The organism is Ovoidimarina sediminis (assembly GCF_032586175.1).
GTDB classification, from domain to species: Bacteria; Pseudomonadota; Alphaproteobacteria; order Rhodobacterales; family Rhodobacteraceae; genus Ovoidimarina; species Ovoidimarina sediminis.
In genome coordinates this window covers 166,595-221,955 of sequence record NZ_JAWHTE010000001.1, presented here as the reverse complement: position 1 = coordinate 221,955, position 55,361 = coordinate 166,595, and the positions used below count along the sequence as shown (strand labels likewise).

Here is a 55,361-nt window from a genome sequence, read left to right as displayed (position 1 = left end):
TCAGCGATTGCGACAGCGCATCGTCTTCCGCCGTGCGCTTGCGCACGGGTTCCGCAGGGGTTTCATGCTCCGTCGCCGACGGGTCGGGGGGCGTCTCGTCACGATCTGTCACAGGCTTCACCGATAACCATATCCGATACGGAAAATGGCTAGGCGGGAATCGTGGCGGAAATCGGGCGTCAGGCGCGGGATTTGACGGCTGCAGCCAGCCAAAGCGTGACGAAGGCCACAGACAGAACGGCATTCCACGATGCCATGGACAATCCAAGCATCTCCCAGGCCACCTGGTCGCACTGCACAAGCGGGGCGCCCATGATCTGGTCCATCAGCTGTTCGGGCGTCAGCCCCTCGATCGAGCCCGAGCTGCAGCTTGTGGGGCCTTCCCACCACTCGCGCTCCACGCCGGTGTGATAGACGCCAACCCCCGCTGTCGCCGCCGCCGCAAGCGCGCCCAGCAGGGGAAGCACCGCGCCGCCCACGAAAAGCCCCGCGCCGCCGATCAGAACCGCCGCCCCATGCGGCCAGCGCTGCCAGATACACAGTTTGCAGGGCGCAAGCCCGCCGATGTGCTGGAACGCCCACGCGCCCAGCAACAGCGCAAGCGATCCCCCGGCAGCCATTAGAATCAGCGATCGGCGCGTCACAGGAACCTCACAACATAGAACCCGGCCAAAAGAAGCAGGATGAACAGGATGAACATAAGGCCCAGCCGCTTCTCGATGAACTCTCGGATCGGTTCCCCGAACTTCCAGAGAAGTGCGGCTACAACGAAGAACCTCAGCCCACGGGCAATGATCGAGGTTACGATGAAAGTGCCCAGCGGCAATCCCGTCCACCCCGACATGATCGTGACCACTTTATAGGGAAATGGTGTCACGCCTGCGATCAATACCGGCCAGAAGCCGAAATCGTTGAACCTCTGGTTGAACTCGGCCATCGCATCGCCCTTCCCAAGCGATTCGAGCACGGGCCGCCCGATCTGGTCGAAGGCCTGCGCCCCGATCCAGTACCCGGCCAGCCCGCCAAGCACGGAACACACCGTCGCGAGGGCTGCGATCTGAAACGCCATGCGCGGCCGGGCCAGGATCATTGGGATCATCAGAAGGTCGGGCGGAATCGGGAAAACAGAGCTTTCGACGAAGGCCACGATCGCAAGCGCCCACATTGCGTGGCGTGTGCCCGCAAGCGAAATCGTCCAGTCGTAAAGCCGCCTGATCATGCCATCTGCCCGATTATATGAACTAAAAGTCACGGAGATGAGTTAAGGTCAAGGAATGTTGTGTGGGGTGGAGGCTCTCTGATGAAATGGCGCGGACGGCGTGGCAGCCGGAACATCGAAGATCGCCGCCGGGCCGGTGGCCGCGGCATGGCCGCGACGGGCGGAATCGGCGGGTTCGGGCTCATCGCGATCCTTCTGATCGGCTGGTTTCTCGGTATCGATGTCACGCCGCTTCTGACCGGCCAGTCGGGCGGCGATCCTTATGCGGTGCCCGCGGGCCAGGTCGAACTCACCCAGGCCGATCAGGAGGCGGGGCAGTTCGTCTCCGTCACCCTCGCCGATACGGAAGAGATCTGGGCCGATATCTTCAGCCGCCAGCTTGGCGAAAGCTATGATCCCGTCACCCTCGTTCTCTTCAAGGGCGTCACCCGCTCGCCCTGCGGCGGGGCGTCGGGCGCGACGGGGCCCTTCTACTGCCCGCTCGATGAAAAGGCCTATCTCGACACGGCTTTCTTCACCACCATGTCGCGTCGCCTCGGCGCGCGCGGCGATTTCGCTGCCGCCTATGTCGTGGCCCACGAGGTCGCCCATCACGTCCAGAACGAGCTTGGCATTCTCGGTCAGGCCAACCAGATCCGCGCCCAGTCCAGCGAGGCGCAGTCGAACGCCATCAGCGTCCGGATCGAGCTTCAGGCCGATTGCCTCTCCGGCGTCTGGGCGCGCGAGGCGCAGGCCCGCTTCGGCTCGCTCGAACGCGGCGATATCGAAGAGGCGATCAACGCCGCCCGCCAGATCGGCGACGATACGCTGCAACGCAACGCAGGCCAGGTGCCGCGCCCCCACACCTTCACCCATGGCACCAGCGAACAGCGCGTACGCTGGTTCCTTACCGGGTTCGAAAGCGGCGACATCCGGCAGTGTGACACCTTCGGCACCGATCGCCTCTAGGGCTCAGCCCGGGCGCCGCTCCGGCGCCTGCGGCCTGAGGCTCAGCCAGATCAGCGCCGCGCCGGCCAGCACCAGGAACGGGATCATCGCCATGTTCACCGCCGCCCAGCCCGCGGGCGTGGTGCTTCCGGTACAGTTCAGCAGGCCCCCCGACATCAGCGAGGCGAAGCTCACGCTGCCGAAGACGATCATGTCGTTCATCCCCTGAACCCGGCCCCGTTCCTGGGGCGAATGCAGTTCGGTCAGCAACGCCGTCGCCCCGATGAAGCCGAAATTCCAGCCGAAGCCCAGCAGGATCAGCGCGCCGAAGAAATGGCCGAGTTCCACGCCCTGCAAGGCGACCAGCCCGGATCCTGCCAGGATCACCAGCCCCGTCGCCACGATCGTCCGCGCTCCGAACCGCGCGATCAGGTGCCCGGTGAAGAAGGACGGCAGGAACATCGCCAGCACATGGGCGCTCACCACGTTGGCCGCATCCGCCACAGCATAGCCACAGCCAACCACGGCAAGCGGGGTCGAGGTCATCACGAGGTTCATCAGCGCATAGCTCACCGCCCCGCAGATCACTGCCACCGCGATCGCGGGCGTGGTGATCAGCGCCCTGACCGACCGGCCCGTATCCGAACCGGGCGCTGGCGGCGGCACCCTCGGGATATCCAGCAGGAAGAACAGCCCCATACCGAGGAAGTTGATCGTCATCGCGGCGTAATAGACCGGCATGAACCGCTCCGCCGTCGCCGCGGCCTGTCCGGCCGTCAGGGTGGACACCAGCTGCGGGCCAAGGATCGCCGCCACCAGCCCGCCCGCCAGAACATAACTGATCGCCTTGGGCTTCAGGTCAGCCGAGGCCGTGTCGGTGGCCGCGAAGCGGTAAAAGCCCTGCGCCGACATGTAGATGCCGGTCAGATAGCTGCCCAGCAGGAACAGCCCGAAACTCTCCATCCCGATCGCTGTCACCGCAACGAGGCTGCCCAGAAGCCCGCCGCTTGCGCCTGCGAGAAACCCCGCCCGCCGCCCCCAGCGCTGCATCACCCGCGACAGCCACGGCGCGGTCGACATCGAGCCAAGCACGATCATCGTGATCGGCAGCGTGGCGAGGCAGGGGTTCGGTGTCAGGATCTGTCCCACAAGCCCGCCCGCAACGAAACTCATGGTGATCTGGCTGCCCAGAATCGCCTGTGCCGCCACCAGGACGGCGATGTTGCGATAGGCGCGCCGGTTGTCTGCGGGAGTGTCCTCCATTGCCCCGATCTACGCCCTTGCACGGGGGGCGACAAGCACAGGCGAGGGGCGCGACGTGTTGCCACGGAGGAGAACTTTATGCGTGCGCGTAACCTTGCTAATATCCGCCAGGGTTGCGCGCGCGAAGATCGCAAACTGCGATAAGTGAGCCCTGCGGAACGGGAGGAAACACGATGCGCCTGCTGCTTTTGGCAGGAACGCCGGAATCGGTGGAGATCGGCCACGCGCTTTCGCGTGACGGCCGGGTGTCTGTCACCGCGTCCATGGCACGCGCTTCCCGGGCCCCGCTTGCGATGAACGTGCCGATGCGGATCGGCGGCTGGGGCGGGGTCGACCGCTTCCACGACTGGATGACGACCGAAAACGTGGGCGCGGTCCTCGACGTCACCCATCCCTTCGCGGTCTCGATCAGCTCGCGCACCGCGGCGGTCTGCGCCGATCTCGGCGTGCCCTATGTCCAGTTCCTCCGCCCGGCCTGGACGCCGGGGCGCGACGACAACTGGGTGTTCCTCAACTCCGAGGAAGAAGCGGCGGGCCACGTCCCCGACGCGGCTCGCGTCCTTCTGATGACGGGCCGCCGCAGGCTCGAGGCGTTCCGCGCCCTCGGCAAGCGCCCGATATTCGTCCGCGTCCGCGATCGCGGCAGTGATCCCTTTCCCTTCGAAGAAGGCGCCTTCATTCATCGCCCCGTCCAGCTTCCCGTCACGAACGAGATCGCGGGGCTTCGCAGCCTCGGCGTCAACTGGATCGTCGCGCGCAATTCCGGCGGCACGGGCTCCATGCCGGTGATCGAGGCCGCACAGCGGCTGGGCCTTCCCGTCGGCATGGTCCGCCGCCCGCCGCAGCCCGAGGTTCCCCGCATCCGCACAATCTCCGAAGCGCTGGCCTGGGTGCGCCGTCGGCTGTAAGGGTCGGGGCCATGACGATCGGCCGTATCATCCAGACCCATGACTGCGTCGCCGAGGGCGCGGCCTATCTCGCGGCCCGCGAACCCCGCTTCGCGCGGGCGCTTCAGGAAACCGGGCCGCTCCCGCTGCGCCTCCGGAAGGATGGTTTCGCCGCGCTCCTCGACGCCATCGTCAGCCAGCAGGTCTCGGTCGCCGCGGCCGATGCGATCTGGAACCGGCTTCGCGCGGCGGGCCATGTCGGCCCGCGCAAGATTCTCCGCGCCTCGGAGGACGACCTGCGCGCCTGCGGCCTCTCCCGCCAGAAGATCCGCTATGCCCGCGAACTCGCCCGCTCGGGCATCCGCTATGCCGATCTCCGCACCCGTCCCACCGACGAGGTGATCGAAACCCTGATCGCCGTGCCCGGCATCGGCTGCTGGACGGCAGAGATCTACGCCATGTTCTCTCTCGGCCGCGCGGATGTCTTCGCACCGGGCGATCTCGCGCTCCAGGAAGCCGCCCGCATCCTCTTCGATCTCGACGCCCGGCCCAGCGAACGCGCGCTGCGCACCCTCGCCGAACCCTGGTCCCCCTGGCGCGGCGTCGCGGCGCGGCTCCTCTGGACCTATTACCGCGTCGCTAAGGAGCGGGAGGGGGTGCGCTAGGATGAAGAACCACGACTTCAACGCCCTTTACACCCGGGTCTTCGAAGATCCGCTCCTGGCTCTCGGTTTCGCCCGGGTCGGGCGCGGCAAATCCCTGAAGCATCTCGAGGACGGCCGCGATCTCCGGATCCTCCGGCTCCGCGGCCGCTTCGCCCGCCCGGGGACGATCCGCACGGTGATCGTGTTTCGCCACAGCGTCCTGCGCCCGGTCCGAAGCGACGATCCCGGTCTCGAAACCCTCGACGTGTCGGACTTCCCCAGAAAGCTCACCTTCTACGATTTCTCGGGCGACAGCTGACGGCACCAGCCTTACCGTCCGAAGAACAGGGGCCGCTACGGCTATGACACGCTCGAGTTCGCTGCCGCGCCCGCCCGCGAGGTCGAAGACCGGCTGCGCACGCTGCGCGAGATCGCCGAAACCCGCATTCTCCCGTGGTCCCGCGGCCTCACCCCGGAACGCGAATTGGAAGAGATCGCGCGCAACGGCGAAAACGCCTGGTGCGAACGCCGCTGGATCGAGGATTACCGCGCTGCCCTCACGCCCCCGGCGCCCTGAGGATCTATCCAGCCGATCCCGGCGAGTGTGCCGATTGTCGCAACCGGCCCCCGATGCGCCACGCAACAAGCGCCACCGCAACGGTGAACACGCCCACATAGCCCGGGATCCCGACATTCCGCAGGCCCATGTCGCCCGAATGACAGGGCAAGCGAGAGCGCGAAGAGGCCAAAGAAGAAATACTAGGCCAGCACGTCCAGCAGATAGACGACCGAGGGCCACTCGAACGCAAAGACATGTGCCACCCCCGCAAAGGCCGGGTCCCGGCTCAGGAACAGGATCGCACCATGCTCGGACAAGGTGATTGCGGTTGCGACGGCAAGGAAGACAAGCGCGGCCAGCGAAAACACCCTGCGCTGCGGCTCCGTCAGCGCATGAACACCCGCCGCAAAGCAGATCATGGCCGGCATGATCGCAAGAACAAGGCCCTCCATGCGCGTGAAATAGGGATCGCCTATGGGCCTGTCCGGTGCCACCCGCGCCAGCAATCCCGATGTCAGCATCACCGCATAGGCGACCTGCAGGCAGACAAGCAGAACCGCCGACCGGAAACTCACAAGACACGCGAGGCGGGCGGCGCGACAGTCCAACGATGCGGCTCCAGAAGGCGATACGGCTGAAACCTTAGGCAGGCCGCGCCGTCTCAGGCAGCGCACATCACCTGCCGCGCGCAATCCCTCTCCCGCCATTGCACCCCATCCTCCCACCGCCTACACCCGGGGGCACCCGGAACCCGAAAGGCACCCCATGACGCGCGAACTCACCCTTCACCGCCGCGACGCGGCCTCCGGCACGGCCACATCGCTCGTCGTCTTCCTGCATGGCTACGGCGCCGACGGGCGCGATCTTCTGGGGCTCGCCGATCCCCTGGGCCCGCACATGCCCGATACGGCCTTCGTCGCCCCCGACGCCCCCGATCCCTGCACCAACAACCCGATGGGCTTCCAGTGGTCGCCCATTCCCTGGCTCGATGGCTCGAGCGAGGAACAGGCCTCCGCCGCCATGCAGGCCTCCATCACCGATGTGAACGCGATGCTCGACGGGCTGCTGGCCGAGCTTTCCCTCTCGCCCGACCGGCTGATCCTCTTCGGGTTCAGTCAGGGCTGCATGATCTCGCTCCACGTCGCCCCCCGCCGGCGCGCGCCCGTGGGCGGCGTCGTCGGCATCTCTGGCCGCCTCCTCGTGCCCGAGGCGCTTGCCGCCGAAACCGTCTCCCGCCCGCCGATCATGCTGATCCACGGCGATGCCGACGATGTCGTCCCCTTCGCCTCGATGCACGAGGCGGGCCAGGCGCTCACCGCCGCTGATTTCGAGGTCTACGCCCATGTCATGAAGGGCACCGGCCACGGCATCGCGCCCGACGGGCTCTCCGTCGCGCTCGCCTTCATGCGCGACAAGCTCGGCATCGGCTGATCACATCCCGGGGCAGGGGGCCTACACTCGCCCCATGGACATCCGCAGAATCACCGGCGCCTTCGGCGCCGAACTCACCGGGCTCGACGTCACCGGGCCGATCTCCGACGATCTCGCCGCAGCCCTCCGTCAGGCGCTGGCCGACCATCTCGTCATCGTCATCCCCGATCAGCCGCTGACGGTCGAGGCCCAGCGCCGCCTCGCCCGCGTCTTCGGCCCGGCGGAGGTGAACCCCTACGCCCCGGGCCCGCCCGAGGCGCCCGAGATGACCCATGTCGTCAAGGAAGCCCATGAACGCACCGGCGTCTTCGGCGGCGGCTGGCACACCGACCTGTCCTTCCTCGACACACCCCCCGGCGGCTCCGTCCTCCATGGCATAGATATCCCGCCCCAGGGCGGCGACACGATGTTCGCCAGCCAGCAGGCGGCGTGGGAAACTCTGCCCGATCCCCTGAAATCCCTTCTCGACGGGGCGCGCGTCGCCCATGTGGGCAAGCCCTACGGCATTCGCTGGGCGCCACCCCTCGAAGAACAGGCCATGAAGCGCAGCACGAAACGCGGCGATCCCGATGCCGACCGCGAACGCTGGCACCCCGCCGTCCTGACCCATCCGGTCACCGGGCGGAAGGGGCTGTTCCTCAACCCCACCTACGCCCTTCGCATCGAAGGGATGAGCGAGGAGGCCAGCCAGCCCATCCTCGCCCAGGTCCAGGCCCACGCCACATTGCCAGAACACACGCTCCGCCTGCGCTGGCACCCGGGCATGACGGCGATCTGGGACAATTACGCCACCCAGCACTACGCCATCAACGATTACCACGGGCACCGCCGCGAAATGCGCCGCGTGGTCTTCGGCGGGCGGGACATGGCGGACTGGGCCGCCTGACCGTCTTGTGGATAACTCTGTGGACACCCGTCACATGCCTGTCATCTGCCCATGCAACGGATCTGCCCGGACAGCTCACAAACTGTAGGGGTTGTCAGGCGGATAACGCCATATATAGTTTGCCTAAGCTGGGGCGGGATGTCCCGCTCTGGTGCCGGGCAGCGAGGCAGACAGGGCGGGAACGGAGTCGCAGATGAACGCAGAATTCAGGACGAGTTTCGTACGTGAACCGAACAGCTTGCGCCACAACCCCGCGCTTGTCCTGAACGCAGATTACCGCCCGCTCTCCTATTACCCGCTCTCGCTCTGGCCCTGGCAGGAGGCTGTGAAGGCCGCCTGGCTCGACCGGGTGACAATTCTCGCGGAATATGACGAAGTTGTCCGAAGCCCCTCGACCGAGATCCGAATACCCTCGGTCGTTGTGCTCAAGGACTATATCAAACCCCAGAAGCGCGTGGCCTTCACGCGCTTCAATCTTTTTCTGAGGGATGGTTTCTGCTGCCAGTATTGCGGCTCGCGTGGGGATCTGACCTTCGATCACGTCGTGCCCCGCGCCCGAGGCGGGATCACAAGCTGGGAAAACGTCGTCGCGGCCTGCGCCAAATGCAACCTGCGCAAGGGCTCGAAAAGCCTGGGCCAGGTCGGCATGTCGCTCCGCCGCGCCCCCCGCCGCCCGGCGGCGGAGGAGCTGCGCAACCAGGGGCGGAAGTTCCCGCCCAACCACCTGCACGAAACCTGGCTCGATTTCCTCTACTGGGACGCGGAACTCGAGGAATAGCGGCCCTAGCGCGGCGACGCCGACTCGAGCCACCGGTAATCGAGCCTGCCGCGGATCGCATCCATCGTCCGCCCCGAAATCGAACAGGTCGTGGCGCAGGCCCGCTCCCGCAGCCCCTCGATGTCGTTCAGGTCCGCGACGTATTCCTCCCGCGCCTCCTCGAACGCCTCCAGCGCATCGCGCGCAACGTCCACGGCATCCCTCAGGTCGTCTGTCCCCTCAAGCCCCTCGCGCTTCAGATCCTCGATGTCGAACATCGCCCTCCGGTAGGCCGCATAGACGGCGCCTAGATCGATCATCAGGTCCTGGCTTTCCGTCATGGCCTCGATCCACTGATCTGGGACGCCGTCCGACGAAACAAGGTTCCCCAGCCGCTTGAACAGGTTGTTGCGGATGTATTCCAGCGTCGCCATCTCCGTCCGGTAATCGGCATCGATCTCGCCGCAAAGCTCGAAGGCGACCCCCCAGAAGATGTAGTTCGCCACCGAGGCATGCACGCACTCGCCCTCGAACGCGATCGTGCCGCCGCAGGGAAAGGCCGCGCCGTCGCTCTGGTCCCAGGGCGTCGCGCATTGGCGGGGAGATTCGTGATAGTCGATGATCTCGACGATCCTGTAGGGCGGAAAGAACGGTTTCAGATCCCACGCCACCTCGCCCAATGTGCTGCCCCGTTCCGTCGGCCGCAGGTCAACGAGCGCATCGCACCGCAGCCTCTGCTGGCTGTCCACGATCAGCGTATACCGGAAATCATAGATCACCTGGTCAAGGAGCCCGTAAAGCTCGGTCGTCAGATCGGGCCCGCAGATATAGCCGGCCTGCGCCGGTATCGCGCGGCCGGGAAGGGCAGGGGTTCTCCGGGGCAGGGCGCGCATTGCGATCCGCTCCCCGGTCTCCTGCCAGCGGCCCGTGTGCTCCTCCGCGCTGGCGCTGGTTCCGGAAAATACGGTCGCAAGCCCCAGAAGGGCGGGAAATATCAAATGGCGCATAACGAACCTGCAAGCTTGAAATGGCCCGGCGAAGGGGCGCCTCCGCTCAGGTCGGCAATGTGTCAGTCTACCACGAATCCCGGCTTCGGGCCATCTGCGGCCTCAGCCCTTGGGGTGCAGAACCACCGTCGTTCTCAACGGCACCTGATCGTAAAGCGCGATCACATGCTCGTTCATCAGCCGCGCGCAGCCGTTCGAAACTTCGCGTCCCAACCCGCCCGGATCGGGCGATCCGTGGATGCGCAGAAAGGAATCCCCGCCGCCCGGCCGGTACAGATACAGCGCCCGCGCCCCAAGCGGGTTGCCGGGCCCCCCGGGCATCCCGTTCCGCCACTTCGCATAGATCTCGGGCTCCCGCGCGATCATCCCCGGCGTCGGCGTCCAGCGCGGCCACTTCCTCTTGTCGCCCACATAGAACGTGCCGGCCTGGTACAGCCCGGGCCGCCCGATCCCGCAGGCATAGCGGATCGCGTTCCCGTCCCCGAGCGTCCAGTAAAGCGCGAAATCCCGCGGCACCACGTGGATTTCCCCGGGGCCTGGGCCAGAGATGCGCACGATCCGCGGGCGCAGATCCGAAGGCACCTCGCGCCGCCGCTCGAAGCTCTGCGCATGGGCGCCCCCCGCCCCGGCTAGGGCGGCGGCCAGTCCCGACAGGATCAGCGCGCGCCGGTCCATCAAATCACCTCGGTGTCTCCTGCCCGAACCCGGACCTCCGGCCGGCAGGGTGCCGTCTTGCAAGCAGGCATGCAAGACGCCGCCGCATGCGGGCCCATCACTGTTTCGGGACCGTGCAAGACGGCACGTCGCCCTCGCGAAAATTCGTCCGGCCACGACAAACCTCTTTTCAAAGTGAAATAGTCAGGTATTGTCGCATTTGTTGATTAAAAGACTCGGATTACAGAGGCCCGCGCGGAACCCGGCATGATCGTCTGCCACTGCACGAACATTTCCGACACCGACATCCACGCGGCGATCGACTGGATGCGCGCGGCCGATCCAGACACCCTCATCACCCCGGGGAAAGTCTACCGCGCGCTGGGCAAATCCGCCGATTGCGGCGGCTGCATGCCGCTGTTCCTGTCCACCATGCGCGGGAACGCGAACCTCGAAATCCCCGCAGAACTCCAGAACCTCCGGCACACAGCCAGAACAGGGAAGACACCATGAAAGGCGACGACAAAGTCCTCGATTACCTCAACCGGGCCTTGCGGCACGAACTCACCGCGGTCAGCCAGTACTGGCTGCACTACCGGCTTCAGGAAGACTGGGGCCTTGGTGCGATGGCGAAGAAAAGCCGCGAGGAAAGCATCGAAGAGATGCAGCACGCCGACAAGCTGATCGAGCGGATCATCTTCCTCGAAGGCCACCCGAACCTGCAAAAGCTCGATCCCCTGCGCATCGGCCAGACCGCGAAGGAAACGCTCGAATGCGATCTCGCGGCCGAAATCGACGCCCGCGCGCTTTACAAGGAAGCGCGCGACGTCTGCCGCGATGCGGGCGATTACGTCTCAATGGCCCTGTTCGAGGATCTGATGGCCGACGAGGAAGGCCATATCGATTTCCTCGAAACCCAGCTCGATCTCTACAACCGTCTGGGCGGCGAACGCTACGAACAGCTCAACGCCACCAGGATGGACGAGGCCGAATAACCCGCCTCACACGAAACGGACCTTCCCGATATAGGGAAGGTTCCGGTCCCTCTGGGCATAGTCGATCCCATAGCCCACGACGAACTCGTCGGGGATCTCGAAACCGGTCCAGGACGCCTTGATCTCCACTTCCCGGCGCGACGGCTTGTCGAGAAGCGCGATGGTCTCAAGCTTTCTCGGCCCCCGGTTCTTCAGGAACTTCACCACATGCGACAGCGTGTGCCCGGTATCCACGATATCCTCGACGACCAGCACGTCGCGCCCCGCGATCTCGCCCCTCAGATCCTTCAGCACCCGCACCTCGCGCGAACTTTCCATGCTGTCCCCGTAAGACGAGACTTCCAGGAAATCGACCTCCACGGGCATGTCGAGTTCCCGCACCAGATCGGCGATGAACACGAAAGAGCCCCTCAGAAGCCCCACCACCACAAGTTTTTCCGTGCCCTCGAAGGCCGCCTTGATCTCGCGCGCCAGTTCTTCGATCCGCGCGTCGATCCGTTTCGCCGAAATCATCCGGTCGATCACATAGGGTTGCGTCACGGTGCCCCTCTTCCTTGACTTCCGCCGGCACCTTACGAAATCCCGTGAAAGTCACAAATGCCGATCCGCAATGCCCACGCACTCAGAAACCCGCACGCTCCCCTACAGTGCCGATCAGATGTACGCCCTCGTCGCCGACGTGAAGCACTATCCCGAATTCCTGCCGTGGTGCGCCGCCGCCCGCATCCGCTCTGTCGTTCCGAAAGGGAAGGTGGAGGTGATGACGGCCGATCTCGTGATCTCCTTCAAGGTATTCCGCGAACGCTTCACCTCCGAGGTGACGCTCGACAAGGCCGCCCGCCGGATCGACACCCGCTATATCGACGGGCCTTTCCGAAAGATGGTTTCCACCTGGGCCTTCCGGGAGGCCGAGGGGGGATGCGAGGTCGATTTCCACGTCGATTTCGAATTCCGCAACGCGATCCTGCAATCGGTGATCGGGGTCGTGTTCAACGATGCGATGCAACGTATCGTCCGCGCCTTCGAACGCCGCGCGAAAGAGCTTTACGGCTAGACCGCGCCCGACGTCCCGGCATGGACGGCGGCGCCTCACCCTCTCAGGATCGCCCCCATCAGCAGCCCCAGCGCATGGCGCACCGACGCCTCCCGCACCCGGGCCCGCCCGATCGCCCCGAACTCCACGGTGTCGAGGTCCGTCGCGTGCCCCTTCGCCGCCAGCCCGAAACAGACCCGGCCCTCGGGCTTGTGCTCCGATCCGCCGGGCCCCGCGATCCCCGTCACCGCGATGGCCAGATCCGCGCGCGAGTGTCTGAGCGCCCCCTCGGCCATCTCGCGCGCAACCTCCTCGGATACCGCGCCATGGGCCGCAAGCGTCACCTCCGACACGCCCAGCATCTCCACCTTGGCCGCGTTGGAATAGGTCACGAACCCCCGGTCCACCACATCCGACGATCCCGCGATATCCGTCAGTCGCGCGGCGATCATCCCTCCGGTGCAGCTCTCCGCCGTCGCGATCGTCATCCCGTGGGCCCGCGCGGCGTCCAGCACCTCGGCGGGCCCGGTCACAATCCCAGCATCCCGTGGTAAACGAAGGCGAAGACCACCACGAACAGCGTCGCGATCCAGCCCGCGATCACGTCGTCCAGCATCACGCCCATCGGGCCCTCCATCCGGTCCGCCCAGCCGATCGGCCCGGGTTTCGCGATATCGAGAAGCCGGAAAGCCAGAAACGCGGTCAGTACGCCGGGCCAGAGCGCGGCAAGATCGGCCCCGGCATGGGCCGCCCCGATGCTGACGGGCAGAAGCGCGATCCACTGGCCCGCCACCTCGTCCACCACAACCTCCGACGGGTCGTGCGTCCCTGTCGCCGCCATGTAATCCCGCGTGGCCCAAAGCCCGAGACCGAAAGCCGCGAGTGCCGCCACGACAAGCCCCAGGGGCCCCGCAATCACATGAATGGGCCAGGCCAGCAAAACGGCGGCCACCGATCCCCAGGTGCCCGGCGCGGGCCTCAGGTAGCCCACGTAAAACCATGTCGCGATCAGCCGTGCCACCATGTTCAGCCGCCCCTGACAAGCGCCGCTGTCGCCAGCGCCGCAATCCCTTCCTCGCGCCCGGTGAAGCCCAGCCGTTCCGAGGTCGTGGCTTTCACCGACACGCGGCTCTCCGCGATGCCCAGGATCTCCGCCACCCGCGCGATCATCGCGCCGGCATGGGGCCCGATCTTCGGCCGCTCGCAGATCAGCGTGCAATCCACATTCGCGATCCGATAACCCGCCTCCGCCGCGCGCCCCGCCGCATGCTCCAGGAATACCGCGCTGTCCGCGCCCTTCCACTCCGGCTCGCTTGGCGGGAAGTGCCTCCCGATATCGCCATCGCCCAGCGCGCCATAGATCGCATCGGTGATCGCATGCAGGCCCACATCGGCATCCGAATGGCCCTGAAGCCCGCGCTCGAAGGGCACTTCGATTCCGCACAGGATCACCGCGCCCCCCGCGCCGAAGCGGTGCACGTCAAAGCCGTTGCCCAGTCGGATGTCGAACGCGTTCTCTGTCATCTGGTCCGGTCCGCCGATCTTCCACCGTTTCGTCTATGGCATGCACGCCAGCCTGACAATGGGGTCCACTTTTTGGGATTTGTCGCCTAAAATTTAGGCAGACAGCATAATCACGGGGGCCGGGCGGGGCCGGAAATTTGCCATTCTCAAAGGACTGGCCTAGGTCAGTCACGTGTGCACAAGGATTAAGCATTTGTTCAGCGGAGCGGCAATCAGCGAAAGCGTCAGCCCGGTTTTCCTCGCCCCGATGGCCGGGATCACCGATCTGCCGTTCCGTCGCCTTGTCTCCCGCTTCGGCGCCGGGCTCGTGGTCAGCGAGATGGTCGCGAGCCAGGAAATGGTTCAGGCCAGGCCCGGTATGCGCGAACGGGCCGAACTGGGCTTCGGGCAGGAAAACACGGCCGTGCAGCTTGCCGGGCGCGACGCGCACTGGATGGCCGAAGCCGCCCGCATGGTCGAGGCGAACGGGGCCCGCATCATCGACATCAACATGGGCTGCCCGGCGAAAAGGGTGACGGGCGGCCTCTCGGGCTCGGCGCTCCTGAAGACGCCCGACCACGCGCTCAGGCTGATCGAGGCGGTGGTGGGCGCGGTCTCCGTCCCGGTGACGCTGAAAACCCGGCTCGGCTGGGATGCCGATCGCGTGGCCCCGGGGCTCGCCCGCCGCGCGGCGGAGGCAGGGGTTGCCATGGTCACGATCCATGGCCGCACCCGCTGCCAGTTCTACAAGGGCCGGGCAGACTGGGCGGCAATCCGCGCGGTGAGGGATGCGGTGCCCGTGCCCGTCATCGCCAATGGCGACATCACCGATGCCCGCACGGCGCGCCAGGCGCTTGCGGCCTCGGGCGCCGACGGGGTGATGATCGGCCGCGGCGCGCAGGGAAAGCCCTGGCTTCTGTCCCAGATCACCGCCGCGCTTGCCGGCGCTCCCGTGCCCGCGGCGCCGCGGGGCAGGGCGCTCGCCGCCCTCGTCGCCGAGCATTACGAGGATACGCTGTCGTTTTACGGCGAGGCTCTGGGCGCCCGCGTCATCCGCAAGCATCTGGGCTGGTACATGGATACGGCGGGCACCCCCGCCGCCCTCCGCCGCCGCGTCCTCACCGAAACCCGGCCCGAGGCGGTGCTGGCACTCCTGCCCGATGCCCTCGCGGCAGAGGAGGCGCTCGCATGAAGCCCGTCGTCTTCGGTGAAGCGATCTGGACATCCCTTCCCGTTCCCGCGTTCCTCCTCGATCCGGGCGACGTGATCGCCGAGGTCAACCCGGCCGCCGAAAGCTTCCTCAACGCCTCCGCCCGCTCGCTCCGCGGCGCGCCCGTCTTCGACAAGCTGATGATCGATGCGCCGCTCGACGATGCCTTCCGCCGCGTCCGCTCCGATCAGGCCTCGCTCTCGATCAACGATGTCGATGTGGGCACGGGCGATCTGAAGCCCCAGCAATGCAACGTCCAGATCGCGCCGATGAACGCCATGCCGGGCTTCGTCCTGATTTTGATGGAGCCGCGCCAGCTCGCCGATCGCCTGGGCCGGGCCCAATCCGCGAAATCGGCTGCGAAATCGGCGATCGGCATGGCCGAGATGCTGGCCCACGAGATCAAGAACCCGCTCGCCGGTATCACCGGCGCGGCACAGCTTCTGTCGATGAACCTCGGCGGCGAAGACCAGGAGATGACCGATCTCATCGTCGCCGAGGCCCGCCGTATCCTCGCGCTCCTTGAACAGGTCGAACAGTTCGGCAACCTGCGCCCGCCCGCCTGCCGGGCCTGGAACGTCCACGACCTGCTCGAACGCGCCCGCAAGACGGCATCGATCGGCTTTGCCGCCAACATGAAGATCGTCGAGGAATACGATCCTTCGCTGCCGCCCACCTGGGTCGATGGTGATCAGCTTCTCCAGGTCTTCCAGAACCTGATGAAGAACGCGGCCGAAGCGGCGGGCAAGGAAGGCGGCGAAATCCGCATCCGCACCTTCTATGAAACCTCCCTGCGGCTTCGGCGGAAGGATGGCACGGCGGCCCTGCCGCTCCATGTCGAGGTGATCGACGACGGCCCCGGCCTCCCGCCCGAGATCGCAAGCAACGTGTTCGAACCCTTCGTCTCGGGGCGCGAGAACGGCACCGGGCTCGGCCTCGCGCTCGTGTCGAAGATCATCGCCGACCATGACGGGTGGATTTCAGTGGACAGCGTCCCGGGGCGGACGGTGTTCCGGGTGTCCCTGCCGCTGGCACCCAAAGAGACTGTGAACGAGGAAGACTGAAACAATGGACGGAACAATCCTTGTCGCCGATGACGATCGCACGATCCGCACGGTGCTGACCCAGGCGCTGACCCGGGCGGGCTGCAAGGTGCACGCCACCTCTTCGATCGTCACGCTGATGCGCTGGGTCGAGGAAGGGAAGGGCGATCTCGTGATCTCCGATGTCGTCATGCCCGACGGCAACGGGCTCGAACAGCTTCCCAAGATCGCCGAAGCCCGCCCGGGCCTGCCGGTCATCGTGATCAGCGCCCAGAACACCATCATGACGGCGATCCAGGCCGCCGAGGCGGATGCGTTCGATTACCTCCCGAAACCCTTCGACCTGCCGGATCTGATGAAACGCGCGGCCCGCGCGCTCGAGGTCAAGCGCCGCGTTCCCGCGCCCCAGCCGCAGGGCGCGGAGACCGGAAAAAGCGACGATCTTCCCCTCGTCGGCCGCACCCCGGCGATGCAGGCCCTCTACCGGCTGGTCGCCCGGGTGATGAACACCGATCTGCCGGTGCTGATCACTGGCGAATCCGGCACCGGAAAATCCCTCATCGCCCGCGCCATTCACGATCTTTCCGACCGGCGCACCTTGCCCTTTGTCGTGGCCGGCGCCGCCGATCTCGCCACCATGGAAGGCCCCGCCACGATTATCAGCCGCGCCCGCGGCGGATCGATCCTGTTCGACGAGGTGGGCGATTTCGACGAAGAGGCCCAGGCCCGCATCGTCCGCATGCTCGACAGTTTCACCGACAACGCGCCCCGCATCATGGCGACCAGCCAGGCCGATCTGTCCCGCAAGCTCGAGGCGGGGCAGTTCCGGCAGGATCTGTTCTACCGTCTGGGCGGCGTCACCATCGCGGTGCCCTCGCTCCGCGAACGGGTCGACGATATCCCCCTTCTGGCCGAACATTTCTTCGCCCGTGCCGAACGCGAAGGGCTGCCGCTCCGCCGGTTCGAGCCCGCCGCCCTTGATCTGATCCGCGCCTACAGCTGGCCCGGCAACGTCCGCCAGCTGGAAAACACCGTCCGCCGCCTCGTCGTCACCGGGGCGGAGGAAGAGATCGGGCGCGCCGAAACCGAACTCGTCCTCGGCAACCAGCCGGCAATGGAGCCCTTGGTGGGCGGCGGCGACGGCGAAAAGCTTTCGGTCTCGGTGGCCAAGCACCTGCGCCGCTACTTCGATCTTCACGGCGGCGTCCTGCCGCCCCCGGGCCTCTACCAGCGGATCCTCCGCGAAGTGGAAACCCCGCTCATCGAAATCGCCCTCGACGCAACAGGCGGAAACCAGGCGAAATGCGCCGATCTGCTCGGCATCAACCGAAATACCCTCAGAAAGAAGATCACCGACCTCGATATTAGGGTTACGCGCCGCCGCAAATTGATGTAAAACAGCAACATAAGAGTTGCCGATCCGCATGTTGCGGGCAACGGCAACCAGATCTGGCGTTAGGCGCAATTGCGCGCCACATCGGGTTGAGGGCTGTTCGTGGCAGGTGTCGCAGGACGAACAACATTTGATCGGCTGGTCCGGCTGCGCCGGGTACGTCGCGTCCAGAACGTCGCGACGTTCGGGCTCGTGCTGCTCGGGCCGCTTCTGGCGCTTGCCACCTTCCTCGTTCTCGGCCCCTTCGATCAGGGTGCCTCCACGCTTTCGCTGCGCCTCGTTCTTCTCGCCGATCTCGTCTACGTCCTCGTCCTCGCTGCCCTCGTCCTCGGCACGATCGCCCGGATGATCGCGGCGCGGCGCGCCCGGTCTGCGGGCTCGCGCCTCCACCTCCGCCTCACCGGGGTCTTCGCCACCATCGCGCTTGTCCCCACCGTCACCGTCGCGATCTTCGCGGGCCTCACCATCAACGTTGGCCTCGAAGGCTGGTTCTCCGACCGGGTGCGCAGCGTGGTGGGCGCCTCCATCGCGGCGGCAGAGGCTTACCAGGAAGATCACCGCCGCGATCTCGACACCGACGCCCGCTCCCTCGCGCGCTTTCTCTCCGCCGCCCGCGAGGCCGATTTCTTCCTGTCCGACAGCGAGTTACGGCAGCTTCTTACGCAAGGGCAGGGACTCATCCAGCGCGGCCTTCGCGAATCCTACGTGATCGACGGAACGGGCGAGATCCGCGCCAGGGGCGAAAACTCCTATCTCTTCGACTACGAGCACCCCGGCGAGGATCGGATCGAAGAGGCCCGCACCGGCGGCACCGTCCTGATCGAGGATCTGGAAAACCACGAATACCGCGCGCTCCTCCGGCTTGAAGGCTTCTCCGACCGCTTCCTCTATGTCAGCCGCGACGTCGATGGCCGCATCCTGGGCCTTCTCGACGACGCCGAGGAAACCGCGCGCCTCTACAATCAGCTTGAAAGCGAACGGGGCCGCATGGTCTTCGAATTCGGGCTTCTCTACCTTGGCTTCGCCGTGATCCTCATCCTCGCCGCGATCCTCCTCGGCCTATGGTTCGCCGAACGCCTCTCGCGCCCCGTGGGCCGTCTCGCGGGCGCGGCGCAACAGGTCGGCGCGGGCGATCTCGACGTACACGTGCGCGAAGAACAGGGCGATGACGAGATCGCCATGCTGGGCCGCGTGTTCAACCAGATGACGCGCCAGCTCAAGGGCCAGCGCGAGGCGCTTCTCGAAACCAACCGCAAGATCGAACGCCGCCGCCGGCTCTTCGATTCGGTGCTGTCCTCGGTCACCAGCGGCGTTATCGGCCTCGACGCCGACGGCACGGTCTCCTTCGCCAACCGCTCCGCCGAACGCATTCTGCACGAGGATGACATCCTGGGCCGCGCCCCCCGCCTCTCCGTCGCCGTCCCCGAATTCGGCCCGCTTCTCGAAAAGCTGCAATCCACTCGGGCCGAGGTCGCCCAGGAAGAGATCCGCCTGATCCGCGGCGGCCGCCAGGAAAACCTCCTCGTCCGCATGGCCACGCGCCGCGGCGCCGACGGCGCGCTCGAAGGCTACGTCGTCGCCTTCGACGACGTGACCGATCTCGTTTCGGCCCAGCGCATGGCTGCCTGGGGCGACGTGGCCCGCCGCATCGCGCACGAGATCAAGAACCCGCTCACCCCGATCCAGCTCTCCGCCGAACGCATCAAGCGCAAGTTCACCGCCGCGGTGGGCGACGAGGCCGACGCGCTCGCCCAGTACACCGACGTCATCGTCCGCCAGACCGGCGATCTGCGCCGCATCGTCGACGAGTTCTCGAAATTCGCCCGCATGCCGGAACCCGAGCGCCGGGGCGAGGATCTCACCCGCCTGATCCGCGACGCGGTCGTCCTCCAGGATACCGGGCTCGAAGACATCTCCGTCACCGCCGATCTGCCGGACACCCCGCTCACGATGGAAATCGACGCCACCATGATCGGCCAGGCGCTGACCAACATGATCAAGAACGCAGGCGAAGCAATTGAATCCCTTCGAGAAAAAGGCGCACCAGAAGGCCACCAGGGCCGCGTCCACGTCACGCTCGCCACTGACGACGAGGCGGCTGTCATCACGATATCGGATAACGGCATCGGTCTTCCGGCCGACCGTTCGCGGCTCTTCGAGCCATACGTCACGACCCGGGAAAAGGGCACAGGGCTCGGCCTCCCGATCGTAAAGAAGATCATCGAGGAACACGGCGGTACGCTCGCCCTCCTCGATGCGGATCCGGATCAAACCGGGCAAATCGGGGCAAAGGCGGAAATTCGCCTACCTTTACCCCTTGAGGCAAAAAACAATGGTACATGAGCAGAAAGGATCGAGGGAGTTATGGGCGACATCCTGATCGTAGACGACGAACGCGACATCCGTGAGTTGATCGGAGACATCCTGCGCGACGAGGGCCACACTCCGCGTCTCGCCGGCACCTCCGACGCCGCGATGGCTGAAATCAACAAGGAGCCGCCGGAGCTTCTGATCCTCGATATCTGGCTGAAAGACAGCCAGATGGACGGGATCGACATCCTCAAGACGGTGAAGCGCGACAACCCCGAGGTGCCGATCGTCATCATCTCGGGCCACGGCAACATCGAAATCGCCGTCGCCGCAATCAAGCAGGGCGCCTACGATTTCATCGAGAAGCCCTTCAACATCGATCAGCTTATGGTCGTCATCACCCGGGCGATGGAAGCCTCGCGCCTCCGCCGCGAAAACATCGCGCTGAAGCGCCAGGATGTGCAGTCGGCCGAAATGCTCGGCGCCTCGGCGGCCTTCAAGACGCTGAAATCCCAGCTCGACAAGGTCACCGCCTCGAACGGCCGCGTGATGCTCACCGGTCCCGCCGGCGCGGGCAAGGAAACCGCGGCCCGCTTCGTGCATGCCGGCAGCCCCCGCGCCCAGGCCCCCTTCGTCACCGTCAGTTCGGCCTCCATCGCGCCGGAGCGTATGGAAGAGGTGCTCTTTGGCCGCGAAACCCCCGAACGGGGCGTGGAATCGGGCCTTCTCGAACAGGCCCATGGCGGTTTCCTCTATTTCGACGAGGTGGCGGATATGCCGTCGGGCACCCAGTCGAAGATCCTGCGCGTCCTCACCGACCAGCAGTTCACGCGTGTCGGCGGGGTCGACAAGGTGCGCGTCGATATCCGCGTGATCTCGTCGACGAACCGCGATCTCGAGGCCGAGGTGGCGGCGGGCCGTTTCCGGCAAGAGCTGTATCACCGCCTCAACGTCGTGCCGGTCTCCGTCCCCTCGCTCGAGGAACGGCGCGAGGATATCCCGATGCTGGCCGAACATTTCGTCGCGGTCCTGAACCGCGAACAGGGCCTTCCGCTCCGCCCGATCTCGGAAGAGGCACAGGCCCTTCTCCAGACGATGCCCTGGCCCGGCAATGTCCGCCAGCTCAAGAACGTGATCGAACGGGTCCTGATCCTCGGGCCCGAGAGAGAGGCGATCACCGCCGAGGAACTGCCCCAGCCCGAGCAGAAAAGCGAAGGCGACGGGCGCATGGTCCTCGCAGGCGGCCTTGCCACACTGCCGCTTCGCGAAGCGCGCGAGATGTTCGAACGCGAATACCTGCTCACGCAGATCAATCGCTTCGGCGGCAATATCAGCCGCACGGCCAGCTTCGTGGGCATGGAACGCTCCGCACTCCACCGCAAACTCAAAAGCCTCAACGTCGTCACCTCGAACAAGTCGGGCGCCCGCATCGCCCATGTCGATGGCGAGGCAGAGGCAGCGGAATAGGCCCCACGGGGCCCATTGCCTTCCCGGGGGTGATTGTGGTCACACTCACCTCCGGAACGGTGCGGAACGCGGGACGGCGGAATGAAGGTCATCATCTGCGGCGCAGGCCAGGTCGGCTGGCAGATTGCGCGCCACCTCTCGGGTGAAGCGAACGACGTAACCGTCGTCGACAACAACCCCGATCTCGTCCGCCGCGCCACCGACACGCTCGACGTGCAGGGCATCTCGGGCTTCGCAAGCTATCCCGAAGTGCTCGACCGCGCCGGGGCCCGCGACACCGATATGCTGATCGCGGCCACCTATTCCGACGAGGTCAACATGGTCACCTGTCAGGTGGCCCATTCGGTCTTCGGCGTCACCCGCAAGATCGCGCGCATCCGCTCGCAAAGCTATCTCCAGCAGATGTATTCCGATCTCTACCGGCGCGATCACATGCCGATCGACGTGGTGATCTCCCCCGAACGCGAGGTGGCCGAGGCCGCGCTGCGCCGCCTGTCGGCCCCCGCCGCCTTCGACACGCAAAGCTTTCTCGACGGGCAGGCCCAGCTTCTCGGGCTCCACCTCGACGAGGATTGCCCGGTTCTCGACACGCCGCTCCGCCAGCTGACCGATCTCTTCTCCACCCTCCGCGCCATCGTCGTCGGCATCCGCCGCGGCACCCGGCTCTTCGCGCCGGAACCGGGGGATCAGCTTTTCGCCGACGATCAGATCTACGTCTTCAGCCATATCGACGATGTCGACCGCACGGTCGAAATCTTCGGCAAGACTGTGAAGAAGCAGAACCGCGTCGTCATCGTCGGCGGCGGCAATGTGGGCCTCGCGGTCGCCCAGGCGCTGGAAGCGCGGGCCGACCGGGTCCGCGTCAAGGTGATCGAGAAAAGCCGCGCCTGTGCCGAACGCGCCGCCGATGCGCTCGAACGCACCATCGTGCTTCACGGCGACGGGCTGTCGATGGAACTTCTGGCAGAGGCCGGGGTGGATCGCGCCGACGCCGTGCTCGCCGTCACCGATGACGACAAGACGAACCTTCTTGCGGCGGTCCGCGCCAAATCGGGCGGCTGCCCCTTCGCGATCAGCCTCGTGAACGATCCCACGCTCCTGCCGCTCATGGCTCCCCTGAAGATCGACGCGCATATCAACCCCCGCGCCACCACCGTCTCCTCGATCCTGCGCCACATCCGCCACGGGCGGGTGCGCGGCGTCTATTCGATCGGCGATGCCGAAGCCGAGGTGATCGAGGCCCAGGTGCTCTCCACCTCCACCATCGCGGGCAAGACGATCCGCGAAATCGACTTCCCCGAAGGCGTGCTCGTCGGCGCGGTGATGAAGGGCGACAAGGTCATCAAGCCCGACGGCAGCACCCGGATCGAAGAGGGCGACGTGATCGCGCTCTTCGCCATGGCCGCCGACGTGCCCGAGGTCGAGCGTCTCTTCCAGGTCTCGATCGACTTCTTCTGATGCTGGCGCGGCTTCTCACGCTGCCGCTCATCGTCCTCGTCATGGGGCTCGGCGCGGCGTCGATGTTTGTCCCGGCCCTGCACGCGCTCGTCACCGACGATCACCATTCGGCCCGCGCCTTCTTCTATTTCGCGATCCTGTTCCTGATCCTCTTCACGCTTCTGGCCATCGCCGTTTCGGGCACCACGATCCGGCGCCAGGGGCGCAGCCACCTGCTTGCGCTTCTGGCCACCTACACGATCGTGCCGGTCATGCTCGCCGTCCCGTTCTACGAGGCGGTGCGCACCACCACCTTCTTCAACGCCTATTTCGAAATGGTCTCGGCCCTCACCACCACCGGCGCCACGCTCTTCGTGCCGGAACGGCTGACATCGACGGCCCATCTCTGGCGCGCGCAGGTCGGCTGGATGGGCGGCTTCTTTGTCTGGGTCACGGCGGTCGCGGTGCTCGCGCCGATGAACCTCGGCGGCTTCGAGGTCAGGGGAAACGAGGCCGAGATCGGGCAGGGCGCGGCGGGCACCACCCAGATCACCCGCGTGGCCGATCCCTCCGAACGGCTCGCCCGCTTCGCCGGGCGGCTCTTTCCGGTCTATGGCGGGCTGACGCTCATCCTCTGGGCGGTGCTCTACATCCTGGGCGACACGCCGCTCGTCGCGCTCTGCCACGCGATGTCCACCATGGCCACCTCCGGCATCTCGCCCATCGGCGGCACCGTGGGCGCGGGCTCGGGCTTCGGTGGCGAGGCGCTGATCTTCCTGTTCCTGATCTTCGGCCTCAGCCGGCTCACCTTTTCCTCCGACGAACGCGCCGAGGGGGCGCAGTCGATCTGGAAAGACGAAGAACTGCGCCTCGGCCTCCTGCTCGTCGCGATCATCCCGGTCTTCATGCTCCTGCGTCACACGGTGGGCGCCCTCGAACTTCCGGGCAGCACCTCCTTCCTCGTGGTCGTCCAGACGCTCTGGGGCGGGGCCTTCACGGTCATGTCCTTCCTCACCACCACCGGCTTTGAAAGCGCGGCCTGGGAAGGCGCCAAAAGCTGGTCGGGCCTCGAAACCCCGGGCCTCATCCTCATGGGGCTCGCCGTCTTCGGCGGCGGGGTTGCCACTACGGCGGGCGGGGTCAAGCTTCTGCGCGTCCACGCCCTCTACAAGCACGGGTTGAGAGAGATGGAAAAGCTCGTCCATCCCCATTCCGTGGGCGGGGCCGGCCGCACCGCGCGCCGCACCCGGCGGCAGGGCGCCTACGTGGCCTGGATCTTCTTCATGCTCTTCGCGATCTCCATCGCAGGCGTGATGAGCGCCTTTGCCCTCGCCGGCGTCCCCTTCGAAGAGGCGCTCGTTCTCACCATCGCCTCGCTGACGACGACCGGCCCGCTGATCGACGCCGCGGCCAGCGAACCGATCGCGCTCGGCACGGCCGACCCCGCGGTGCGCGCGGTCTTCATCGCGGCCATGGTCGTCGGACGGCTCGAGACACTGGCGATCATCGCCCTTCTCAACCCCGATTTCTGGCGCTCCTGACGCAGTTACCCACAGGCTTCGACCCAAGCGCATGATTTTTAGGCTGGAATCCCGTCCGGTCTCGCCCCATAGTGGCGCCGCCGGCCCTCAGAAAGAGGCATCAGCAAGAATAAAGGCATATAATAAAATGGCTTCTGACAGACAGAACCTCCAGGACGCGTTTCTCAATCACGTCCGCAAGACGAAGGTCCCCGTAACAATCTTTCTCATCAACGGCGTCAAACTGCAGGGCGTTATTACCTGGTTTGACAACTTCTGCGTGCTATTGCGCCGCGACGGACAGTCTCAGCTTGTGTACAAGCACGCGATCTCGACGATTATGCCGTCGCAGCCCATCAACCTCTACGAGGGCGAAGAATAACTGACGCCAACGACGGGGCCCCGGGCGCCATGCGCGCCTATGTCCTGCACCCCGACATTCAGGCCTCCGCCAGCCGCCGCGATCCCGAAGCAGCGCTGGAGGAGGCCGTGTCCCTTGCCGTTGCGCTCCCCGATCTCACCGTCGCGGGGGCCTCGATCGTGCGCCTCCAGAAGGCGCAGCCGGGGATGCTCTTCGGCTCCGGCAAGATCGGGGAACTGAAGGCGCTGTTCGAGGCGGAAGAGGTCGGGCTCGTCCTGATCGACGGCCCCGTCACCCCCGTCCAGCAGCGCAACCTCGAACGCGCCTGGGGGGTGAAGCTTCTCGATCGCACCGGCCTGATCCTCGAAATCTTCGCCGATCGCGCCCGCACCCGCGAAGGCGTCCTCCAGGTCGAACTCGCGGCCCTCAGCTACCAGCGCACCCGCCTCGTCCGGGCCTGGACGCACCTCGAACGCCAGCGCGGCGGCCTGGGCTTCGTGGGCGGCCCCGGCGAAACTCAGATCGAGGCCGACCGCCGCGCCATCGACGAGGCGATCACCCGCCTGCGCCGCCAGCTTGCCAAGGTCGTGAAAACCCGCACCCTCCACCGCGCCGCCCGTGCGAAGGTGCCCTATCCGGTGGTCGCTCTCGTGGGCTACACCAACGCGGGCAAATCCACGCTCTTCAACCGCCTCACGGGGGCCGAGGTCATGGCGAAGGACATGCTCTTCGCCACGCTCGATCCCACCATGCGCGCGGTGCGCCTCGGCACCGGGGCCGAGGTCATCCTCTCCGACACCGTGGGCTTCATCTCCGATCTGCCGACCCAGCTCGTCGCCGCCTTCCGCGCCACACTGGAAGAGGTGCTGGCGGCCGATCTCATCTGCCACATCCGCGACATCTCCCACCCCGAGACCGAGGAACAGGCCGAGGACGTGCAGGGCATCCTCGCCGATCTCGGCGTGGACGAGGCGACGCCGGTTCTCGAAGTCTGGAACAAGATCGACGCGGTCGATCCCGATCGCCGCGCAACGCTCGAAACGATCGCCGCCCGCACCCCCGGCACGCTCACCCTCTCGGCGCTCACGGGCGAGGGGATGGAGGCGTTGCTTGCCGCCATCACCGAAACCCTGGACGACGAGCGCACCGAAGACACGCTCACCATCCCGTTCACCGACGGCCGCGCCCGCGCCTGGGCCTACGATCAGGGCATCGTCACGGGGGAAGAGCAGACCGAAGAGGCCTGGGTGCTCACCGTCCAGTGGACGGCCCGCCAGAAGAAACGCTGGCGCGACGAGATCAGCGGCCCAGAGACGTGAACTTCCGCCGCTGATCCGGCCCGATCCCCAGCCAGCCCTGGATCACCTGCGCGATGTGCCGCGTGATCCGAACCTTTTGCGTCCGGCCCTCCTGCGCGGCGATCAGCGCACCTGCGCCCACCAGTGCCTCCAGATCGGCCTCGATCAGCGTCGGCGGCGACAGCGGCACGGCGGTGTTGGCATCGAAGACCTGCACGGTGAACGAGATATTGTGCACCGCCGCGGGCGCCGAATTGATCGCGCGCGGCGTCACGGCATGGAATTCCTGCACCGTAACCCCGAAGATCACCGGGTTCGCGCCGGATAGCGGCGCCACGCCCTCGCGAACGCCGGCTTCCACGACGGTCGCCACCTGCGCCCGCCGGTCGCCCGCCGGGTCGCCGTGCCAGACGATATCGCCCCGCGGGGCCAGCACGTTCGCATCGTTGACGACAAGGGTGTCGGGCACGTCGACCTGCACGTCGACCACGCTCCAGTTCCGCGCAACATCCGCTTGAAGAGGTCCCTCGTAAGATGTGCTGAACCGGCCGCCACAGCCCGCCAGCAACAGCACCACAGCCACGCCGAGTGAGAAACGCAACATCTGTACTGCTCCCTTATATTTTGGGGCATTCTACGCCTGGAACCCAATCCGGAGTAGCCCGGCTGCAAATTATCAGGGCTGTCTGTTACCCCGGTGCGGCACGAGGCGCGTGACCCCCACCGCCGCGGCCCGCGCCAGCGTTTCTTCCAGCGACATCGGGATGTACTCGCCCCGCCGCCACAACTCGCCCAGATCGTCGTAATGCCGCGACAGCGGATGGCCCGACTGGCCGGTCGCGATGATGAAGACGCTGCTGTCGGGATCGGCCAGATCGTACACCCCGCGATACCCCGCGCCATGAACGTTCCGGAACGGCGCGTCGCCGGTGCCGGCGGTCAGCCCGCGCAACAGCGTGTTGTCCCCGCCCGAGGTCGACTGCCGGATGTTCACCACCCAGTCGAGCCCGGCGGTCGTCCCCAGAACCGGATGGGCATGAACCGCCTCGTGCGCATCCCCCCAGCGCAGCGAGGCAAGATCGTCGCCATACTGCTCCGCGATCCAGATCAGCGCATCGTCCAGCGCCTGCCGCGCGATCTCGACGCAGGTTTCGGTTTCGCTCGATCGCAGCACGTCGCACCAGACCGAGGCGCCCTCCACGTCGCGGAAGACGCGCTCGATGAACAAGGGCTCCACATGGGTGAACTCCGCCGCCAGCGTCCCGCCCAGCTCGTCGCGGATCAGCCGGTCCTGCAGCGCGCGCATCCAGGCGGCATAGATCAGGGGTTCCGGCAGATGCTCGTTCATCTCCCCGTTCCAGTTCGCCAGAAGCGTCAGCGCGTCCTGCCGCCGGCGTTCGGGCGTGCCCTCGGGCGCGGGATCGCCGGTAAAGAACAGGTCGCGCCCGACAAGCGGCAGAAGCGCGCGGGCCGAGAACGACACGGTATCAAGCTGCGCTTCCACGAAGCTGTCGCGCGTATGCACCTCGCGGCTCTGCATCAGGCCCCGCCAGCGCTCAACCCGCTGCGTGTCGCCCCAGTCATAGGTGACGTGGAAGGGGAAGGGCCGGTCGATGATCTTGTTGTTCGTGTTGCCAAGGATGCCGCCGTCGGGGTCGAGGAATTCAGGGTTCCCGCCATAGCTCATCACCCCTTGCCAGAGGTTCTGCTCCCGCCAGCCGGGCGTGGGCAGGCGCCCCCGGCTCTGATGCCGGACAGAACGGCGGGGCAGGGCGCCCACCACCTTCATCGCGATCCGGCTCCGGTCCGCCACCGTCAGATTCTGCGCGGGCGCCACATGGGCCTCGCCCGCGGCCAGCGCCTCTTCCACCGTCTCCGCCCGCATGATCCCCATGGCGGCGGTGACCGAACTGTTCCGCCCCGTAAGCGCGGTCCAGGCAAGCGCGGCCACATGGCCCTCGGGCGTGATCGTCGCGAGGTCATAGTGATGGCCGGGCAGGATCGGCCCGTTGGCCGACCAGCGCAGGGTCACCGTCTGCGGCTCGCCGTCCTTCACCTGGATGATCGAGGATCGCGTGCGCATCCGCTCCCAGCCCCCGGGCGCCATCACCTCTTCGGGGTTCTCGGGGTTCAGCCGCTCGATGACGATATCCTGATCGTCCACGTTCGTGGTGGTCAGCCCCCAGGCGATGTCGTCGTTCCGCCCCACCAGCACGGCGGGAATGCCGGGAATGGTGCCACCGATCACGCCGCCGCTCTGAAGTTCCAGCCGCGCCAGATACCAGATCCCCGGCGCATCGAAGCCAAGATGCGGGTCGTTAGCCAGAAGCGTGCCCCCGCTCGCCGATCGCGCGGGGCTTGCGGCCCAGGCATTCGATGCCCCCGCCATCCCCCGCGGACTGACGGGATCGAGCGGGTCGTATGCGGCGGGCGGGGCAAGGGCCGCGAACCGCGTGCCGGCGCCGGGCACAAGGGCGGCATAATCGGGCAGGGCGGCCACGCCCGTCCCCGGCGCGTCGGGCAGGATGTCCGACAGCCGCGCCTCGTCAAGCAGAAGCGACACCCGCGCCCGCAACACCTCGTCCTGAGCGGAATCGGTCAGGCGCAGCGCCATAAGCTGCGTCACCGCGATCGAATCCGCGGGCTGCCAGGGCGCGATCTGCGGCGGGAAAAGCCAGAATTCCGGCGCCCCGCGCCCGCGCGCGCCCTCGTTCACCGCGCCAAGCCAGGCATTCACCCCCGCCGCATAGGCCTCGAGTGCCGCGCGGGTATACTCGTCCTGCGCCGCCACCGACTGCACCGCCAGCGTGTAGAGATCGAGCCGCCGCATCAGATCGTCCACCCGGAACGTCCGCGCCCCGAAGATCTCGCTCAACCGCCCCTGCGCGGTGCGCCTGAGCGTCATCATCTGCCACAGCCTGTCCTGCGCATGGGCGAAGCCCAGGCCATAGTAGACGTCCGCGTCGCTTTCGGCGAAGACATGGGGCACGTTCGCATTGTCCCGCACGATCTCGATGGGGCCGCCCAGCCCCCAGACCTCGTGGGTCGCGGTGTAATCGGGGATCGAGCGCGAGGCGAACCAATACAGAAGCATCACCGTGCTGAGCGCCAGCACGATCACCGCGGTTACAAACCGCAGAAGCCATCGAAAGACACGTGCCACGTAGACCTGCTCGAGTTGACGGGGCGTTTGGGTCCGTTACTTAGGGGCCAGAATAGCGATTTCCGAAAAGGAGGAAAGCCATGGCGAAGGTTGCATTTCTCGGACTGGGCGTAATGGGCTACCCGATGGCCGGGCACCTCCAGAAGGCCGGCCACGATGTTACCGTCTACAACCGCACCGCGGCGAAGGCCGAAAAATGGGCCGGCGAATTCGGCGGCTCTCATGCGCCCACCCCGCGCGCGGCGGCAGAGGGGGCCGAATTCGTCATGGCCTGCGTCGGCAATGACGACGATCTGCGTTCGGTCGTCCTGGGCGATGACGGCGCCCTTGCCGGCATGGCCTCGGGCGCGATCTTCGTCGATCACACCACCGTCTCGGCGGCCGTGACCCGCGAACTCTACGCCGCGGCGAAAGACAAGGGCGTGGGTTTCGTCGACGCCCCCGTCTCGGGCGGCCAGGCGGGCGCGGAAAACGGCCAGCTCGGCATCATGTGCGGCGGCGACGAAGGCACCTATGCCGCCGCCGAACCGGTGATGGAAGTCTATGCCAAGGCCTGCAAGCGGCTGGGCGAAAGCGGCGCGGGCCAGCTGACCAAGATGGTCAACCAGATCTGCATCGCGGGGCTGCTTCAGGGCCTCTCCGAAGGGCTTCATTTTGGCGAAAAGGCCGGGCTCGACGTCAAGGCTGTGGTCGAGGTGATCAGCCAGGGTGCCGCCGGCTCGTGGCAGATGGCGAACCGCTATGAAACGATGGTGGACGATCACTTCAACCACGGTTTCGCCGTCGACTGGATGCGCAAGGATCTCGATATCTGCCTGCGGACGGCAGAGGAAAACGGGGCCAGCCTGCCGGTCACGGCGCTGGTCGATCAGTTCTACAAGGACGTGCAGAACATGGGCGGCGGGCGTTGGGATACCTCGAGCCTTTTCAAGCGGCTCAGGAACATCCCCTGACGGGGCCGGGCCGGGGGGCCAGCCCCCCGGACCCCCCGGGACTTCCCGGAGTATTTCCGCCAAAATGAAGGGGCGGGGGCCTAGAGCAGCCCCGGCAGCCAGAGCACGATCCCCGGGAACAGGATCAGCACGAAGACCGTCGCCACGTCGGCCCCGAAGAAGGGCGTTGCGCCCCGGAACACATCCTGCACCGAAATCGGCATCTTCGAATCCTGCGCCACGCCCGCCACCACGAAGCAGTTCAGCCCGATGGGCGGCGTGATCAGGCAAAGCTCCGCCATCTTCACCACGATGATCCCGAACCAGATCGCGCATTCCTCGCTCGTCATCCCGAAGGCGCTGTCGGCCCGGCTTACTCCCTCGCCGCCATTCAGCGCGATGATCGCCGGGAAGGTCACCGGGAGGGTCAGGATCAGCATCCCGATCGCGTCCATGAACATCCCCAGGACGACATAGACCAGCAGGATGCAGAGGAGGATCGTGTAGGGCGAATAATGCAGCGTCCCGATCCAGTCCGCGAAGACATCCGGCAGCCGCGCGAAGCCCAGGAAGCGCACATAGATCAGCACCCCCCAGATCATGGTGAAGATCATCACCGTCAGCTTCGCCGCCTCCATCAGCGCGCCCTTGAGCTGGCCCCATTTCATCCCCTGCCAAAGCGCCATCAGAAGCACCACGAAGGCCCCGAGGGCGCCGGCCTCGGTGGGCGTCGCCCAGCCGAAATAGATCGAATAGACGATGATGAAGACCACCACGAGGATCGGCAGCGCGCCGGGCAGCGAGGCAAAGCGCTGCCCCCAGGTGAAGCCGGTGATCCGGGGGCCGAGACTGGGCCGCACCTTCGCCAGCCCGATCACCAGCCCGCCATAGATCAGCGCCGAGACGAGGCCGGGCAGGAAGCCCGCCAGCAGAAGCTTGCCCACCGACTGCTCCACGATGATCGCGTAGATCACGAGGATCGCCGAAGGCGGGATCAGCGAGGCGAGCGTGCCGCCGGCCGCCACGACCCCCGCCGCGAAGCGCTTGTCATAGCCTTCGCGCAGCATCTCGGGGATCGCGATCCGCGCAAAGACCGCCGATGTCGCGACCGAGGCGCCGGAGACTGCCGCAAACCCCGCCGTCGCAAAGACCGTCGCCACCCCAAGCCCGCCCGGAAGCCAGCCCACCCAGCGTTTCGCCGCCTCGAACAGATAGCGCGTCAGCCCCGCGTAATAGGCAAGATATCCGATCAGGATGAAGGTCGGGATCAGCGACAGCGCATAGGTCGTCGATTTCGAATGCGGCACCTGGCCGGCCAGCTTCATCGCCGTCACCAGCCCCCGGTCGAACCCCTGCTTCTGCATGAAGAACAGGCACAGCCCCAGGAACCCGATGAAGGCCGTGGCGAAAGCGACCCTGACCCCGATCACCACCAGAATGATCAGAAGCCCCGACAGCCAGAGCGAGAGGTTGAAGATATCGACGCCCTCGAGCAGCGCCTTCATGTCGATGAGATTATCCATCGGCGCCCTCGACCGTCTTCGCTTCCTTGTTGGCCAGCGTCGCCGCATCCTCGATCAGCGGCACCGCCACGGGGCGCTCCTCGCCGGTCCGAAGCGCCCGGGTATAGCCCCAGAGCTGCAGCGCGAGCCTGATCCAGAGAACGCCCAGCGCAAACGGCACCAACAGCTTCGCGGGCCAGAGCGGCAGCGCGATATCGATCGAGGAATCCCGCGACCAGAGCGGGGCCGACCAGTCGAACGACCGCGCGAAGTGAAACCAGGTGCCATAGATCAGCGCCGTTGTCAGGATCAGCATGAACAGGATGCCCAGCCATTCCGCCAGCCACAGGGTGCGCCCCCGAAGCTGGCCCATCAGGATATCCATGCGGATATGCCCGCCCTCGCGCTGGCAATAGGCGAGACCGAGGAAGGCGAAGACGGCCATGAACTGCTGCGTCCAGTCGACATAGCCCGGCACCGGCAGGCCCGCGAACTTCCGCCCCAGCACGTTGGCGACCGCAAGCACCACGAGGGCGAAGATCACGATTCCGCCCAGAAGGTTCAGGAAGGCCTCGAGCTTCAGCCAGGTCCGGTCTGCCCGCGACAGGGCGCTCTCGTCGGTCAGAACCGAAGATGAGGACATGCCCAGACCCCCGTTCGTGTTAGTCTTCTTGTCCGATGATCCCGGGCCGGGGGCACGCCGCCCGGCCCGGGGAATGGTTCGACCCGCTTACATCCGCTCTTTGTCGAGCGTGCTTTGCACCAGGTCGTAAAGCTCCTGGGCCGGGAAGCCCTGCGATGCCATGTCCGAAATCCACGCGTCGTGGATCGGCTTCGCCACCTCGCGGAAGCGGGCGATCTCTTCCTCGGGCACCGTCACCCGGGTCACGTTCTTCTCCGCCAGGATCGAATCCCACTGTTTCAGAAGCTCGCCGTAATTCGCCAGGTAATGCGCGATCGCCTCGTCCACGCTCGAATCCAGCGCCGCGCGCTCGTCGTCCGAAAGGGCCTCGTAGGCATCGATGTTCACCACCACGGGGCAGTTCACCGTGCCTGGGTTCAGGTTCTCGGTCCACCAGGACGCGATGTCGATGGTGCGGAACGACAGGTGCGCGTGCTGCGCGAAGGCGACCGTATCGACGACGCCCGATTCCATCGCGTTATAGGCTTCCGACGAGGTTACCGAGGTCGGCACCCCGCCCACCGCCGAAAACGCCTCGCCAAGCCCGCCGGTGGCGCGCACCCGCATGCCGTCGAATTCTTCCAGGCTGTCGCGCGGCTCGCCGGTGCCGACGAGGTTGTACTGCGGCATGGGCGAGGTCATCAGCATCTTCGCGTTCCACTGCGCCATTTCCTCGGTCACTGCCGGATGGGCATAGATCGCGTGGCTCACCGCCACCTCTTCCTCGAGGTTTCCGACGCCCAGGAACGGCAGTTCCAGGACGGTGATCGCCCGGTTCTTGTCGCGGTGATAGCCGGCACAGAACTGCGCCATCTCGAAGGCGCCGATCGAGATCCCGTCAAGGTTCTCGGTGTTTTTCGACAGGCCGCCATAGCTGATGTTCATGGTGAAGGCGCCGCCGGTCTTCTCCTCCACAAGCTCGGCCAGCTTGTGCACGTGCTCGGTGAACGCACGCCGCTGTCCCCAGAGCGAGACGTTCCATTCCGTCGCCAGGGCTTCCGAGGCGAATGCGGTGATCAGCGCGGCAACGGCCGCGCGGCCAAGAAGGTTGTTCATCGTATTTCTCCCTAGGTGCAAATTCTTCTGGATTTGCTGTGGTCGGTAAACTAGCGGCTCCGGCCCGGGATGCCAGCAAAAACCTTACACCCCGCCCGCGGCGCGCGCGTCGAAGATGAAGCCCAGGAAATTCAACAGGATCTGCGCGGCCAGGATCGCGGTCGATCCCGTGGGGTCGTAATCGGGCGCCACCTCCACCAGATCGACGCCCACCACGTCATGCGCCCGCGCCACCGCCTGCAGAAGCTCGAGCACCTCGTAATAAAGGAACCCGCCATGGGACGGCGTGCCGGTCCCCGGCGCGATCGAGGGGCAGAAGGCGTCGATATCGATCGTCACATAGACGGCCGCGCCCTTCGGGATCCGCCCGGCCACGCCCCCGGGGCCCAGGCTGCGCGCCTGCCGGACCGACAGGATATCCGATCCCATCGCCCGCGCATCCTCATAGCCCTCCCGCGCGGTCGACGAAACGTTGCGGATCCCCACCTGCGTCAGCCCGCTCACATAGTCCCGCTCGGCCGCCCGGCGCATCGGGTTGCCGTGCCCGTGCCGCACCCCGTGGCGCTCGTCGACGAAATCGAGATGCGCGTCGATCTGCAGGATATGGAACGCGCCCGCCCCCTCCATCGCCCGGATCGCGGGGATGTTCACCGAATGATCGCCCCCGATCAGAACGGGCAGGGCGCCCGCGGCCCGCGCGGCCCTGACACCGGCCTCGATATTGGCATGGCTCGCCTCGGTGTCGGTATGGACGATATCTGCATCCCCCATATCGACGATCCGCACATCGGCGCCGAGGTAGACCCGGTCATCCTCGTGGTCATAGGCGCCCGCATGGCCGAAGCTGAACAGCGTCGAGGCCTCGCGCACCGCCCTCGGCCCGAACCGCGCCCCGGCCCGCCACTGGGTGCCCGCATCGAAAGGCGCGCCCAGGATGGCGGCATCCGCCTCGAAATCCGACCAGTCGCTCACCACCGGGCGTTTCCCGAACGTCGCGATCCCGACGAACGGCAGGTCGAGCCGCCCGCCCTCATAGCCATGTCCCGCCATGCCACCCCTCTTCATTTTGGCAAAAATACTCCGGGGTCGCCTTTGGAGCGCCATTGGTCCGAGCGACAATGGCGACGGGCAGAGCCCCGGCAGCTCGGCGCCGTCAGGCGCCGAGCCCTCTCAGACCGACAGCCGCGCCGCCTGCGCGCCCCGCTCCCGGTAGGGCGTCGTCGAATACTGCGCCCGGTAGCATTTCGAGAAATGCGATGGCGAGGCGAAGCCGCAGGCCAGCGCCACGTTGATCACGCTCATATCGGTCTGCATCAGAAGGTTCCGCGCCTTCTGAAGCCTCAGCTCCATGTAATAGCGCTTCGGGCTCCGGTTCAGATAGCGCCGGAACAGCCGCTCGAGCTGCCGGGTCGACATGCCGACCTCGCGCGCGAGGTTCGAGGGCGAAATCGGGTCCTCGATATTGGCTTCCATCATCTGGATCACCCGGCTCAGCTTCGGGTGGCGCACGCCGATCCGCGTCGGCACCGACAGGCGCTGCGTGTCCTGGTCGGTCCGGATCGAGGTGTAGATCAGCTGATCGGCCACCGTGCCCGCCAGCGCCTCGCCATGGTCGTCGGCGATGATCTTCAGCATCAGGTCGATCGACGAGGTGCCGCCCGCCGTGGTCATCCGGTTCCCGTCCACCACGAAGACCGATTTCGTCAGCGTCACCTCTTCGAATTCCTCGGCGAAACTGTCCTGGTTCTCCCAGTGGATCGTCGCCTTCTTCCCGTCGAGAAGCCCCGCCTTCGCGAGCGTGTAGCCCGCGGTGCAAAGGCCCCCCATGGTCACCCCCCGCCGCGCCTCGCGCCTCAGCCAGTTCAGGATCTTCTTCGTCGTGGCCTTGCCGACGTCGATCCCGCCGCAGACCAGCACCGTGTCGTCGCGCGACAGTTCGCACAGGTCGTCGTCCAGTTTGAAGGAGGTGCCGGCGGAACAGGTGATGAAATCCCCGCCTTCGCCCACGAGCCGCCATTCATAAAGCGTCTCGCCGGCCATCCGGTTCGCGATCCGCAGGGATTCGACGGCGCTCGAAAAGCACAGCATGGTGAAATTATCGAGAAGGACGAAGACAAAGCGGCGCGGACGCAGGCCTCCCGCGTCCCGTTCCTTGCCATGTCCCGTCTCAGCCAACCGTCACCCCGTGCGTCGCCACCTTCGGGACCGAAACAGGATTTTAAGGGGCGTTCAACCCGTCACGTGGACAAACTTGTGCGACCAAAGGGGCCGAATGGGGCGGAATTGGCGGTTTCCAACGGGTCGGGCCCGGTCTATAAGGCCCGTCGCTTCAAAGCCGAAACGACAGGACCGAGATCATGGGCAACTGGCAGAAGAACGGATGGCGCACCAAACCGCGGGTGCAGATGCCGGACTATCAGGACGCAGACGCGCTTCAGGCCGTGGAGGCCGAACTGTCCAGCTATCCTCCGCTCGTGTTCGCAGGCGAGGCGCGCCGGCTGAAGGCCGAACTCGGCGCCGCGTCCCGCGGGGAGGCTTTCCTCCTCCAGGGGGGCGATTGCGCCGAAAGCTTCGCCGAATTCCGGGCCGATCCGATCCGCGACACCTTCAAGGTCATGCTGCAGATGGCCATGGTGCTCACCTATGGCGCCAAGGTGCCGGTGGTGAAGGTGGGCCGGATGGCCGGCCAGTTCGCCAAGCCCCGCTCGGCCCCGACCGAGGTGAAGGACGGCGTGGAACTGCCGTCCTACCGCGGCGACATCATCAACGAGCTCGATTTCACCTCCGCGGCGCGGATCCCCGATCCCGCCAAGATGCTGCGCGCCTACACCCAGGCGGCGGGCACGCTGAACCTCTTGCGCGCCTTCTCGACAGGTGGCTTCGCCGATGTGCACCACGTGCATTCCTGGACGCTCGGGTTCACCGATCGCGACGAGGCCGAGAAATATCGCGACATGGCGAACCGGATCCAGGATTCGATCGATTTCATGTCGGCCGCCGGCCTCACGGGCGAGACGAACCACGAATTGTCGACGGTCGATTTCTACACCAGCCACGAGGCGCTTCTGCTTGAATACGAAGAGGCGCTGACACGGATCGATTCCACCTCGGGCAAGTGGCTCGCAGGCTCGGGCCACATGATCTGGATCGGCGACCGCACGCGCCAGCCTGACGGGGCGCATGTGGAATTCGCCCGCGGGGTGTTGAACCCGATCGGGCTGAAATGCGGGCCGACGACGACTGCCGAGGACCTTAAGGTGCTGATGGCCAAGCTCAATCCCGAGAACGAGGCGGGCCGGCTGACGCTGATCGCGCGTTTCGGTGCGGGCACGGTGGCCGAGCACCTGCCGCGCCTCATTCGCACGGTTCAGGAAGAGGGCGCCAACGTGGTCTGGTCCTGCGATCCGATGCACGGCAACACGATCAAGTCGTCCTCGGGCTACAAGACCCGGCCGTTCGACAGCGTGCTGCGCGAGGTGCAGGAATTCTTCCAGGTCCACAATGCCGAAGGCACGATCCCGGGCGGGGTGCATTTCGAGATGACGGGACAGGACGTGACGGAGTGTACGGGTGGTGTACGCGCGGTGACGGACGAGGATCTGTCGGATCGCTACCACACCGCCTGCGACCCGCGGCTCAATGCCAGCCAGTCGCTGGAACTGGCGTTCCTCGTCGCCGAGGAACTGTCGGCGCGCCGCACCAACGGATCGGCGGCTGCCGCCGTTTGATGCGTGAAAACAAGGGCTTGCGCCCGGCGCTTCGCCGGGCTCAGGCCTCTGCGAACTGAAGGGTCGTTTCGCCGATCCGGATCAGGTCGCCGTCGATCAGGCTGTCTTCGCCCCTGAGCATCTTGCCGTTCACGTGGATCGGGTTCGGCTTCAGCCCGTCGCGGATCAGAAAGCCCACCTGCCTGCCGTAATAGGTGATCGAGGCATGGCCTTCGCGGGAGATCGAGTTGTCTCCGAAGGCAAGCTGCACGTCCTGATCGTCGTCGCGACCGATCTGCACCATGGGTCTGGTGAGCGGGATCTGCGTTCCGTTGCCGGGGCCATCCACGACGTTCAGCCAGCCCAGCGTTTCGGCGTTGCGCGCGGGCCGACTAGCCGGGCGGGCAAGGGCTTTGGTGATCGGATTTGAAGGCGCCTTGAAGTTCAGGAACCGCGTCTTCACGCGTCCCGTTTCCGGCTTCTCTTCTTCCTCGGGTTCCTTGAACTCTACGATATTTCCGCTCAGCCGGGACGAGATTTCGTCCACCGGCGGAAAGCGGTGAGAGGGGTAACTGGCACTGGTCATTTTGACACTCGTTGAGTTTGCTACGCCCTTACTATGACAGGTCGCGCCGGGGGCTTCTGTGATCTGCCACACAAAAGGTTAAAATTTCAGTATGTTAAATACAATTCTTCACAAATTGGCGGATTGTCTTCGCCCTGGAAACAGCGCCCCCGAACGCCTCAGTCCGCCGGGCCCGGGAAGCGCAGAATTTCGGCTGAGGGCGCGGCCTCCTGTTCAAGCCGGGGCGCCTCGCGCAGGGCGCGGCCTTTCGGCACCGGGCGCTCGCGCGTTCCGGTGATGGTCAGCGCGGCGCCCGCGCGCCCGATCGTTCCGGCCATCTTCAGGCAACCGAGAACCCGCGTGATCCCGCCCAGATCGTCCCTGAGCGGCAAAAGCAGCATTTCGCCCGGCACCGACGATCCGCGCCCCGCGCCCCGCGCGGTAACTGAAAGATCGGCCACCGTCGGCCCGGTGAAGAGGCGTTCGAGCACCGGCTCGATCTCTTCCCGCGTAGTCCGGTCGAACAGCAGACCGAAGGGCAGCCCCCGCGGTTCCTGCCCCAGAACCCCCGCCACGCCGCGCCCGGCGACGCGGACCCGGGCGAGACCGGGCGCGATCCGTTCGAGGATGAAACAATCGGCCAGCGCCCCGCTCAGGCCCTTGGGGTGCACCTCGGCCCGCGCGGGCGCCTGACGGCCGTTCCGAAGCTCGTCCCAGTAGCGTTCCACCTGGCCCAGAACCGGGTGCGACCGGCTTGGTCCGGGTTGGGGAAGAACGACGATATCGGCACTCATCGATACACCTCTGGCCTTGCTGCGGGGCTGACGCTTGGCGTCATGGTTTCTAGACTGTTAATCTGCCACAATTGCGCCATGCAGTGTAAGAAAACCTTATCAAATGGTTAACGCGCGCGCGGAAACCGCGCGGCATTGGGGGGAGAGCATTCAGGTGACCCATTCGATGACGGGATACGCCACGCGCGACGGCGCGGGCGAAGGCTGGCGCTGGACGTGGGAGCTTCGATCGGTCAACGGCCGCGGGCTCGATCTGCGCCTCAGGCTGCCGGACTGGCCGGGAGAGATCGAGCCCCAGGTGCGCGCGGCCCTCTCCAAGGCCGCCCAGCGCGGCAACGTCACCTGTGCCCTGCGGCTCACCCGCGCCGATGCCGAAGGCGTGGCGACGCTGAACGCCGCCGCGCTGACCACCGTGCTTTCGACCTTGCGCGAGATCGAGGTCAGGGCGGAAGAGGCGGGGCTGACGCTTGTCCACCCCACCGCCGCCGATATCGCGACGATGCGCGGTGTTCTGACGGCCGATGCCGGCGAGGAGGCCGATCCCGCGCCGCTCAGGGCCGCGATCCTGGCCGACCTGCCGCCGCTGATCGAGGCGTTCACGGAGATGCGCGCCAGCGAGGGTGCGGCGCTCGAATCCGTGCTCCGGGGCCAGATCGACGCGGTTGAGAAGACGACGCACGCCGCCCGCGCGCTTCTGAAGACCCGGGGCGAGGCGATGGAGCAAAGCTTCCGCGACGCGCTGGCCAAGATCCTGTCGCGCACCGAGGGCATGGACGAGGCGCGCATCGCGCAGGAACTGGCCGTTCTCGCCGTGAAGGCGGATGTCACCGAGGAACTCGATAGGCTGGATGCCCATGTCGCGGCGGCGCGCGAGTTGCTTGACCTCAAGGGCGCGAAGGGCCGGAAGCTCGATTTCCTCTGCCAGGAATTCAACCGCGAGGCCAACACGCTGTGTTCGAAGGCGGGCTTCCCCGATCTCACCCGCCTTGGCCTTGACCTCAAGCACACCATCGATCAGATGCGCGAGCAGATCCAGAACTTGGAGTGACGATGGGACAGCGCCGGGGCCTTCTGATCATCCTGTCCTCGCCTTCGGGCGCCGGGAAATCGACGCTGGCGCGCCGCCTTCGCGACTGGGATCCGTCGATCCGCTTTTCGGTCTCCGCCACCACGCGCGCCCCGCGCCCGGGCGAAGAGGACGGAAAGGATTATCACTTCGTCGACGAAGAGGCCTTCCGCCGCATGGTGACAGACCGGCGCATGCTGGAACACGCCCATGTGTTCGGCCATTTCTACGGCTCGCCCGCGGGCCCGGTGGAAGAGGCGATCGCGGATGGCTGCGACGTCTTGTTCGACATCGACTGGCAGGGGGCGCAGCAGATCCAGAAAAGCGATCTTGCCAGCCACGTTCTGTCGATCTTCCTTCTGCCGCCCTCGATCGGCGAATTGCGCCGCCGCCTGATCAGCCGCGGCCAGGACACCGACGAGACGATCGGCAAGCGGATGCAGAAAAGCTGGGACGAGATCAGTCATTGGGACAGCTACAGCTATGTGCTGGTGAACGATGATCTCGACGCTACGGAAGAGAAGTTAAAGACCATCGTGACCGCCGAACGCCTGCGCGCCAGCCAGCAGCCAGGGCTGCTGGAGCATGTGCGCGCATTGCAGGCCGAATTCGAGGAACGCCCATGACGACCTATGCCCTCGGGGGGCTGACCCCTGCAATCGACGAAGACAGCTGGATCGCGCCCGGCGCGCATGTGATCGGCAACGTGACGCTGGCCGGGGGCGTGGGAATCTGGTTCTCGGCCACGCTGCGCGGCGATATCGAGCCGATCGTCATCGGCGAGAACACGAATATCCAGGAAAACACCGTCTGCCACACCGATGCGGGCTTTCCCCTGACCGTGGGCCGGGGTTGCACCATCGGGCACAAGGCGATGCTGCACGGCTGCACCATCGGGAACAATACGCTGATCGGCATGGGGGCCACGGTGCTCAATGGCGCGAAGATCGGCAACAACTGCCTGATCGGGGCCGGGGCGCTGGTGACGGAAGGCAAGGAAATCCCCGATGGCAGCCTTGTCGTCGGCGCGCCGGGCGCGGTGCGGCGCGGGCTGTCGGAGGAGGAGATCGCGGGGCTCACGGCCTCTGCCGAACGCTACCTTGCCAATATGCGCCGGTTCCGGGCCGATCTGACGGCCCTATGAGCGGGCCGAAGACGGGGCGCCCGCCCTGGCCGCGCTCGGCCTCTGCGCCGCTTGTGTCGCCGCTTCAGCCCTCGGTCGTCTATACGAGCGAGGGGCCCGACGCGCTGGACGCGATCTACGGGCAGGGCTCGGGCTACACCTATGCGCGCGAGGGCCATCCCAATGCCGATGTGACGGCGGGGATGATCGACCGGCTGGAAGGGGCAGAGGGCGGGATCCTGACGGGCTCCGGCATGGCGGCGGTGACGGCCGCGCTTCTGGCCGTGGCGCGGGCCGGGGATCACGTGGTGGGAAGCGATCAGCTTTATGGCCGGTCGCTCAGGCTTCTGAACGAGACGCTGCCCGGCCTCGGGATCGAAACGAGCCTTTTGGAGACGGGCGACGCGGCCCGGGTGGCGGCGGCGCTGCGGGAGAACACCTGCGCGGTGCTGATCGAAACGGTATCGAACCCGACGATCCGGATCCCCGATATAGCAGGCATCGCGGCGCTCTGCCGGGCGCGGGGCCTGCGGCTTCTGGTCGACAACACCTTTGCCACGCCGCGGGCCTTCCGGCCCTTCGAACATGGGGCGGATCTGGTCATCCATTCGGTGACGAAGCTTCTGTCGGGCCATTCCGACACGACGCTGGGCTATGTCGCGGCGCGGGAGGCGGAGGTGCGGGAGCGGATCGTGACCCTTGCGGTGACGATGGGGCTGACGCCAAGCCCGTTCGACGCCTGGCTGGCGGAACGGGGGCTTCTGACCTTCGCGCTGCGCTATGACCGGGCGGAGGCGAATGCCGCCGAGCTTGCGGGCGCGCTGGCGGGCCACGGCGGGGTGGAGCGGGTCTTGTACCCCCAAAGCCCCGATCACCCCGACCGGGCGCGGGCGGTGGCGCTTCTGGGCAACCGCGGCTCACACATGGTGTCGTTCGATATCGGCGGGGGCCGGGCGCGGGCGGAGCGGTTTATCCGGGAATTGTCGGCGATCCCCTTCGCGCCGACGCTGGGGGATGTGACGACGACGATCAGCCATCCCGCCACCTCGTCGCATCGCGGGCTGACGGCCGAGGCGCGCGAGGCGCATGGCATGGGAGAGGGGTTCTTCCGGGTGTCGGTTGGATGCGAGGAGGCGGGCGCGGTTGCGCCTGTGTTCCTCGCCGCACTCAACCGGCTCAGAAGCGGATGACGCCGTCGTCGAGCACGTGGACGATATCGAAATCAAGGTCAGGATAGAGCGCGCGCACTTCGCGCCGGACCATGGCGGGGTTCGGCAGGTCGCGCGTGAGGGCACGGTAGGCCCCGGAATAGTGAAGCGCCGAAAGCCGGAACGCCACGTCGATGCAATCGAACAGCGGCGTGACGATGGGCGAGACGATGAGATCGGGGCAGGCAAGCGACAGGGCGGGGCCGTTCAGATCGTCGAGCCCGGCAAACTGGATGCCCTGATGCACCGGCAACACACCGAAGCTTCTGCGCCAGAGGTTCACATCGCCGATTGCGAGGATCTTCGGCGTACGCTTGGAGGTGGCGGACGCACCGAGCGCAGCCACGATTCGTTCACTTGAAGTCATATTGTCCCGTTCCCCTTTGCCCGCCAAGGCTGGGTCCCCTTAGAGCTGCAATCGTCTACGGGTCACAAACTTAAACCCTCTGTTCTACGTCTTCCAAGTGTTGCAGACGAATGCGGCACAAGTCTAGAGTGTTATTTTCAAAATTTACTCGCCTTAAAGTAAGTGCGTTGCCAAGCCCGGCCCCGTATCCTAGCAGAGAGGCCGGGCTTATGAGGGCGCGCGCGTGCCGACGACATACGTAGAATCACTGATCGATGCCGCGCCTTTGCCGCAGATCGTGATATCGGGGTCGGAGCGGATTCTGGCGGCCAATGCCGGGGCGCTCGAGCTTCTGGGGCCCGGGATCGTCGGGCGTCATTACATCGCGGCGCTGCGCCAGCCCACGCTTCTGGACGGGATCGAAGCGATTCTGGGCGGCACGGCCGAGCGGGCGGAGGCGGCGTTTCTGTCGGCGCGGGCCTCGCGGGATACCAGCTACCGGACGATCGCGGCGCGGGTTGAGCTGGAGGAGGGCCCGGGCATCCTTGTCAGCTTCGTCGACACCACCGAATTGCAGGAGGCCGGGCAGATGCGGCGGGATTTCGTGGCGAATGTCAGCCACGAGCTGAAGACGCCGCTGACCGCGCTGATGGGCTTCATCGAAACGCTACGTGGCGCGGCGCGGGACGATCCGGCGGCGCGGGCCCGGTTCCTTGAGATCATGGAGCGCGAGGCGGGGCGGATGAACCGGCTGGTGAAGGATCTTCTGTCGCTCAGCCGGGTGGAGGCGGAGGAACGCGTTCGCCCTACGGAACGCGTTGATATCGCAGGGCTTTTGCGCTCATCCGTGGCCTCGCTTCGGCAGATGGCCGAGGAGGCGGGGGTGGCGATCGCGCTGGCGGGCGCGGAGGTGCCGGTGGAGATCAGGGGTGATGCCGATCAGCTTCTGCAGGTGGCCTCGAACCTGATCGAGAACGCGCTCAAATACGGCGCCGCGGGCGGGCGGATCGAGGTGACGCTGACGCCGCCCGCCCATGCGGCGGCGGTGCAGGGGCCGGCGGTGTCGGTGGTGGTGCGTGATTTCGGCGAAGGGATGGACCCGCACGATATTCCGCGGCTGACGGAGCGGTTTTACCGCGTCGACAGCCACCGCTCGCGGGAAAAGGGCGGCACGGGGCTGGGGCTGGCGATCGTGAAGCATATCGTGAACCGGCATCGCGGGCGGCTTCGCATCGAAAGCGTGCCGGGCGAAGGCAGCACCTTCACCGTTATCCTGCCGGCTTCCTGAAAATCATTTTAAAACAGAATGTTGTGCGATCAAGTGCATGTGGTCTATCCCTTTGCGCCGGGGGCATAGCCGCTATGTGCGGCACCGCGCCCGTTGGACATGGGGTGGCCCGCGCGATAGATGTCTGCGCAATACCGATTGCGAGGACCGCGCATGGCCCCGAGAGACCTGAAGATCCCCGGCGAACGCCACCCCGAGAAGGCGCACCGGGCGGACAACCCCCAGCCGAAGAAGCCCGACTGGATCCGGGTGAAGGCGCCGGTGTCCGAAGGCTACAAGAAGACCCGTGACATCATGCGGGAAAACAAGCTGGTGACGGTGTGCGAAGAGGCCGGCTGCCCCAACGTGGGCGAATGCTGGAGCCAGGGGCACGCGACCATGATGATCATGGGCGAGATCTGCACCCGGGGCTGCACCTTCTGCAACATCGCGACGGGGCGGCCCGATGCGCTTGACGTGTTCGAGCCGGGACGCGTGGCGCACGCGGTGGAGACGCTGGGGCTCAATCACGTTGTCATCACCTCGGTCGACCGCGACGACCTGGACGATGGCGGCGCGGAGCATTTCGCCCTGACGATCCGGGCCGTCCGGCACCGGAGCCCGGGGACGACGATCGAGATCCTGACGCCGGATTTCCTCAAATGTGCACCGTCTGCGGTTGAAAAGGTGGTCGAGGCGAAGCCCGACGTGTTCAACCATAACCTCGAGACGGTACCGGGGCTTTACCCCGAAGTGCGGCCCGGGGCGCGGTATTTCCATTCGCTCAGGCTGCTGCAGCGGGTGAAGGAGCTGGACCCGGCGATGTTCACCAAGTCGGGGATCATGGTGGGGCTTGGGGAAGACCGGCAGGCCGTCTTGCAGGTGATGGATGACATGCGGGCGGCGGATGTCGATTTTCTGACCATTGGCCAGTACTTACAGCCCACTCCTAAACATCACGCGGTGGATCGTTTCGTGACGCCCGAGGAGTTCGCCTCTTATGAAAAAGCGGCCTGGGGCAAGGGGTTTCTGATGGTCTCCGCCACGCCGCTGACGCGGTCGTCCTACCATGCGGGCGACGATTTCGCGCGGCTTCGCGAGGCGCGGCTGAAGCGGCTTGGCGAAGGCTGAGCCGGGGGGCCTGCGCACGGTGGGTTAACCGGGTTTGCGGCCGGAAACGGCCGTGTGCACCCGGCGTACACAGGGCGTACACCGGGCGTACACAGAAAATGCACGACATCGGGATCGGGCGGTTTCTGAACCGGGCGTACGGTTCGGAACTGATAGCGAGTCGCTACTACCGGGTGAGATGATAGCGAGTCGCTATTACTTTCGCTGGCCCGGGACAAGGGGCGCAGCCCCGCCGGGCCAGCGCATGCCCGTTCCGGCGGGCAGGCGCTGTTGCGCGGTGGTTTTGCCGCTCTGGGTGGCGCGGGGTTGCGGGATAAAGCGCGCCGCTCGGAGGGTGGGCGCGCCTGCCCACGGGCCTGCGCCGGCCAGGCTCAGCACGAGGGGGCGGTGATCGGCCCGCGTTCCGTGCCCCGTCACTCCGCCGGGGGCACGGCCTTGAGATAGGCGGCGATGGCCGCGAGATCCTCGTCAGGGAGGTTCGCGAGGCTCGTGATCACGTCGCGCATGGAGCCGCCCGCGGCGTCGAATTCCGGGGTGAAGCCGCTTTTGAGATAGGCGGCGATATCCGCAGCACTCCAGCTGAGTTTCGCGGGCGAGATGTTCGGGATCGAGCCCTTGCCCGAGGGGTTCGGCGCGCCCGCGAACCAGCGGGCGGTGTCGAGCGCCTGGGTGGCCGTGCGGGGCGTGTGGCATTCGCCGCAATGGGCGAGCGCCTCGGCGAGGTACTGGCCGCGCCGGATCTGCGGGTCGTCGGGGAGATCGACCGCGAAACCTTCGCTCACCCCCAGAAGCTTCCACGCCCCCACGCCCATGCGGATCGAGTAGGGGAAGGCGAGGTCGTGCGGCTGGCTGGGCGTCGGATCGGCGGGCAGCGTCTTCAGATAGGCCGCGAGCGAGACGATATCGGAAAGCTCGGCCTTGGCGTAGGCGGCATAGGGGAAGGCGGGGAAGTAGTGGCGCCCGTCGGGCGAGGTGCCTTTCATCACCGCCGTCACGATATCCGCCTTCGACCAGGCGCCGATCCCGTGTTCGGGATCCTGGCTGATGTTCGGGGCGACGAAGGTGCCCGCCGGGGTGGCGAAGCTGTGGCCGCCCGAGAGGATCAGGCGCGCCTCGCCCTCGGCCCCGTCGGCGGCGTGGCAGGAGGCGCAGCCTGCGGCGTGAAACACCGCTTCGCCGCGCGCGAGATCGGGGGTGATGGCGGCAATCGCTGCCTCCGGCACCGTGGCGGGCCGGGTCAGGGCGAACAGGCCTGCGGCCCCGATCAGGATCAGGGCCGCGAGAACCGCGAGGATGCGGCGCATTTAGTTGTTGGGCACGCGGTAGGCGTCGTGGCAGGCGCCACAGACCTGGCCGATGGGCCCGAGCCCGGCCTGCACCGCTTCAAGCCCGTTGCCGGCGGTTTCCGACAGCGCGACGGAGGCGGCGTTCAGCTGATCGATCTTGGCCTGCACGTCGCCCATGTTCGCGAAGAGGGCGGGCAGGGCGCGGGTGCCCTCGATGCTTTCGCTGTCGGTGCCTTCGACCCAGTAGGACGCCTCGTTGATATGCGAGAGGTCGGCGAGGTTCGACGCGGCTGCCACGGCGGCGTCGGCGTTGTATTCGGTGTTGCCGCGGGCCATGCCGGCGAGGATGCCGATGTTGTGGGAATAAAGCTGCATATGGGCCTTGCGGGCCTTCACGGCGGGGTTTTCGGCAGAATGGCTTCCGGCGAGGGCGGCGCCGGCGGCGAGGGTGGCCGCGGTGGCGAGGAGGGCGGTCTTGGACAGTAGCGACATGAAAACACGGACCTTTCCTGTTGGTAATACCGCTTAAGGTAGCGGCTTCGTACGGTCTGGGAAGTAAAACCTGCGGCATCTTGTCAAAAGCGCTGCACAGTGTCTGCGCGCGGCGGCGCGGAAACCTGGGGGATATCCCCCAAATCTCCTATCTACCGGGGATTGCGGGCGGGTCAGGCGGTGCGGAGCTTCTGTTTCAGCGAGGTGACGCCGACATCCCCGGCGGTCGCGCGGGGCACGATTCGGTAGCGCGCGTTCATGAAGCAGAAGACGGCGAAGGCGATGAGCCCGAGGCAGACCAGGACAACGAGGATCTGGCCATAGGCCTTGTCGCGAAGCCAGCCGAAGGCCTGGCCAAGCCCGCCGGCCTGGTTCGGATCGGCCGTCATCGCGGCGTAGAACAGGAAGCCGCCGATGATCGTGACGATCACCGCCTGCGACAGGACGCCGGCCTTCAGCACCCAGTTCCAGCGGGCGGTGACCTCGTTGCCGATCACGTGGTCGCGGTAGCTTTCGTTCCAGGCCTTCGCGGCATAGTAGAGGCCCGCCGAGATCGTGAGCGCGCCGGCGATGCCGACGAGCCAGATGCCCGCGGGCAGCGACTTGACCCAGCGGGTCGCGGTGGCGATGGCGCTTTCGCCGTCGCCCGTGACGGAGCCGGCGAGCACGGTGGCGAGCGCGGCCAGGCCGATGGCGCCGTGGATGAGGCCGGTGGTGATCTGGCCGCCGCGGGCGACGAAGCCCTTGGCGTCATTGCCGTAATCTTCGAGATCGTAGGTGGCGTCGAGCATGCGCCAGGCGGCGTAACAGACCATGCCGAGCGCGATCAGAAGGAGGACGGCGATTCCCCAGCCCGAATGTTCGAGCCGGGCGAAGGTGGAACTGGTGCCCTGCGCCGAGCCGCCGGACCAGATCGCCCAGAGCGAAATCCCCGCGATCGCGAGATAGACGATGCCGCGGCCTGCATAGCCTGCACGCATCAGCGGGATGGCCCAGGAAAAATCCTTTGCCGACATGGGGCGTCTCCTCCGGATTAACGGAGGGTCAACGGCCCGGCGCGCGGTATGGTTCCCCGACGCGCGGTTATTCGGCGGCGACCTTGATCACCGGCTCCATCTCTTCGAGCACCTCGTCGGCGAGGTGGCACTTGATCTGGTGGCCGGACGGCCCGAGCTTGCGGACCGGCGGCACCTCTTTCTCGCAGAGATTGCCCGGCACCTTGTCCTTCCAGCGGCAGCGCGTCTGGAACGGGCAGCCCGGCGGCGGGTTCATGGCCGAGGGGATATCGCCTTCGAGGACGATGTGCTTTTTCTCGATCGAGGTGTCGGCGATGGGCACGGCGGAGAGAAGCGCCTCGGTATAGGGGTGGTAGGGGGGGGCGAAGACCTCCTCGGTCGAGCCCATTTCGACCACGTGGCCCAGATACATGACCATCACCCGGTCGGAGAGATAGCGCACGATGGAAAGATCGTGGGAGATGAAGAGAAGGGTCGTCTTCTCGTTTCTCTGGATTTCCATCAAGAGGTCGGTGACAGCGGCCTGAACCGACACATCGAGGGCGGAGACCGGTTCGTCAGCGACCACGATGCGCGCGCCGCCCGCGAAGGCCCGCGCGATGCCGACCCGCTGTTTCTGCCCGCCCGAGAGCTGGCGCGGCATCCGGTCGGCGAATTCACGCGGCAGTTTCACGAGGTCGAGCAGTTCGAGCATGTGTTTGCGGCGCGACTCCTCGGTCTTGCCGATGCCGAAGATTTCGAGGGCGCGCATGATCTGGCGGCCCACCGTCATCGAGGGGTTCAGCGTGTCGAACGGGTTCTGGAACACCATCTGGACGGATGAGACCATCTTGGTGTCGCGTTCCTCGATCGGCGTATCCTGGATTTCCTGGTTGTCGAGCATGATGCGGCCGGAGGTGGCCGTTTCGAGCCCCATGAGCACCTTGGCGAAGGTGGATTTGCCGCAGCCCGATTCGCCCACGATGGCGAGGGTTTCGGATTCGCGGGCTTCGAAGGACAGCGTTTCGTTGGCCTTCACCACCTTCTTTTCCGCCCCGCCGAAGAGCGCATTGGCCGCGACCTCGTAGTATTTCTTGAGGTTCTGCATCTTGAGCACGACCTGGCCCGGTTCGGTCTTCTCGAACTGCTTGCCGGCCTTGATGGGGGCGTGCCAGTCGATTTCCTCGAACCTGAGGCAGCGGGTGTGGTGGCGGTCGTCGCCGTCGACCTCGAACATCGGGATATCCTGCGCGTCGCAGCGGCCTTCCTGGAAGTAATCGCAGCGGGGGCCGAAGTTGCAGCCCGGGGGGCGTTCGTGGGGGAGCGGGAAGTTGCCCGGGATCGCCACGAGGGGGCGGGAGTTCTTGTCGGCCCCCGGCAGCGGGATCGAGCGGAAGAGCGCCTGGGTATAGGGGTGCTGCATCTTGTCGAACACGTCCGCGATGGAGCCGCGTTCGACCGCCTCGCCCGAATACATCACGCAGAGCCTGTCGCAGGTTTCGAGCACGAGCCCGAGATTGTGCGAAATGAACAGCATCGAGGTGCCGTATTTCTTGCCGAGATCCTTCACGAGTTCGACGACGGCGGCCTCGACGGTCACGTCGAGCGCGGTGGTGGGTTCGTCGAGGATCAGAAGCGAGGGCTTCGACATGAGCGCCATGGCGATCACGATGCGCTGCTGCTGCCCGCCGGAAAGCTGGTGGGGGAAGGAGTTCAGCATGCGCTTCGGGTCGGGGAGTTTCACGTCGGTGACGACTTCGAGGGCGCGCTCGTAGGCCTCTTTCTCGCCGATGCCTTCATGGATCATCGGCACTTCCATGAGCTGCTTGCCGATCCGCATGGCGGGGTTCAGCGAGGCCATCGGCTCCTGGTAGATCATCGCGATTTCGGAGCCGCGGATATCGCGAAGCTCTTCCATCGACATTTCGCCCAGGTCACGGCCCTTGAACTTGATCGAGCCGCCGACGATCCGGCCGTTGACGCCCAGATCCTGCATGACGCCCAAGGCCACGGTGGATTTGCCGCAGCCCGACTCGCCCACGAGGCCCAGCGCCTCGCCCGGCATGACGGTGGCGGAGAAATCCATCACCGCCGGGATTTCGCGCAGGCGCGTGAAGAAGCTGATCGAGAGCTTCTCGATTTCGAGGATCGGGCCGTCGTAGTCCCATTTTGCCATCTTGGTTCCCTTTCGGGTTCTTAAACTTCGTGGGTGTGGTGCCCGCGGAAGGCCGCTGACCTTCCGCTACACACCACCTGGCGACTGCGGGGCATGCGCCATCAGTCCTTCAGGCTTTCTTCGCGGAGCCCGTCGGCGAGGAGGTTGAGGCCGAGCACGAGGCTCATGAGCGCGAGCGCGGGCGCGAGGGCGGGATGCGGGTAGACCGACAGAAGCCGGCGGCCCGAGTTGATCGTGGCACCCCAGTCCGGGCTTTCGGGCGAGAGCCCGAGGCCGAAGAAGCCCAATGTTCCGAGCAGGATCGTGGTGTAGCCGATCCGGAGGCAGAAATCGACGATCAGCGGCCCGCGTGCGTTCGGCAGGATTTCCCACAGCATGATGTACCAGGGGCCTTCGCCCCGGGTCTGCCCGGCGGCCACGTAATCGCGCGTGCGGATGTCGAGGACGAGGCCGCGCACGATCCGGAAGACCGTGGGCGAGTTCACGAAGACGACCGAGACGAACACCACGAGGATGTTCGCGGGCAGCGAGATGATGCCGAGGGGATCGGCATCCCAGGCGATGCCGAGATAGATCCAGAGCCCGACGACCAGCGTGACGCCGATATAGACGTTGCGCTTCTGCGGCTGGGTGAAGAAGCGCGAGTTGAAGAGGATGCAGAGGAAGATGATCGGGAACAGGAACAGGACCGCCGCCATGTAGGTGGGGATGCCCGTCAGCACGATCTCCGGCGTCACGAGGAGGTAGAAGAGCAGGATCACCGGGAAGGCGAGGACGAGGTTCGCGAGGAACGACAGGAAGGTGTCGAGCTTGCCGCCATAATAGCCCGCCGGAAGCCCCAGGGTGATGCCGACCATGAAGGCGAAGACGGTCGCGAAGGGTGCGATCTTCAGCACTTCGGTGGAGCCTGCGATCATGCGGCTGAAGACGTCGCGGGCGAGGTTGTCGCCGCCGAGGAGGTAATAGGGGTAGAGCCCTTCCTCGGTCAGCGCCGTGCCCGGCACCTTGTTCTTCATGCCCGAGACCTGCACCAGCGGTTCGTGGGTGAGGATCCAGCCGAAGCCCGCGTAGATGCCGGTGAAGACCCAGAACATCACCATGCCGAAGCCGATCATGCCGATGGGCGAGTCGAAGAGCTTGCCGTAGAGCCCGAGCTTGCGCTTGAAGGTGATCGAGACCGCGAAGAGGACGACGAGCGAGATCCAGACCGGCAGGAGCCGGGTGGAGATCGCGCCGATGATGCCCTTGTTCTCGATCGAGGGCTGCAGGATGCCGCCCACGAGGTAGATCAGCGCGAAGACCACGAGCGCCATGAAGGTGTATTTGGTGCCGAGCGCGGCATAGTCGCTCGGTCCCCGTTTCGCCGCCATGGCGGAGCCGGTGACATAGGTGGCGCTTGGGATCAGACCAAGAAGGATCTGGGCCACAATGCAGACGGCCATTGCCCCGGCGACCGCGAGGAAGATCGGGTTGAGGATCGGGCCGAGGCTGCCTGTCCAGGTAAGTACGTCCATGTCTCAGGCCTCCCTTATGCGATCCGGATGCGTGGGTTGAGGAAGACGTAGCCGATATCGGATATGAGCTGCGTCACGAGGACGACGAAGACCGCGACGACCGAGCAGGCCAGCAGGAGTTCGATGTCGTTGTTGCCGGCGGCCTGCACCAGCGTCCAGCCGAAGCCCTTGTAGTTGAAGAGCGTCTCGACGATGACGACGCCGTTCAGGAGCCAGGGGAATTGCAGCATGATCACCGTGAAGGGGGCGATCAGCGCGTTCCGGAGCGCGTGTTTCAGGACGATGTTGCGGAAGGAGACGCCCTTCAGCCGCGCGGTGCGGATGTACTGGGCCGTCATCACCTCTGTCATCGAGGCCCGCGTCATCCGGGCGATGTAGCCCATGCCGTAGAGCGCGATCGTCAGCACCGGCAGGAAGAAGTTTTCGAACGTCGCGTTGTCGGCGGCGGCGGTGGCCGTGCCCTTGAACCATTTGAGCCCGGTGGCCGAGGAGGCGAAGATCGTGATGAAGATGACGCCCGAGACGTATTCCGGCGTCGCCGTGGAGGCGATCGAGAAGGTGGAGAGCGAACGGTCGAGGCGGGAGCCTTCGCGCATCCCCGCCAGCACGCCCACGAGAAGGGCGGAGGGGACCATGAGCACCATGACCCAGAACATCAGCTTGCCGGTGAGCCCGAGACGTTCGGAGATGATCGGCCCCACATCGTCCTTGAACACCGTGGAATAGCCCCAGTCGCCCTGCAGCACGCCGCAGAAGGTGGGCGCGTCGGCCGCTGTTTCCGGGCTTTTGACGCAGCGCCCGGTGGTGACGCCGTTTTCCGTGCGCGTCCAGCCCGGCATGACGCCCAGCCATTCGCCGTAGCGTTTCAGAACCGGCTGGGTGTAGCCGTTCTTGTTCAGCCAGCTTGCGACCTGTTCATCGGTCATCCGCACGTTGCCTTCGAACTTCGCCACCTTTTCGAGGTTGGGGTAGAGGTTCGTCAGCAGGAAGACGATGAATGTCAGGACGAGCGCGGTAAGGATCATCACGCCGAAGCGGCGCAGGATGAATTGAGCCATCTGATAGTCCCCGTTGGCGTGCCGTCGCCGCGTGTCCGGCGATCGGTTCCTCCCTTGCGGAAAGGGCCGCTGCGATCACCGCGGCGGCCCTTCCGGTTTTCTATCAGCCCGCGAGGCCGATGTGCTGGTACTTGATCTCGAACTGCGGATGCATCTCCGCGTTCACCACGTTCTCGGTGTAGTGGTTGTAGATCGAGCGCCAGAACGGCTGAATGATCACGCCTTCTTCCTGCATGATCTCTTCCAGCCGGCGCATCTTCTCGCGGCGCTGGTCGGCGTCGGCGATGGCGTTCGCCTCGGCCAGGATCCGGTCGAACTCTTCGTTCGCGAAGCCCGTCTCGTTCCACACCGCGTTCGAGGTGTAGGCGAGGGTGAGGACCTGCGTGCCGAAGGGCCGCTGGTTCCAGGTCGTCGAGGAGAAGGGATATTTCTGCCAGTCGTTCCAGTAGGTCGAGCCGGGCAGAACCGTCCGCTTCACCTTGAAGCCCGCGTCGCGGAGCTGGGCGGCGATGGCATCGGTCGAGTCGCGTTCCCACCCGTCGTCGAGCGAGTGGATCTCGTGCTCGTAATCCATCATGCCCGCTTCTTCCATCAGCGCCGCGGCGCCGGCCGGATCGACCGTGAGCGGCGGCAGTTCGGCATAGGCCGGATGGATCGGCGAGACGTGGTGGTTTTCGGCGACGTTGCCGCGGCCCGCATAGCCCAGTTCGAGCACGACCGCGTTGTCGACCGCCATGGCCAGCGCCTTGCGGACGCGGACGTCGGCATAGGGCTTCATCCCGTCCACCTCGGTGATCGCGTTCGGGCGGCAGATGATCGTGGCCGCCGTCTGCGCCTCGGAGCGGACGAGGCCGAGCCCGTCGAGAATGTCGACGAAATCGCCCACGGTTTCATAGACCATGTCGACTTCCTCGGCCTCGACGGCGGCGAGGATGGTCGCCGGATCGGTGCCGTAATCGATGAACTCGACCCGGTCGAGATAGGCGCCGTTGTCGGCGTTCCACCAGGTGTGGTTGGGGTTCTTCACCCAGACCGACTTTTCGCCCACCGAGTAGTCTTCGAGCATGTAGGCGCCGGTGCCGAGCGCCGATCCGCCTTCGTCGATGTGGTTCACGCCGATCTTGGTGCGGTGGACCACGGCGGCCGGATAGTCGGCGATGCCCGCGATGATGGTGATGTCGGGCGTGGGCAGTTTGAGGACGACGGTGTGATCATCCGGCGTTTCGATCGCGCCCGCGCGCAGGACGCCCGTGTCGGGATCGACGAGCGAGCCCATGCGGCCCGGCATGGACGAGCCTTCCACGGTGGTGTCGCACCAGCCTTCGAAGTTGGCCGCCACGTCGGCGGAGGTGAAATCGTCGCCGTTGTTCCACTTCACCCCCTGACGCAGGTTCAGGCGGTATTCGGTGGCGTCGTCGTTGATTTCCCAGCTGTCGAGCAGGACGGGCGTGAACGAGCCGTCCGCGTTGTAGTGGACGAGATGTTCCAGAAGCCCGCGGGTCTGGTTGCCCATTTCGGACCACTGGTAGATCCGCGGCTCTGTCATGCCGTGGACTTCCATCTGGATCCGGAGCGTGCCGCCCTGCTGGATGTGGCCGCCGGCGCGGGCAGGCCGCGCGCCGATGATCGAGCCAGCCGTGGCCGCGGTGAGGCCGACGGTGGTGGCGTATGTCATGAATTCGCGGCGGCTCATTTTGCCTGCCTTGAAATCCCTGATGTACATTTCGGCGGCCCGGTGCATGGGCTTGCCGGTAAGAGTTCTTCTCCGCATGTCTCGTGCTTCTCCCTGTGAGACTTTATTCGTTGTTATCGGGCTGTACCCGGCCTGCGGTGTTTCGAGGCCCCGTACGGCGGACCGCCGCGGCGTCGCGAAGTTCTGCAGGCGCGCACCCCCTCTGCCTGTATTCGGCATGGAAAACCCCGGCAGGTCAACGCCTGTGACCGCCCCATCTGCGCAAAAAAACGACATCGGCCTGTTTCAAAACCGACATGGGCGGCGCGAGGCTGGCCGGATTTGGCGTGATGTTTCAGGGGTTTGGGCGGTGCGCCGAAGGCGGTTGCGCTTGCGTCAGCTTCTGGCGCGGAAGGCGCTTGGGCTTTGGCCCGCCGCGCCCGAGAACGTCCGGCTGAAATAGGCCGCCGAGCCGAAGCCCAGGCGGCGGGCGATATCCTTGATCGGCATGTCGGTTTCGCTGAGAAGCCGGCAGGCCTCGTAATGCACGCGGTCGGCGAGGAAGCGCGAGGCGCTTTTGCCGTTCGACTGGCGGCAGGCGCGGGTCAGGTGCGTGGGCGTGACGCCGAGCTTTTCGGCATAGTGCGACACGCCCTTGCCGGAGCGGAAATCGCGCTCGACCAGGGCCGCGAAGGCGTTGGTGAGGCGCTGGCTTGCGGTGGGTTCGAGTGCCGGATCTGAGAGATCGCCGTGGCGTTCGAGCCAGACTGCGATCAGCCCGCCATAGTGCATCATGGCGCGTTCGGCGCCGGGTTTCTGCTGCGTCGCCTCGCGTTCGAGCGCGTCGACGAGGGCGGTGAGCTCGGCCTGGAGGAACCCGTCGCGCAGCCTCAGGTGCATCGGTTCGTCGGGCAGTTCGGCCTTGAGATCTTCGGGAAAGAAGATCGCCGTGCCGAGGACCTGGCCCAGCATGTCGAAGCCGTGCATCGTGTTGCCCGGCACGAAGATCGCGTTGTGGGGGCCGTAGCCGCGGGTTTGCCCGGCGACGGTGAAGCGGCCCTGGCCGCGGGTGAACCAGATGAGCAGAGGGCGCACGTAGCTGCGCTGCGCTTCCGTGCGCCAGCGCCCCCCCTGGCTGAGACGCATCAGCGAGGCCACGCGGAACTCCGCGTTCGGATCCCTCAGTTTCAGCATGCGAAGCCCCCCAGCCTCGGCACTCTTGATAGGGGCCTGGCAGGGCCCGCAAACAGACCTGCCCGTTCTTGGTTAATTTCGCCCGCGCGTCAATGGCAGGGAAGGGTCGGCCAGGCCGAAAGGCGGCTTCGGAACCAGGTGCGTTGCCGTTTGGCATATTGTCGCGTGAGGGTGGACACCGCCGTTTTCAGCGCGTCGAGGGAGAGGTGGCCGTCGAGATGGGCCATGAGCTCGGCCGCGCCGATCGCCTTGGCAGACGGCAGATCGGGGCGCCAGGACGCGCGGTTCGCGCGCGCCTCGTCAAGAACGCCCTCGGCCAGCATGGCGTCGAAGCGGCGTTCGATGCGGGGTGTGAGCCAGTCGCGTTCGGCGGTGAGGAGGAGTGGCTGGGTGTCGGCCAGGGGCAGAAGCGGCGGGCCGGTCTCGTCCTGCCAGGCGGCGAGGCCGCGGCCGGTGGTGCGCAGGACTTCCCAGGCGCGCTGGATGCGGACCGGGTTCTGCCGGTCGATGCGGGCGGCCGTCTCGGGGTCGAGCTCTGCCAGAAGCGCTTCGGGGCCGTCTTCCGCCAGCCGCGCATCGGCGCGGGCGCGAATCCCGGGCGGCGTGGGCGGGATATCGGCGAGCCCTT

At 66.0% G+C, this 55,361-nt stretch carries 56 protein-coding genes and 1 pseudogene (2 of these 57 running past the window's edge); 27 read left to right on the top strand and 30 right to left on the bottom strand.

Annotated features, from left to right (window positions below):
• The 3 genes from RXV90_RS01105 to RXV90_RS01095 all read right to left on the bottom strand — a co-directional run.
• Positions 1-112, bottom strand: the 5' end (the start) of a protein-coding gene (locus RXV90_RS01105; RefSeq protein WP_316646381.1) for an excalibur calcium-binding domain-containing protein. The gene continues 740 nt to the left of window position 1, outside the view; the window shows 112 of its 852 coding nt (coding positions 1-112); the start codon lies at positions 110-112; its stop codon lies beyond the left edge, outside the window.
• A gap of 67 nt (positions 113-179) precedes the next feature.
• Complete coding sequence (locus tag RXV90_RS01100; protein WP_316646380.1) at positions 180-644, bottom strand: disulfide bond formation protein B; 465 nt, start codon at positions 642-644, stop codon at positions 180-182.
• On the bottom strand, positions 641-1,219 hold the full coding sequence (locus RXV90_RS01095; RefSeq protein ID WP_316646379.1) for a YqaA family protein: 579 nt from the start codon (positions 1,217-1,219) through the stop codon (positions 641-643). The genes RXV90_RS01100 and RXV90_RS01095 overlap by 4 nt, the downstream gene beginning before the upstream one ends.
• A gap of 81 nt (positions 1,220-1,300) precedes the next feature.
• Here RXV90_RS01095 and ypfJ point away from each other — a divergent pair, with 81 nt between their 5' ends.
• Positions 1,301-2,167: a KPN_02809 family neutral zinc metallopeptidase gene (ypfJ, locus tag RXV90_RS01090; RefSeq protein ID WP_316646378.1), complete on the top strand. Its 867-nt coding sequence runs from the start codon at positions 1,301-1,303 to the stop codon at positions 2,165-2,167.
• 3 nt (positions 2,168-2,170) lie between these two features.
• Here the strand turns inward: ypfJ and RXV90_RS01085 are convergent, their stop codons facing one another.
• Entirely contained in the window at positions 2,171-3,409 is a 1,239-nt protein-coding gene (locus RXV90_RS01085; RefSeq protein ID WP_316646377.1) for an MFS transporter, read from the bottom strand.
• Positions 3,410-3,582: 173 nt separating this feature from the next.
• Here RXV90_RS01085 and RXV90_RS01080 point away from each other — a divergent pair, with 173 nt between their 5' ends.
• The 3 genes from RXV90_RS01080 to RXV90_RS01070 are packed head-to-tail and all read left to right on the top strand — an operon-like array spanning position 3,583 to position 5,259.
• Positions 3,583-4,317, top strand: a complete 735-nt coding sequence (locus RXV90_RS01080; protein ID WP_316646376.1) for a precorrin-6A/cobalt-precorrin-6A reductase — start codon at positions 3,583-3,585, stop codon at positions 4,315-4,317.
• 11 nt (positions 4,318-4,328) lie between these two features.
• Positions 4,329-4,961, top strand: a complete 633-nt coding sequence (locus RXV90_RS01075) for a DNA-3-methyladenine glycosylase family protein (protein WP_316646375.1) — start codon at positions 4,329-4,331, stop codon at positions 4,959-4,961.
• Between the two features lies 1 nt (position 4,962).
• Positions 4,963-5,259, top strand: a complete 297-nt coding sequence (locus RXV90_RS01070) for a hypothetical protein (protein WP_316646374.1) — start codon at positions 4,963-4,965, stop codon at positions 5,257-5,259.
• Positions 5,260-5,699: 440 nt separating this feature from the next.
• Here RXV90_RS01070 and RXV90_RS01065 read toward each other — a convergent pair whose 3' ends face one another.
• Complete coding sequence (locus RXV90_RS01065) at positions 5,700-6,107, bottom strand: hypothetical protein (protein WP_316646373.1); 408 nt, start codon at positions 6,105-6,107, stop codon at positions 5,700-5,702.
• 157 nt (positions 6,108-6,264) lie between these two features.
• Between RXV90_RS01065 and RXV90_RS01060 the strand changes: the two genes are divergently transcribed.
• From RXV90_RS01060 to RXV90_RS01050, 3 genes are all read left to right on the top strand, one after another.
• A complete protein-coding gene (locus RXV90_RS01060; RefSeq protein ID WP_316646372.1) occupies positions 6,265-6,930 on the top strand; it encodes an alpha/beta hydrolase in 666 nt (221 codons plus the stop codon).
• Positions 6,931-6,964: 34 nt separating this feature from the next.
• Positions 6,965-7,816 (top strand): TauD/TfdA dioxygenase family protein, encoded by an 852-nt coding sequence (locus RXV90_RS01055; RefSeq protein WP_316646371.1) that lies wholly within the window; start codon positions 6,965-6,967, stop codon positions 7,814-7,816.
• Between the two features lie 193 nt (positions 7,817-8,009).
• A complete protein-coding gene (locus tag RXV90_RS01050) occupies positions 8,010-8,594 on the top strand; it encodes an HNH endonuclease (protein ID WP_316646370.1) in 585 nt (194 codons plus the stop codon).
• A gap of 5 nt (positions 8,595-8,599) precedes the next feature.
• On the opposite strand, the gene RXV90_RS01045 is transcribed toward RXV90_RS01050, so the two are convergent.
• Complete coding sequence (locus tag RXV90_RS01045; protein WP_316646369.1) at positions 8,600-9,580, bottom strand: hypothetical protein; 981 nt, start codon at positions 9,578-9,580, stop codon at positions 8,600-8,602.
• 102 nt (positions 9,581-9,682) lie between these two features.
• The gene (locus RXV90_RS01040; protein WP_316646368.1) at positions 9,683-10,255 is read right to left on the bottom strand and encodes a L,D-transpeptidase; all 573 of its coding nucleotides are present in this window, start codon (positions 10,253-10,255) and stop codon (positions 9,683-9,685) included.
• A gap of 246 nt (positions 10,256-10,501) precedes the next feature.
• Between RXV90_RS01040 and RXV90_RS01035 the strand changes: the two genes are divergently transcribed.
• Complete coding sequence (locus tag RXV90_RS01035) at positions 10,502-10,747, top strand: (2Fe-2S)-binding protein (RefSeq protein WP_316646367.1); 246 nt, start codon at positions 10,502-10,504, stop codon at positions 10,745-10,747.
• Entirely contained in the window at positions 10,744-11,229 is a 486-nt protein-coding gene (gene bfr / locus RXV90_RS01030; RefSeq protein WP_316646366.1) for a bacterioferritin, read from the top strand. Before RXV90_RS01035 ends, bfr begins: the two co-directional genes overlap by 4 nt.
• 6 nt (positions 11,230-11,235) lie before the next feature.
• On the opposite strand, the gene hpt is transcribed toward bfr, so the two are convergent.
• On the bottom strand, positions 11,236-11,742 hold the full coding sequence (gene hpt / locus RXV90_RS01025) for a hypoxanthine phosphoribosyltransferase (protein ID WP_316646764.1): 507 nt from the start codon (positions 11,740-11,742) through the stop codon (positions 11,236-11,238).
• A gap of 97 nt (positions 11,743-11,839) precedes the next feature.
• On the opposite strand from hpt, the gene RXV90_RS01020 reads away from it, so the two are divergent.
• On the top strand, positions 11,840-12,283 hold the full coding sequence (locus RXV90_RS01020) for a type II toxin-antitoxin system RatA family toxin (RefSeq protein ID WP_316646365.1): 444 nt from the start codon (positions 11,840-11,842) through the stop codon (positions 12,281-12,283).
• Between the two features lie 35 nt (positions 12,284-12,318).
• Here the strand turns inward: RXV90_RS01020 and RXV90_RS01015 are convergent, their stop codons facing one another.
• The 3 genes and pseudogenes from RXV90_RS01015 to ispF all read right to left on the bottom strand — a co-directional run.
• Complete coding sequence (locus tag RXV90_RS01015; RefSeq protein WP_316646364.1) at positions 12,319-12,795, bottom strand: CinA family protein; 477 nt, start codon at positions 12,793-12,795, stop codon at positions 12,319-12,321.
• Entirely contained in the window at positions 12,792-13,286 is a 495-nt protein-coding gene (locus RXV90_RS01010; protein ID WP_316646363.1) for a phosphatidylglycerophosphatase A family protein, read from the bottom strand. The genes RXV90_RS01015 and RXV90_RS01010 overlap by 4 nt, the downstream gene beginning before the upstream one ends.
• 2 nt (positions 13,287-13,288) lie before the next feature.
• Positions 13,289-13,771 (bottom strand): annotated as a pseudogene (gene ispF, locus RXV90_RS01005) (2-C-methyl-D-erythritol 2,4-cyclodiphosphate synthase); the annotation flags it as partial.
• A gap of 262 nt (positions 13,772-14,033) precedes the next feature.
• On the opposite strand from ispF, the gene dusB reads away from it, so the two are divergent.
• The 9 genes from dusB to hflX all read left to right on the top strand — a co-directional run bounded on the left by dusB (position 14,034) and on the right by hflX (position 25,825).
• Positions 14,034-14,957 (top strand): tRNA dihydrouridine synthase DusB, encoded by a 924-nt coding sequence (gene dusB / locus RXV90_RS01000; protein WP_410482332.1) that lies wholly within the window; start codon positions 14,034-14,036, stop codon positions 14,955-14,957.
• The gene (locus tag RXV90_RS00995) at positions 14,954-16,039 is read left to right on the top strand and encodes a two-component system sensor histidine kinase NtrB (protein ID WP_316646361.1); all 1,086 of its coding nucleotides are present in this window, start codon (positions 14,954-14,956) and stop codon (positions 16,037-16,039) included. Before dusB ends, RXV90_RS00995 begins: the two co-directional genes overlap by 4 nt.
• Positions 16,040-16,043: 4 nt before the next feature.
• Positions 16,044-17,414, top strand: coding sequence for a response regulator (locus tag RXV90_RS00990; protein ID WP_316646360.1), 1,371 nt, complete (start codon positions 16,044-16,046; stop codon positions 17,412-17,414).
• Positions 17,415-17,513: 99 nt separating this feature from the next.
• The gene (locus RXV90_RS00985) at positions 17,514-19,754 is read left to right on the top strand and encodes a sensor histidine kinase NtrY-like (protein ID WP_316646359.1); all 2,241 of its coding nucleotides are present in this window, start codon (positions 17,514-17,516) and stop codon (positions 19,752-19,754) included.
• 21 nt (positions 19,755-19,775) lie between these two features.
• Positions 19,776-21,188 carry a nitrogen assimilation response regulator NtrX gene (gene ntrX, locus RXV90_RS00980; protein WP_316646358.1) on the top strand — a complete coding sequence of 471 codons (1,413 nt, stop codon included), beginning with the start codon at positions 19,776-19,778 and terminating at the stop codon, positions 21,186-21,188.
• Positions 21,189-21,269: 81 nt separating this feature from the next.
• Positions 21,270-22,646, top strand: coding sequence for a Trk system potassium transporter TrkA (gene trkA / locus RXV90_RS00975; protein WP_316646357.1), 1,377 nt, complete (start codon positions 21,270-21,272; stop codon positions 22,644-22,646).
• Complete coding sequence (locus tag RXV90_RS00970) at positions 22,646-24,166, top strand: TrkH family potassium uptake protein (RefSeq protein ID WP_316646356.1); 1,521 nt, start codon at positions 22,646-22,648, stop codon at positions 24,164-24,166. Before trkA ends, RXV90_RS00970 begins: the two co-directional genes overlap by 1 nt.
• Before the next feature lie 127 nt (positions 24,167-24,293).
• A complete protein-coding gene (gene hfq / locus RXV90_RS00965) occupies positions 24,294-24,527 on the top strand; it encodes an RNA chaperone Hfq (RefSeq protein WP_316646761.1) in 234 nt (77 codons plus the stop codon).
• Between the two features lie 29 nt (positions 24,528-24,556).
• A complete protein-coding gene (hflX, locus tag RXV90_RS00960) occupies positions 24,557-25,825 on the top strand; it encodes a GTPase HflX (RefSeq protein WP_316646355.1) in 1,269 nt (422 codons plus the stop codon).
• On the opposite strand, the gene RXV90_RS00955 is transcribed toward hflX, so the two are convergent.
• Positions 25,806-26,408: a DUF6778 family protein gene (locus RXV90_RS00955; RefSeq protein ID WP_316646354.1), complete on the bottom strand. Its 603-nt coding sequence runs from the start codon at positions 26,406-26,408 to the stop codon at positions 25,806-25,808. The genes hflX and RXV90_RS00955 overlap by 20 nt on opposite strands.
• Before the next feature lie 72 nt (positions 26,409-26,480).
• Positions 26,481-28,967, bottom strand: a complete 2,487-nt coding sequence (locus RXV90_RS00950) for a penicillin acylase family protein (protein WP_316646353.1) — start codon at positions 28,965-28,967, stop codon at positions 26,481-26,483.
• A gap of 80 nt (positions 28,968-29,047) precedes the next feature.
• Between RXV90_RS00950 and RXV90_RS00945 the strand changes: the two genes are divergently transcribed.
• Entirely contained in the window at positions 29,048-29,920 is an 873-nt protein-coding gene (locus RXV90_RS00945; protein ID WP_316646352.1) for an NAD(P)-dependent oxidoreductase, read from the top strand.
• Between the two features lie 80 nt (positions 29,921-30,000).
• Here the strand turns inward: RXV90_RS00945 and RXV90_RS00940 are convergent, their stop codons facing one another.
• The 5 genes from RXV90_RS00940 to RXV90_RS00920 all read right to left on the bottom strand — a co-directional run bounded on the left by RXV90_RS00940 (position 30,001) and on the right by RXV90_RS00920 (position 35,227).
• Positions 30,001-31,422 carry a TRAP transporter large permease gene (locus RXV90_RS00940; protein WP_316646351.1) on the bottom strand — a complete coding sequence of 474 codons (1,422 nt, stop codon included), beginning with the start codon at positions 31,420-31,422 and terminating at the stop codon, positions 30,001-30,003.
• Positions 31,415-32,044 (bottom strand): TRAP transporter small permease subunit, encoded by a 630-nt coding sequence (locus RXV90_RS00935; RefSeq protein ID WP_316646350.1) that lies wholly within the window; start codon positions 32,042-32,044, stop codon positions 31,415-31,417. The genes RXV90_RS00940 and RXV90_RS00935 overlap by 8 nt, the downstream gene beginning before the upstream one ends.
• An 87-nt stretch (positions 32,045-32,131) precedes the next feature.
• The gene (locus RXV90_RS00930) at positions 32,132-33,139 is read right to left on the bottom strand and encodes a C4-dicarboxylate TRAP transporter substrate-binding protein (protein ID WP_316646349.1); all 1,008 of its coding nucleotides are present in this window, start codon (positions 33,137-33,139) and stop codon (positions 32,132-32,134) included.
• 84 nt (positions 33,140-33,223) lie between these two features.
• Positions 33,224-34,189 (bottom strand): agmatinase, encoded by a 966-nt coding sequence (gene speB / locus RXV90_RS00925; RefSeq protein WP_316646348.1) that lies wholly within the window; start codon positions 34,187-34,189, stop codon positions 33,224-33,226.
• A gap of 120 nt (positions 34,190-34,309) precedes the next feature.
• Positions 34,310-35,227, bottom strand: a complete 918-nt coding sequence (locus RXV90_RS00920) for a GlxA family transcriptional regulator (protein WP_410482331.1) — start codon at positions 35,225-35,227, stop codon at positions 34,310-34,312.
• A gap of 269 nt (positions 35,228-35,496) precedes the next feature.
• Between RXV90_RS00920 and RXV90_RS00915 the strand changes: the two genes are divergently transcribed.
• Positions 35,497-36,867, top strand: a complete 1,371-nt coding sequence (locus RXV90_RS00915) for a class II 3-deoxy-7-phosphoheptulonate synthase (protein WP_316646346.1) — start codon at positions 35,497-35,499, stop codon at positions 36,865-36,867.
• A gap of 40 nt (positions 36,868-36,907) precedes the next feature.
• Here the strand turns inward: RXV90_RS00915 and RXV90_RS00910 are convergent, their stop codons facing one another.
• Together RXV90_RS00910 and RXV90_RS00905 are read right to left on the bottom strand one after the other, a co-directional pair.
• Positions 36,908-37,432, bottom strand: coding sequence for an FHA domain-containing protein (locus tag RXV90_RS00910; RefSeq protein ID WP_316646345.1), 525 nt, complete (start codon positions 37,430-37,432; stop codon positions 36,908-36,910).
• Between the two features lie 158 nt (positions 37,433-37,590).
• A complete protein-coding gene (locus RXV90_RS00905) occupies positions 37,591-38,205 on the bottom strand; it encodes a PAS domain-containing protein (RefSeq protein WP_316646344.1) in 615 nt (204 codons plus the stop codon).
• A 154-nt stretch (positions 38,206-38,359) separates the two neighbouring features.
• Between RXV90_RS00905 and RXV90_RS00900 the strand changes: the two genes are divergently transcribed.
• From RXV90_RS00900 to RXV90_RS00885, 4 genes are read left to right on the top strand one after another with little or no spacing between them, the layout of a single operon-like run.
• Complete coding sequence (locus tag RXV90_RS00900) at positions 38,360-39,253, top strand: YicC/YloC family endoribonuclease (RefSeq protein WP_316646759.1); 894 nt, start codon at positions 38,360-38,362, stop codon at positions 39,251-39,253.
• Positions 39,254-39,255: 2 nt separating this feature from the next.
• Entirely contained in the window at positions 39,256-39,897 is a 642-nt protein-coding gene (gene gmk / locus RXV90_RS00895; RefSeq protein WP_316646343.1) for a guanylate kinase, read from the top strand.
• The gene (locus tag RXV90_RS00890) at positions 39,894-40,415 is read left to right on the top strand and encodes a gamma carbonic anhydrase family protein (protein WP_316646342.1); all 522 of its coding nucleotides are present in this window, start codon (positions 39,894-39,896) and stop codon (positions 40,413-40,415) included. The genes gmk and RXV90_RS00890 overlap by 4 nt, the downstream gene beginning before the upstream one ends.
• Positions 40,412-41,584, top strand: a complete 1,173-nt coding sequence (locus RXV90_RS00885) for a trans-sulfuration enzyme family protein (protein ID WP_316646341.1) — start codon at positions 40,412-40,414, stop codon at positions 41,582-41,584. The genes RXV90_RS00890 and RXV90_RS00885 overlap by 4 nt, the downstream gene beginning before the upstream one ends.
• Here RXV90_RS00885 and RXV90_RS00880 read toward each other — a convergent pair.
• Positions 41,571-41,948, bottom strand: coding sequence for a hypothetical protein (locus RXV90_RS00880; RefSeq protein ID WP_316646340.1), 378 nt, complete (start codon positions 41,946-41,948; stop codon positions 41,571-41,573). The two genes, RXV90_RS00885 and RXV90_RS00880, sit on opposite strands and share 14 nt — an antisense overlap.
• 244 nt (positions 41,949-42,192) lie before the next feature.
• Here RXV90_RS00880 and RXV90_RS00875 point away from each other — a divergent pair, with 244 nt between their 5' ends.
• A complete protein-coding gene (locus RXV90_RS00875; RefSeq protein WP_316646339.1) occupies positions 42,193-43,236 on the top strand; it encodes a sensor histidine kinase in 1,044 nt (347 codons plus the stop codon).
• A gap of 153 nt (positions 43,237-43,389) precedes the next feature.
• On the top strand, positions 43,390-44,346 hold the full coding sequence (gene lipA / locus RXV90_RS00870) for a lipoyl synthase (RefSeq protein WP_316646338.1): 957 nt from the start codon (positions 43,390-43,392) through the stop codon (positions 44,344-44,346).
• A gap of 413 nt (positions 44,347-44,759) precedes the next feature.
• Here lipA and RXV90_RS00865 read toward each other — a convergent pair whose 3' ends face one another.
• The 9 genes from RXV90_RS00865 to miaA form a co-directional block, all read right to left on the bottom strand.
• On the bottom strand, positions 44,760-45,650 hold the full coding sequence (locus tag RXV90_RS00865; RefSeq protein WP_316646337.1) for a cytochrome c: 891 nt from the start codon (positions 45,648-45,650) through the stop codon (positions 44,760-44,762).
• Complete coding sequence (locus RXV90_RS00860) at positions 45,651-46,124, bottom strand: c-type cytochrome (RefSeq protein ID WP_316646336.1); 474 nt, start codon at positions 46,122-46,124, stop codon at positions 45,651-45,653. It lies immediately after the preceding gene.
• Positions 46,125-46,297: 173 nt separating this feature from the next.
• On the bottom strand, positions 46,298-47,140 hold the full coding sequence (locus RXV90_RS00855) for a DUF1206 domain-containing protein (protein ID WP_316646335.1): 843 nt from the start codon (positions 47,138-47,140) through the stop codon (positions 46,298-46,300).
• Positions 47,141-47,207: 67 nt separating this feature from the next.
• A complete protein-coding gene (locus RXV90_RS00850; protein WP_316646334.1) occupies positions 47,208-49,295 on the bottom strand; it encodes an ABC transporter ATP-binding protein in 2,088 nt (695 codons plus the stop codon).
• 101 nt (positions 49,296-49,396) lie between these two features.
• The gene (locus RXV90_RS00845) at positions 49,397-50,809 is read right to left on the bottom strand and encodes an ABC transporter permease (protein ID WP_316646333.1); all 1,413 of its coding nucleotides are present in this window, start codon (positions 50,807-50,809) and stop codon (positions 49,397-49,399) included.
• A gap of 14 nt (positions 50,810-50,823) precedes the next feature.
• Positions 50,824-51,867 (bottom strand): ABC transporter permease, encoded by a 1,044-nt coding sequence (locus RXV90_RS00840; protein ID WP_316646332.1) that lies wholly within the window; start codon positions 51,865-51,867, stop codon positions 50,824-50,826.
• A 103-nt stretch (positions 51,868-51,970) separates the two neighbouring features.
• Positions 51,971-53,638 (bottom strand): ABC transporter substrate-binding protein, encoded by a 1,668-nt coding sequence (locus tag RXV90_RS00835; protein ID WP_316646331.1) that lies wholly within the window; start codon positions 53,636-53,638, stop codon positions 51,971-51,973.
• Between the two features lie 297 nt (positions 53,639-53,935).
• Positions 53,936-54,733 (bottom strand): helix-turn-helix transcriptional regulator, encoded by a 798-nt coding sequence (locus RXV90_RS00830; RefSeq protein ID WP_316646330.1) that lies wholly within the window; start codon positions 54,731-54,733, stop codon positions 53,936-53,938.
• 89 nt (positions 54,734-54,822) lie between these two features.
• Positions 54,823-55,361: the 3' portion of a tRNA (adenosine(37)-N6)-dimethylallyltransferase MiaA gene (gene miaA / locus RXV90_RS00825; RefSeq protein WP_316646329.1), read on the bottom strand. The gene runs 349 nt beyond the window's last position; the window shows 539 of its 888 coding nt (coding positions 350-888); its start codon lies off the right edge, out of view; the stop codon is at positions 54,823-54,825.

Excerpts from the sequence above, each read along its gene's own strand:
- bfr (WP_316646366.1), top strand. The coding sequence starts at position 10,744 with ATGAAAGGCGACGACAAAGTCCTCGATTACCTCAACCGGGCCTTGCGG.
- speB (WP_316646348.1), bottom strand. The coding sequence starts at position 34,189 with ATGGCGGGACATGGCTATGAGGGCGGGCGGCTCGACCTGCCGTTCGTC.
- RXV90_RS00910 (WP_316646345.1), bottom strand. The coding sequence starts at position 37,432 with ATGACCAGTGCCAGTTACCCCTCTCACCGCTTTCCGCCGGTGGACGAA.
- lipA (WP_316646338.1), top strand. The coding sequence starts at position 43,390 with ATGGCCCCGAGAGACCTGAAGATCCCCGGCGAACGCCACCCCGAGAAG.
- RXV90_RS00830 (WP_316646330.1), bottom strand. The coding sequence starts at position 54,733 with ATGCTGAAACTGAGGGATCCGAACGCGGAGTTCCGCGTGGCCTCGCTG.
- RXV90_RS00885 (WP_316646341.1), top strand. The coding sequence starts at position 40,412 with ATGAGCGGGCCGAAGACGGGGCGCCCGCCCTGGCCGCGCTCGGCCTCT.
- RXV90_RS00990 (WP_316646360.1), top strand. The coding sequence starts at position 16,044 with ATGGACGGAACAATCCTTGTCGCCGATGACGATCGCACGATCCGCACG.
- RXV90_RS00940 (WP_316646351.1), bottom strand. The coding sequence starts at position 31,422 with ATGGATAATCTCATCGACATGAAGGCGCTGCTCGAGGGCGTCGATATC.
- RXV90_RS00935 (WP_316646350.1), bottom strand. The coding sequence starts at position 32,044 with ATGTCCTCATCTTCGGTTCTGACCGACGAGAGCGCCCTGTCGCGGGCA.
- RXV90_RS01050 (WP_316646370.1), top strand. The coding sequence starts at position 8,010 with ATGAACGCAGAATTCAGGACGAGTTTCGTACGTGAACCGAACAGCTTG.
- hpt (WP_316646764.1), bottom strand. The coding sequence starts at position 11,742 with ATGATTTCGGCGAAACGGATCGACGCGCGGATCGAAGAACTGGCGCGC.
- RXV90_RS00835 (WP_316646331.1), bottom strand. The coding sequence starts at position 53,638 with ATGCGGAGAAGAACTCTTACCGGCAAGCCCATGCACCGGGCCGCCGAA.
- ntrX (WP_316646358.1), top strand. The coding sequence starts at position 19,776 with ATGGGCGACATCCTGATCGTAGACGACGAACGCGACATCCGTGAGTTG.
- RXV90_RS01075 (WP_316646375.1), top strand. The coding sequence starts at position 4,329 with ATGACGATCGGCCGTATCATCCAGACCCATGACTGCGTCGCCGAGGGC.
- RXV90_RS00930 (WP_316646349.1), bottom strand. The coding sequence starts at position 33,139 with ATGAACAACCTTCTTGGCCGCGCGGCCGTTGCCGCGCTGATCACCGCA.
- RXV90_RS01055 (WP_316646371.1), top strand. The coding sequence starts at position 6,965 with ATGGACATCCGCAGAATCACCGGCGCCTTCGGCGCCGAACTCACCGGG.
- RXV90_RS00845 (WP_316646333.1), bottom strand. The coding sequence starts at position 50,809 with ATGGACGTACTTACCTGGACAGGCAGCCTCGGCCCGATCCTCAACCCG.
- RXV90_RS01070 (WP_316646374.1), top strand. The coding sequence starts at position 4,963 with ATGAAGAACCACGACTTCAACGCCCTTTACACCCGGGTCTTCGAAGAT.
- RXV90_RS00905 (WP_316646344.1), bottom strand. The coding sequence starts at position 38,205 with ATGAGTGCCGATATCGTCGTTCTTCCCCAACCCGGACCAAGCCGGTCG.
- RXV90_RS01085 (WP_316646377.1), bottom strand. The coding sequence starts at position 3,409 with ATGGAGGACACTCCCGCAGACAACCGGCGCGCCTATCGCAACATCGCC.
- ypfJ (WP_316646378.1), top strand. The coding sequence starts at position 1,301 with ATGAAATGGCGCGGACGGCGTGGCAGCCGGAACATCGAAGATCGCCGC.
- RXV90_RS00840 (WP_316646332.1), bottom strand. The coding sequence starts at position 51,867 with ATGGCTCAATTCATCCTGCGCCGCTTCGGCGTGATGATCCTTACCGCG.
- RXV90_RS01095 (WP_316646379.1), bottom strand. The coding sequence starts at position 1,219 with ATGATCAGGCGGCTTTACGACTGGACGATTTCGCTTGCGGGCACACGC.
- RXV90_RS00995 (WP_316646361.1), top strand. The coding sequence starts at position 14,954 with ATGAAGCCCGTCGTCTTCGGTGAAGCGATCTGGACATCCCTTCCCGTT.
- RXV90_RS00945 (WP_316646352.1), top strand. The coding sequence starts at position 29,048 with ATGGCGAAGGTTGCATTTCTCGGACTGGGCGTAATGGGCTACCCGATG.
- trkA (WP_316646357.1), top strand. The coding sequence starts at position 21,270 with ATGAAGGTCATCATCTGCGGCGCAGGCCAGGTCGGCTGGCAGATTGCG.
- RXV90_RS00850 (WP_316646334.1), bottom strand. The coding sequence starts at position 49,295 with ATGGCAAAATGGGACTACGACGGCCCGATCCTCGAAATCGAGAAGCTC.
- RXV90_RS00860 (WP_316646336.1), bottom strand. The coding sequence starts at position 46,124 with ATGTCGCTACTGTCCAAGACCGCCCTCCTCGCCACCGCGGCCACCCTC.
- RXV90_RS00865 (WP_316646337.1), bottom strand. The coding sequence starts at position 45,650 with ATGCGCCGCATCCTCGCGGTTCTCGCGGCCCTGATCCTGATCGGGGCC.
- RXV90_RS01080 (WP_316646376.1), top strand. The coding sequence starts at position 3,583 with ATGCGCCTGCTGCTTTTGGCAGGAACGCCGGAATCGGTGGAGATCGGC.
- RXV90_RS01060 (WP_316646372.1), top strand. The coding sequence starts at position 6,265 with ATGACGCGCGAACTCACCCTTCACCGCCGCGACGCGGCCTCCGGCACG.
- hfq (WP_316646761.1), top strand. The coding sequence starts at position 24,294 with ATGGCTTCTGACAGACAGAACCTCCAGGACGCGTTTCTCAATCACGTC.
- RXV90_RS00915 (WP_316646346.1), top strand. The coding sequence starts at position 35,497 with ATGGGCAACTGGCAGAAGAACGGATGGCGCACCAAACCGCGGGTGCAG.
- RXV90_RS01045 (WP_316646369.1), bottom strand. The coding sequence starts at position 9,580 with ATGCGCCATTTGATATTTCCCGCCCTTCTGGGGCTTGCGACCGTATTT.
- RXV90_RS00970 (WP_316646356.1), top strand. The coding sequence starts at position 22,646 with ATGCTGGCGCGGCTTCTCACGCTGCCGCTCATCGTCCTCGTCATGGGG.
- RXV90_RS01010 (WP_316646363.1), bottom strand. The coding sequence starts at position 13,286 with ATGGTGGCACGGCTGATCGCGACATGGTTTTACGTGGGCTACCTGAGG.
- RXV90_RS00890 (WP_316646342.1), top strand. The coding sequence starts at position 39,894 with ATGACGACCTATGCCCTCGGGGGGCTGACCCCTGCAATCGACGAAGAC.
- dusB (WP_410482332.1), top strand. The coding sequence starts at position 14,034 with ATGGCCGGGATCACCGATCTGCCGTTCCGTCGCCTTGTCTCCCGCTTC.
- RXV90_RS01020 (WP_316646365.1), top strand. The coding sequence starts at position 11,840 with ATGCCCACGCACTCAGAAACCCGCACGCTCCCCTACAGTGCCGATCAG.
- RXV90_RS00855 (WP_316646335.1), bottom strand. The coding sequence starts at position 47,140 with ATGTCGGCAAAGGATTTTTCCTGGGCCATCCCGCTGATGCGTGCAGGC.
- RXV90_RS01040 (WP_316646368.1), bottom strand. The coding sequence starts at position 10,255 with ATGGACCGGCGCGCGCTGATCCTGTCGGGACTGGCCGCCGCCCTAGCC.
- gmk (WP_316646343.1), top strand. The coding sequence starts at position 39,256 with ATGGGACAGCGCCGGGGCCTTCTGATCATCCTGTCCTCGCCTTCGGGC.
- RXV90_RS00920 (WP_410482331.1), bottom strand. The coding sequence starts at position 35,227 with ATGCTGTGCTTTTCGAGCGCCGTCGAATCCCTGCGGATCGCGAACCGG.
- hflX (WP_316646355.1), top strand. The coding sequence starts at position 24,557 with ATGCGCGCCTATGTCCTGCACCCCGACATTCAGGCCTCCGCCAGCCGC.
- RXV90_RS01035 (WP_316646367.1), top strand. The coding sequence starts at position 10,502 with ATGATCGTCTGCCACTGCACGAACATTTCCGACACCGACATCCACGCG.
- RXV90_RS00955 (WP_316646354.1), bottom strand. The coding sequence starts at position 26,408 with ATGTTGCGTTTCTCACTCGGCGTGGCTGTGGTGCTGTTGCTGGCGGGC.